Source organism: Peribacillus muralis, from assembly GCF_001439925.1.
Taxonomy (GTDB): domain Bacteria; phylum Bacillota; class Bacilli; order Bacillales; family DSM-1321; genus Peribacillus; species Peribacillus muralis.
On record NZ_LMBV01000020.1, the window covers coordinates 1,066 to 58,736 of the forward strand.

Below are 57,671 nucleotides of genomic sequence, written 5' to 3' on the forward strand. Positions count from 1 at the left end.
ACTTACATACACCAAAACTTTTGTCTTAAGCCACCAGGCTTAAGGCTTTTTTTATTTGAAGTATTAATTCACAGAATTCGATAGCAGGGAATCTACCGTGAAACATGCATGTTTATACATAGGGATGTCCAGTTGAACCACAAGGCATGAACGATATAAAATGATGGAAAGGGGGAGTTGTATGTCTATTCAGAAAATTTCCATCGTTGGATTGCCCATGGATTTGGGACAAGCTAGGCGAGGCGTGGATATGGGACCTAGTGCCATTCGCTGTGCAGGAATTATTGAGCGACTCGAACAATTACATATAGAAGTAGAGGATCTAGGAGATATATTGGTGGGACGCCCTGAAAGTGCCAATGAATCGGGAACGAATTTAAAAAACTTATCACTTGTTGCGAAGGGAAACACCGAGTTGGCTATTAGAGTGGATGAGATAATCGAAAGTGGCTCTTTTCCACTTGTATTGGGAGGAGATCATTCAATAGCCATTGGTACGCTTGCAGGAGTCGCTAAGCACCATGAAAATGTCGGTGTGATTTGGTATGATGCTCATGGAGATTTAAATACGGAGGAAACGTCGCCATCAGGGAATATCCATGGAATGCCGCTTGCTGTCAGCATCGGGCTCGGGCACCCGGACCTAATCAATATCCATGGATCCATTCCAAAGGTGAAACCGGATAACATCGTGATCATTGGGGCAAGGTCACTGGATGAAGGGGAAAAAGCGCTTATACGTGATAAAGGGATTAAAGTATACACGATGCATGAAATTGACCGGATGGGAATGACACGGGTCATGGAAGAATGTATTGAATATTTAAGGGAAAGAACCGACGGGGTCCACCTTTCACTGGATCTGGATGGGGTTGACCCAGCAGATGCTCCAGGTGTAGGGACCCCGGTAATTGGCGGCATTACATACCGGGAAAGTCATTTGGCGATGGAAATGCTCGCGGAATCTAAGTTGATTACTTCGGCGGAATTCGTTGAGGTAAATCCGATTTTGGATGAGAGAAATAAAACGGCCATCGTTGCCGTTGCACTCATGGGATCGCTATTTGGGGAAAAACTATTATAGATGAAGAAATATAAAAAACAGTAACCGGCTTGTAATGGGTTACTGTTTTTTATATGCTAGAAGTCGTAAGTTTATTTTCCTGGGTGTATGTAATTAGAACATGTCTAAATATAAATGGCAGCAAACACATTTCCACTCTCAAAGTGCACGACTGTCCTTAAGGCTTCTGCTCTTTGTTAATTGGAGGTACTGATTGATTAAAATATCCAGTTTGCTGCTTACTTCAACCACTTCATTATCAACCATCGAGGAATGGGAAGCCAATATCATCATTTTTTGTCTGTATTGTTCGATATGGTCCAAAATCTGTTCAGCAGTCATATTGAGATACACTCCCTTGGATTTTCAATTTCTTACTATATAGCCCTGTTTTTTTTTTCTTAAACATTAAATGTAAAACTTTGTTAAAATTAATGTATTATATTTTTGAAACCTTTTAGCTTACGATTCGTAATAATCGTATAGCCGCATGAGCGGGGGTAATACTGGAAAATGGATGCACTCATTAAAGAGAGAATTAATCAAGTAGTAAAGGGAGACCATAATGCATTTGGAGAAATTGTCGAAATTTATAAGGACAAAGTTTTCCAGATATGTTTCAGGATTCTTGGAAACAGGCAAGAAGCGGAGGATTTGGCACAAGAGGCCTTTGTTAGGGCCTTCGTGAATATTCGCAGCTTCAATATAGACATGAAATTTTCTACATGGTTATATCGCATAGCGACTAACCTATGTATTGATCGCCTTCGCAAGAAAAAACCGGATTACTATCTCGATGCAGAAGTCGCTGGAACAGATGGATTGAATATGTATTCCCAGCTTGCTTCTAATATGGCAAAGCCCGAGGTAGAAGCCGAATCTTTAGAACTGCAGGAGACCATTCAAGCGGAAATCATGAAATTGCCCGAGAAATACAGATCGGTAATCGTATTGAAGTACATTGAAGAATTATCTTTAAAGGAAATCAGTGAAATACTCGATTTGCCAGTCGGCACAGTTAAGACGAGAATACATCGTGGTCGGGAAGCCTTGCGTAAACAACTACGCCATTTATAATAAGAAGGTGAGAAAAAATGAACTGCCATGAGGAAATCATTGAATATATGCATGATTATTTAGATGAGGACATCGAACCGGAGCATAAAGAGCTTTTGCGAGAGCACCTGCATACGTGTGCTGAATGCCGGGCTTACTTTCATGAAATGAAAAAGGCGATAGCTCTTGTACAAAGCACCTCCCATATTAAGGCGCCGGATGACTTTACTGCAAAAGTCATGGCCCAATTGCCAAGGGAGACGAAAACAACTGGTGCCAAACGTTGGTTTAAAAGCCATCCCTTCATGACAGCGGCAGCTATGTTCATTATTTTGATGACAGGCTCCGTTTTTTCCACTTATAATCAGGATGAACATTTTTCGGTTTCAAAACAGCCCAATTTAGTGGTTGAAGGTGAAACGGTGATTGTGCCTGAGGGTGAGACAATCGAGGGAAATGTCGTAGTCCAAAATGGTAATATTCAAATAGATGGTGAAGTAGAGGGAGATGTCACAGTCATAAATGGACAGAAGTATATGTCCAAGGCAGGAAATGTGACAGGAAGCATCCATGTCATTGACCAAGCTTTCGAGTGGATGTGGTATAAGGTCAAGGATACTGCCACCTCATTGATTCCGTCGCATGAGGGGAAGAATCAATAGAGAATCAATAGAAGATATGGAGCTGAGTGGGGACATCGTGTTTCTTTTGCGATGACTTCGCTCAGCTTTCCTTTTTAAGGAGAAGATTAGCTTGATATATCACTGCCGAGTAAATTTCTCACACTAGTTTTAGAAGTCTCATTTAAAAAATGGTATACTATTAAGGTTATTGCATAACGATTGTAATTGTTATTTGGAGTAATACTGACTGGAGGAAACAACATGTCTTTATCCAATTTGAATGTTTGGGACTATGTAGTAAATTTCATTGATATTCTCCTTGTTTGGTTCGTGATATATAAATTGTTAACTATTATTCGTGGCACGAAGGCTATTCAGCTGCTAAAAGGAATTTTTGTAATTGTCATTGTAAAAAGCTTAAGCAACCTGTTTGGTTTCAATACACTTGGATGGTTAATGGCACAAGTCATGAATTGGGGAGTATTGGCAATTCTCGTCATTTTTCAACCGGAACTGAGAAGGGCACTTGAACAGTTGGGACGTGGGAAGCTCTTTGCACGGGGCACCGTTCCAGAAGAGAATCAGCAAGAACGCTTAGTTGAGGAAATCCTGAAGGCGTCCACTTATATGGCGAAGAGGCGGATAGGGGCCTTAATTACGATAGAAAAGGGAACGGAGCTCGGGGATTATGTTGAAACCGGGATTCCTCTAAAATCCTATATTTCTTCAGAGCTGCTCATTAATATCTTCATACCTAATACGCCGCTTCACGATGGCGCAGTCATTTTACAAAATAATCAGGTGGCTGCTGCAGCCTGCTATCTCCCTTTATCGGAAAGCCCGTTCATCTCAAAGGAACTCGGCACCCGGCATAGGGCAGCAATCGGCATGAGCGAAGTGACCGATAGTCTTACGATTGTCGTTTCTGAAGAGACGGGTGGGATATCGGTTACTAAAAATGGTGAGCTCTACCGGGATTTGAATCAAGAATCGTTCAGGGCCATGCTGACAAGCGAGCTCGTAGTGGAAAACAATAAAACAACTTCCTCAGGCATCTGGAATTGGAGGGGGAAAAAGAATGGATAAATTCACGAATAGTGCGTGGTTTATGAGAATCGTAGCGTTTGCTTTGGCAGCACTTCTGTTCATTTCCATTAACTTTGAAATGGAGTCGGATAAAAAATCGCTCGGTTTATCGACTGCCCCTGAAATAAGTACGGAGACCATTGAGAATGTACCGGTTGAAGTGTACTATGACCGTGAAAATCTAGTGGTAAGCGGAGTGCCGGAAACGGTGGATGTGACCTTAAAGGGAGCAAAGAGCCTATTGATCAATGCAAAAAACCAAAGGGGCTTTAAAGTTTATGTAGACCTGTCAGATCCAGAGATTTCGATGGGGAATAGGACGGTCACATTCAAAATAACCGATTTGAATGATAAGCTGGTGGCGACAATCGATCCGGAATATGCAGAGGTCAATGTTCAGGAACGAGTGACGAAGGAATTCTCGGTTGATGCCGAGTACAATACCTCTTTACTTGAAGATGGTTATACTGCCGGGCAGCCGACGGTAAACCCGAAAACGGTCAAAATAACGGGCGCTAAAGACGCAATCGAACAAATATCCTACGTAAAGGCAAACCTTGAAATAAGCAAGGGTCTTAACGAAACAGTGAATGGGAAAGCAACCGTCAAAGCACTTGACCGGGACTTGAACAAGTTGGATGTGACGATTGAGCCTGCATCAGTTGCAGTGTCCTTGGAAGTGAGCATTCCTTCCAAAACGGTATCCATCGTACCAAAACAAACCGGAAAAGCGAAGGATGGAGTCAGGATCAAGAGCATAAGCGTAGATCCTAAAGAGGTCACCTTATTCGGATCAGAAACGAGCCTGGAAAAAATAAGTGAATTGAAGCTTCCTGTAAATATCTCCAAAATTGACGGTGATACAGAATTGGAGCTCGATCTTACAAAACCAGGAAGTGTCCAAAAGTTGTCCTTAGGTAAGGCTAAGGTCACAATTCGCACGGAAAAAGTCGATGTGGATCAAAAGGATGCAGATCCCGTCGATGAAGAGGTAGTGCAGGAACCAGCACAAGATCAAGAAGAAGAAATAGAAGATAAACCAGTCGAAGAAGATGAACCGACTGCGATCGAGTCCAAGACATTCAACAATGTGAAAATTGAACCTGTAGGCCTACAGGATGGTTTGGATGCCGAATTGGAATCGGATGTAACCAGCATCACCCTGCGGGGCAAGGCCGATGACTTGAAGGATATCACGAAAGAAGACATTAATCTTACAGTCGATTTGAGTAATTTAGATGAAGGAACACATGATGTAGAACTGGCTGTAAATGCCCCTGCGGGAATGGATTGGGAACTGGGTACTAAAACGGTTACGGTTACCATTATAGCCAAAGGCGAGGAAACATGAACTCCCGTTTACATCATTTAATTCAGTAACGATTCGAAGAAGGAGCGATTAAGATGGGTAAATATTTTGGAACAGACGGAGTTAGAGGTATAGCGAATAGCGAATTAACACCGGAGTTGGCATTTAAACTAGGCCGTTTTGGTGGCTACGTCCTCACTAAAAATACAGAAAAACCCAAAGTGCTAATAGGGCGCGATACACGCATCTCAGGTGAAATGCTGGAAGGTGCACTTGTTGCTGGTCTCCTATCGATTGGGGCAGAGGTGATGCGCCTTGGTGTCATATCGACACCGGGAGTAGCTTATTTGACAAAGGCCTTAAGTGCTGAAGCGGGTGTCATGATTTCTGCTTCGCATAATCCAGTCGAGGATAATGGCATTAAATTCTTTGGACCTGATGGCTTCAAGCTATCCGATGATCAAGAAGCTGAAATTGAAGAACTGTTGGATATGGGTAAAGATGAACTTCCTCGTCCTGTTGGCGGTGACTTAGGCCATTTAAACGATTATTTCGAAGGTGGTCAAAAGTATTTGCAGTACTTGAAACAATCAGTGGACGAAGACTTTACAGGCATTCATGTTGCGCTTGATTGTTCACATGGAGCGACCTCATCCTTGGCTATGCATTTATTTGCCGACCTTGATGCGGACATCTCTACAATGGGAGCGTCGCCAAATGGTTTGAACATTAATGATAAGGTAGGCTCTACCCACCCTGAGGCACTTGCTGAATTCCTAAAAGAAAAAGGCGCCGATGTTGGCCTTGCTTTCGACGGGGACGGAGACCGCGTCATTGCCATTGATGAAAAAGGAAATATAGTGGACGGCGACCAAATCATGTATATCTGTGCAAGATACTTGAAAGAAAATAATCGCCTGAAACAAGGAACTGTAGTTTCCACAATCATGAGTAACCTTGGCTTTTATAAAGGTCTTGAAGAGCATGATATTCAAAGTGCCCAAACGGCAGTGGGAGACCGCTACGTGGTGGAGGAAATGAGGAAAGGCGGCTATAACCTTGGCGGTGAACAGTCCGGACATATCATATTCCTCGACTATAACACGACAGGTGATGGTTTATTAACGGGCTTACAGCTGGTTAACATCATGAGTGACACCAAAAAAAGCCTATCCGAGCTCGCCGGTGAGATGAAGAAGTATCCACAAACGCTTATCAATGTCAGAGTCACCGATAAACATGCTGTAACTGATAACGAGAAGGTACAGGCAGTCATCAAGGAAGTTGAATCGGAAATGAACGGGAATGGCCGCATTTTGGTTAGACCATCCGGTACCGAACCGCTTGTCCGTGTGATGGCCGAAGCACCTACTGAAGAAGAATGCACCAATTATGTCGATCGCATCGTCTCGGTCGTAAGAGCCGAAATGGGATTAAACGAATAAACAATCTTATGCATAAAAGGAACGAAAGATCCTTTTATGCATATTTTTATAAATAAGTGGTATTTTTTATAAGCCATGATAATAAAGAATTGACCTATGTCCCTTGTTTAAGGTATGATTATCCTGATTTACAACCGCTTGTCTATATAAGGGTTGTATCAAGAAGGAGGGTAGGCAAGGAAAGTATGATTGACAAAAGCGCCTGAACTAAGTCTGGTCGAGAAGGGCTTAGTTGACGAGGAGGAGGTTTATCGAATGTTCGGCGGATACCTCCCGGCTGAAGTGCACAGCCGCAGTAATTCCAATTTTAAAACAGTGGGGCAACTTACTGCACAAAGGATTGGAAATGCACAATGGGATAAATGCTTATAGGCATTTCCTTAATAAAAAATATACTTTAGAGATGAGGGGGCAGGGATGCCCCCGTGCATTCCTGTTCCCTTGGATCGGTTGGAGGAACAGAAATTATGTGTGGAATTGTTGGATATATTGGACTTAATGATGCGAAGGAAATCCTATTAAAAGGCCTTGAAAAACTTGAATACCGCGGGTACGACTCTTCAGGGATTGCCGTGAAGAATGCTGCGGGCGTAACGATTTTTAAGGAAAAGGGACGAATCGCTGACCTGCGTGGAGCCGTGGACGAAAATACGGCTGCACATACTGGAATTGGACATACGCGCTGGGCCACTCATGGTGTTCCAAGTCGTGAAAATGCTCATCCCCACCAAAGTAATTCAGGTCGCTTGACATTAGTCCATAATGGGGTCATTGAAAACTATGCGCTTCTAAAACGTGAATATTTGCAGGATGTTGCCTTTAAAAGTGAAACGGATACCGAGGTCATCGTTCAACTTATCGAGACATTCGTAAACGATGGCATGGATGTTGAAGAGGCGTTCCGTCAAACACTCACGCTATTGGAAGGATCATATGCGATTGCCCTTTTGGATACCCAAAATGATGAAACCATTTTTGTCGCGAAAAATAAAAGCCCGCTGCTGATTGGTGTCGGAAAAGACTTTAACGTTATCGCCTCAGATGCAATGGCCATGTTGCAAGTCACAGATCAATTCCTTGAACTGATGGATAAAGAAATGGTCATTGTGACGAAAGAAAAGGTAACGATCAAGAATCTTTCCAACGAAGAAGTTATGCGTGCTCCATATACTGCTGAACTGGATGCAAGTGATATTGAAAAAGGTACGTACCCTCACTATATGCTGAAAGAAGTCGACGAGCAGCCAGCTGTCATTCGTAAAATCATTCAAGCTTACCAAAATGAAGAAGGTAAACTTGCAATCGACTACAGCATTACTGAAGCTGTAAGTGAGGCTGACCGTATTTATATCATCGCTTGCGGAACTAGCTATCACGCCGGCCTGATCGGTAAGCAATTCATCGAAAAAATGGCTGGAATTCCGGTTGAAGTCCATGTGGCATCGGAATTCACTTATAATATGCCGTTATTATCGAAAAAACCGCTTTTCATCTTCATTTCGCAAAGCGGGGAAACGGCTGACAGCCGTGCCGTATTGGTGGCAATCAAAGCACTCGGCCATAAAGCCTTGACCATTACAAACGTACCTGGCTCCACATTGTCTCGTGAAGCGGACTATACGCTCTTGCTGCATGCCGGCCCTGAAATTGCCGTTGCCTCAACAAAAGCTTACACCGCCCAAGTGGCCGTGTTGTCGATTCTTGCAAATGTAACTGGCCAATTCCTTAACCTGGAATATGACTTCGACCTTGTAAAAGAGCTTGGAATCGTAGCGACAGCCATGGAGGCCCTATGTGACTCGAAAGAAGAGATGGAAGCCATTGCCCATGAATATCTGTCCGTTACAAGAAACTGCTTCTTCATCGGCCGCTCCCTTGACTACTATGTTGTCCTGGAAGGGGCGCTTAAGCTGAAGGAGATTTCCTACATCCAGGCGGAAGGCTTTGCTGGCGGAGAGCTTAAACACGGAACGATTGCCTTGATAGAAGAAGGTACACCTGTCATAGCCCTTGCGACACAAGCTGGCGTTAACTTAAGCATCCGTGGCAATGTCAAAGAAGTCGTTGCCCGCGGTGCCAACCCTTGCATCATATCGATGAAGGGGCTTGAAGAAGAGGATGATCGTTTCGTCATCCCGGAAGTGCACGACCTATTAACACCCCTTATCTCTGTTATCCCGACGCAGCTCATCGCCTACTACGCTGCCCTGCACCGCGAATGTGACGTTGATAAACCACGTAACCTTGCGAAAAGTGTAACGGTTGAGTAAGCTTGGAATGAGTGCTGTGTATGCTATAGATTTAAAATAAGTTTAACCCCTTTAGTTATGATTAGCTAAAGGGGTGTTTTTATGTCAAAAAGAAAAAGAACATCTAACATTAAAAAGTGGATTAAGGAAGGCCGAGGGACTCGAATCGGTGCAGATTATCAACAGTGGCTAAGATTCAAGACGTATCTTCATCAGGTTTGTGGAAATTGCGAAATATATTGCTCTTTAATAAAGAGATATGGAAGAGTCTTAACTAAAATGTGTCCATGACACTATATTAACTCCAATGCTTATTATTTCTTCATTACTTTAACAATCAGAACTATACCACTAATAAATAATGAAATAAATAGAACCAAAATAATTAGAGCTATTGTTAAATTTGTCATTGTGCTTTACTCCCAATTAGTTTGTCATTGTGCTTTACTCCAAGTTGGGGAAGTTACAGTATAAACATCTCCAGATTTAGTAGTAACTTTATTAATTAAAATATTAAAGTTTCACTTTCACACCTCCCTCTGTATAGTAATCAACATTATAATATCAGATATTTTAATGAATAAAATTCTAATTATGGAATAGAATTCAACAAATATGGGACTATAACTATATAATTTCTATGATAAATACAAATTAATGATATGAATTATCCGAAAAATAAAGATAGTCATGTATATTAATGTAAAAACAGGAGAGAGTTATCTTGAGGGAATCGATATAAGAATAAATATTAAGGCTTCGAAAATGAGACTAATAGAAACACTAGATATCCCTTACTTACCATCATAAGTGCAGTGAACAAATGGGTAGTTCTATAGATCACAGAACAAGGAGCGACTACTTTTGTAAGTAAATCTCAAAAATGAAACAAGGAGTTCCTAATTTGGAACTCCTTGTTTGTTTGGTTCTTGATAAAATGGAAATATAATTGTTTCTCATTTAGAACTCTCAGAGGGCGGTGATGCATATAGGTATAAATCGACTATAATAATCAGTTTTCTTTTAGTCTCTCTTGTAACTGTCATTTTTTACAATAAAGAAGTTAGATGTTTTGGTTTTCAGAAGATAATGAAACCCTAGTTCTAAAGGGGATTAGTCATTTTACAAAGGGGTAAAAATGAATACTGATATTAAGCAAATTCATCGCTTTATATTATATATAACGATACTAATTATGATTATTTTTCCTTTTTCACAACTTATATTACAAGAACTTTCTTTGCAAATAAGCAAACCATCATTTTTCTTTATAAGTAAACTGATTATTATCTATATGCTTTTTGTTTACTTAAAAAAGAAAAAAATAACTCTAACCAGCATTAGGCTAAAAAAGGTACATATAAAATATATTCTTCTTGGGATTTTAATGGGCATCATCGCTCACATGCTCACTATGTTTTTTGATAGGACCCAATATTATCTACTAACGGGCGAATGGCTTACTGCTGAAAAGATTGTTGGTACACTTATGGAGAGTAATCAAAACATAAGTTTTTACAGCATTATCATGATTGGCTTTTCAGTGGCGATTAGTGAAGAAATGCTTTTTAGGGGTATGTTATTAAAACAATATCAGAGTATGAACATAAAGCCGGCCATACTTTTAAGTGCTCTTATTTTTTGCCTATATCATATGACGGTGGGGAATTTGGTTTTCGCATTTGTCATGGGTATCTCTTTTGCAATCTTAACCATCTATACGGGAAGTATCGTTCCGGCTATCTTTTATCACTTTTTAGTGAATGAAATAATGAGGATCATCTTGCATTTCCCGGAAAAGGTTACCGAAACTTATTTTAAAGTAATGGTGTCTCCAATTACCACGATAACTGGTTTAATACTATTTCTATCTATATCAACTTACTTATTTGTAAAAATAAGAAAAAATATCCATTTTCAAAGTGAAAAAGTTAAATTCTTTGATAGATACATTATCTTGTTTATATTTATGTATGTTATTCTCCTAATACTTTATATTATAAAGGCATTAAAATGAATGGGCGGGAAGCGACTACTGTTAGCGCTCAAGAAAATGCGGTTCGGGCAGGGAGCAAAATGCAGTATTATATAATTTTTGGACTTGTCATATTTAATGTTTTAGTATGCACTTTTAAAATAGAGTCAATCATTCCATTCATAATGGTTGCTGGACTAGTAGGGCTTTATAAAGGTACTAAAACTGGTTCTGATTTTAAAAAGATATTTAATTTACATAAAGTAGATTTCTCTTTAAAAGAATCAAGAACTAGAACTGAATTATTAGGTGCCTTTATGCTCTCAGTCAGTACTGATATACTTTCAATTAAATACTACTTTCATGATGAAAATTTCATTTATGTAGCAATCCACGTTTTATGCTCATTATTATTCGGTTTACTTTTGTTTAGGCTTCTATTTCTAAATATGTTTAAAAAAGATGAATCTATGCTCAAGTGGAAAGGATAAAGCCCAAAACATAACGCTTTTGGGCTTTATCCATGGTGCATAAGTTTTTTGGTGAGCTTGGCTACATATAAATACCGCCCGCGGAGCTTATGAAGGATTTATTCTTGGATACTTTATACAATCTCCCTATCCGCCGTCTCATCTAGCTCCAAAGGTAAAAAGGCATATTCGCCGTCCCTGAGGATCTCACCTTTGCGAACAGCGATCGGTGTTTGGAAGAGCGGCCCATTGATAACTGTCGTATGGAATTCCCCGCCTTCTCCGCAAGGGTCGATATCCCGCGCTACAAGCTCCTGTACGTATTCATGGGTTAGCGTTCGTCCTAAATCGTCCTCACGCATTCCAAGTGAAAGATTAACCGTTACAATCATCGTCTCAAATCCGTGATTTATGAACTCTTCGACAGCTTCGCGGTGGTCCATTTCCCATAAAGGCATTCCAAGCTTCAATCCAGCATTTTTGGTAACCTTATCATTCCAACAGCCATGTTCAGGCATATCCAGGTCTCCAGTCACCAACACTTCTGCTCCTTGGCTCTTGGCATCCGCTAAAAGGCGCATAAATTCCTTTTCATAATCTGTCCAACTGGCAGCGGCCGTATATACCGGCAAGCCTATGGATTCAGCTTGGGCCTGTATGAGTTCCGGAGGCATTCCATGAGATCTGGACCGTTTCCCTTCTTCCTCAAGCATGACGATCAGTCCAACCGCTTCCCCAGCCTTCATGGCTTTATGAAGAGCTAGGACACTGTCCTTTCCTCCGCTAAAAGAAGCTATGAACTTATGCCCGTGGGCACCATTCTTCCAATTATTCAGTTCTGTCATATATCTTTCCCCCTAAATGTAATAGCTTCATTTGTTTGATTTTATCACGATTGTATTAAAAAAAAGATATTATTTAAGCTCAAGGTACACTAAAGGGAAGCTCTGTTGCGATTGTATTCTACTTCTGGTTGATGTTCAGTTATGGATCGTTCGTCCAGGATAGTATTTCTTTTGTTCATCCAGTCCATTTTCTTTTGCCGTCATCGTGATGGGGGTGATTTTGAATATAACGGTTTTGCTGCCTAGGGAGGAGCGGTATTTATCCACATGTGTTTTTGATAGAGGAGAATCATAGTAGTTCGGTACATATTTATCCAGTATTGCCTGCATGGCATTAGTAGCTTCATCCAAATCATTGATGATTTCGACGATTCCTGTCGCGATAACGCTCATATAAGCAGTATCAGTTTTTGCCGGGATAGGATCGACCATCGTTCCGTAATTCTCACTTACTGTAAAGCAAGCGTGGGGGTTCGTATTCATGATGTCTATTTTTCTTCCTGCTGCTGCACCATGAAAAAAGAAGCTTCCTTCATTCCAGACAAAGTTCAAAGGAATGACGTAAGGTTCTTCTCGATCAACCAATCCTAGAAAACCAGTCTGTGCTACTGATAAGAAATCGTTGATTTGTGCTTGATTCATACAGAATCTTTGCATGTATCTAGTGTTTTGTTTCATTGCCGACACTCCTTTATCACAAATAAGATATAATGAGTGTATTAAAATATTGTCCATCTAAAAAGTGACAGTTTCTTTAAAATGGATTGGGACAGATGGAGGTACTATGTTAGAGGTAAATCCTTTACTGAATAAGCAGAATGGCGTTTCCATTTATGTTCAGCTGTATCAATACATAAAAAAAGGGATAGAAGAGGGCGATATACCTGAGGGGTCTCGCTTGCCTTCGATCCGCTATTTATCAGCCCAATTAAAAATCAGTAAAAATACGGTGGATAATGCCTATCAGCAATTGATAGCAGAAGGATATATAGAAAGCAGGCCAAGAGTTGGGCTAACGGTTCTGCCTTTGGAGCAATCGTTTCTGTTACCCTTTTCCCGAGAGCTGCATATGAATCCCAAAGTATCGGTCGATCATGACACACCAGTTAAGTATGACTTCAAATATGGAGACATTGATATTGAAAATTTTCCGCTTCAGCTTTGGAAGCGGTGTTTGAATAAAGCATTACTTGGGGAACCTGAACAGTTATTGCAGTACGGGCCAAGACAAGGGGATGTTGGTCTTCGTACTGAATTGGTTAATTATCTTTTTCAGGCAAGAGGGGTTCGTTGTTCCATGGAGCAAATCGTGATTTGTTCAGGAACGCAGCATGCACTCAGCCTTATTCTTCAATTGCTCCATTCCCAAGGAGAAACTGTCGCCATGGAGAATCCAGGTTATGGCGGATCCCGAACGGTCTTCAGCAATCATGGGTGGTCAATTGAACCGATAAGTCTTGAACATGATGGAATGGATATCGAAAGGCTAAGGAAAAGTAAAGCCAAAGTCGCCTACATCACACCTTCCCACCAATTTCCATATGGGATGGTGCTTCCAATCCAGAAACGGTTATCATTATTGGAGTGGGCCAAGCATAATGACAGCTTTATCATAGAAGATGATTATGACAGTGAATTCCGATATCAAGGTCAACCAATCCCATCTTTAAAAGCTTTGGATACGAATGGGAGCGTCATCTATTTAGGTACATACTCCAAATCATTTTTACCTGCAGTACGAATGAGTTATATTGTTTTGCCCGAACGTTTATTGGGGGTATACCATCACAGATGCAGTCATTATAGCCAATCCGTTTCGCCGATCATCCAAAAAGCATTGTATGTATTTATGAACGAGGGACACTTTACAAGCCATATTCGGAAAATGAGAAAAGTGTACCAGATGAAGCATCAATCTCTTATACAGGCATTAAACAAGTATATGGGGAACCACGTGGAAATCATCGGCCAAAAGGCGGGAGTCCATCTATTGGTGAAGGTTAAAAATATTCCTACAGCAGAATTGGTGGACAAGGCAAAAGCAGCTGGAGTGAGGGTATATGAGACGTCTTCTTTTTGGGTGGATGGAAAGGAGACGGAGCCATCATTGGTGATGATCGGTTTTGGCGGACTTTCTGAAGAGGATATCGAAAAAGGAATTGCTGTCCTTCGAAATGCTTGGTTTCCTGAATTATAAAGCATTGAAATGATTTAAAATAATGTTCCTCAAAAAGCTATGGGCGGATATCATTCTAAAAGCAATGTTACAATTAGTTAAACCAGCTGACAGGTCAGCTGGTTTTGTTGTCCTTCATGAAATAGGAAGCAGGATCGTGAAGGTCGTCCCTTTTTCGAGTTCGCTTTTGACGGTTATTGACCCATCATGCATATCAATGATTCTTTTTACGATTGATAGTCCTAGGCCGCTGCCGCTTTTTGTGCGTTCCCTTGCCAGGTCGGCTTTGTAGAATCTCTCGAAAATGTGAAATTGATCTTGCTCTGAAATGCCGATGCCGGTATCGGATATTGTGATCTTTGCTTGATCATCGACCTGTTGGAGGCTGATCGTGATTGTGCCATGATGCTGGGTGAACTTGATGCTATTATGGATTAAGTTGGTCCATACTTGACTCATTAAATCTGCGTCTGCGAAAATCGAAACTTTTTCCAAGGATATATCCATTTCTAGTTCTTTTTCGAGCCAATTCGGTTCGCAGGCCAAGATGATCGAGCGGATTTGCTGGTCAAGCCGGCAGTTCGCCCTTTCAAAGGGGTGATGCTCGGATTCTAGGGAGGTAAGCTTCAGAAGATTATCACTCAATTTGGATAATCTCCTGCTCTCCGTCTCAATGATATGGAGGTAATGATTGCTTTCGTCTTTTGTCAGTTTATTCGATTGAAGCGCTAGTGCGAATCCTACGATGGAAGTGAGCGGCGATTGGATTTCATGTGAGACGTTGGAGATGAATTCCTGCCGCATTTCCTCCATTTGCTTCAGTTGCTTGGCCATATGGTTGAAATGGCTGATGATTTCCGTCATTTCGTTTTTCTTACCCGTGTTAAAGTCCAATTGGACATTATAATCGCCATTGGCAATCTTCCTTAATGCATCAATGATATCCAAGTAGATGTTGCTGCGTTTGTTGTGGTTGAAAGTATGGATCAGGTAGCCTGTGAGCATCATAATCGCGATGCTGGTCAAGATTGTCGCCAGATACTGGACATAACCGGATATCCTTACAGATAATAGCTGAATGATAAAATACCCAGCTGAAAAACAAACGGAAGTGTATGTCAAAAAGACAACAATGCGTTTAAAAAAGGAGACATTCATTTCGTTAGCTCCAAACGATAACCCAATCCCCAGATTGTCCGGATCCGAAAGGGGAATTCCAATTCGGGAAACCGTTCCCGCACTCTTTTTATATGAACATCGACGGTTCGCTCATCACCTTCATAGTCATAACCCCATATGTCTTCAATCAGTTCTTCCCTTGAAAAAGTTTTTCCAGGATAGCTTGCCAATTTAAACAGCACCTCGAATTCCTTTAGTGGAATCGTATATTCCTCTCCTTTGAATGACAGTTGATGTGTCTTGCGGTTCATCTGTAAATCGCCGATATTCAATGTTTGGGAGGTGGTGATTTTATAGCGTTTTAATAAGGCCTTTGTTCTTAGAACCAATTCGATTGGTTCAAATGGTTTTACAAGGTAGTCATCCGCCCCTAGTTCAAATCCCTTTACCTTCTGCGCCGTTTCACCCTTGGCCGTCAGCATTAATATCGGGATATCACTGAATTCCCGCAATTCCTTGCATAATTGCCATCCGTCCATATTAGGCATCATGATATCAATGATGGCTAAATTGATTTTTACCTTCTCCATTACACTCAAAGCTTCAAGTCCGTCCGGGGCGACATATAGATCAAATCCTTCTTTTCTTAATAAGAGCTGGATCAGTTCACGAATATGGGCATCATCATCGACGATCAATATCTTTGTCATCCTTCTTCTGTCCTTTCGGTGAATGAATTAAGCAAGCTCAAGCTTGTGCAACTGCTGCTGTGCAAATTCACGATATAATTCATGCGTTTCATATAGTTCTTTATGTGTCCCGCTGCCTGTAATTTTCCCCTTTTCGAGGAAGATGATTTGGTCGGAACCAACAACGGTCGATAAGCGGTGGGCAATGACAATCGTTGTCCGTCCTTTCATTAAATCATTCAATGCTTGCTGGACGACATGCTCCGATTTGCTGTCCAGGCTAGAGGTAGCTTCATCAAGCATTAAGATTTTAGGGTTTCTTAAAAAGGCACGCGCGATCGCAATTCGCTGTCTTTGGCCTCCGGATAGTTTCATCCCCCTTTCACCAACTTCCGTATCATAGCCGTTAGGAAGCTCGGAAATGAACTGATCAGCATACGCCATTTTGGCGACTTGATTTAACTCTTCATCTGTTATATCCCGATCGATTCCATAGCAGATATTATCTCGAACTGTACCGGATACAATCGGACTTTCCTGTGAAACATAGCCGATCTGGCTTCTCCATGAAAGGAGTGTGAAATCGTTTATCGATGTCCCGCCTAAGGATATGGAGCCCTGCTGTGGTTTATAGAACCGCTCAAATAATGAGAAAAGGGTCGTTTTCCCGCTGCCGCTCGGTCCGACAATCGCGGTAACCTTGCCTGCTTCAACCGTGAAATTGATATCTTTTAGCACTTGTTCACCATCTTTGTAACGATAATCCAGGTGATCCACTGTGATGGATTGACTGCCATTTGGAACTTCGAGCTTTGCATCTTCTTCCTTTTCAGAATCGAGAATGGAAATGATGCGTTCCGTTGCACCGGTGGCTTTTTGGAATTGTGTAAAGAAAGCTGCCAACTGCGCCATAGGCATGATGATTTGGAAAAGATACATGATGAATGCAACTAGTGCACCTGCTGACAATGCCCCGGAGGAAACACGCATCCCTCCATAACCTAAAATGAGTACGAGTAATGCCATCATGACGAGACTCATCAGCGGACCGATCAGCGCTTGGATTTTTGCTTCCTTTAAACCAAATTGAAATAATTGGGTAATTCCCTTTTTACCATTTTCATATTCGAATGTTTCTGCATTCGATGCTTTAACAAGCCGGATTTCCGTAAGAACCTGCTGGAGGACTGCAGTGAAGCTTGCTGTCTCATCCTGCATCCCTATCGATATGCGGTGCATTTTCTTCCCAAGTGGCAGTATTATTAAAACAGAGAGTGGGATGGCAATGAACATCAACAGTGACATTTTCCAATCAAGTACAAATAAGACGATCATGGCGCCTACGATGGATATGATTCCGGTAACGAAATTGGATAGATGCTCCGAAATCAAGCCTTTCACTACCGTTGTATCATTCGTCATCCGACTGACCGTTTCGCCCGATGGATGTTCATCGAAGTAATCAACGGGTAATACGAGCAATTTTTTCCAAAGCTGATCGCGGATGCCGGCTACTACAGATTGACCGATCTTATTCAATAAATAGATGGAAAACCCGCTGGCCAAGGCTTGAATGATGATGGCGAGAACGAGAAGTGTGATCCGTTCCGTACTTAGTGAACTTATTGAGAAATCATTAATCAGGTTTTTTGTGAATAGTGGGACTAATAAACCTACGCCTGTTGTACTTAAGCTTAATAGTAATGCAAGCCCGATCATTATCTTAGAAGGCTTCGTTTGTTGAACCAATCGGATGAACTGGCTCCAGCCTTGTTGCTTTTTTTCTTGTTTCATATTTATTTACATCCTTTCTTGATCTTCATTATAAAGGATAGTATACAAAGAAGTTATGAATTGAATATGAACTGATTTTAAGAACTTGCTTGTTATAGGCGCCTTGAAGGACATGCAAACACGAATGAATGATATAAAACGAAGGCGTGGATAATGAGATAGCAAAAACCGTATTAACCAAGGAACAATAATTTCGTGTTAAAATATAGAACTGGCGGCCCAGGGATAGAGCTCTGGGCTTTGCATTGTGCAAAAAAGAATCCAAGTCTAGTTCTTATTAACTGTTTTTAGTATAGCTGTTAATAGGCGGAAGAGGGTGTAATCATGTTTTTTTGAGGTGAAGTTACTATTTTAAAACAATAAATAGGAGTAAAAGGCTAAAACGGACTTCAAAAATGGTTCTTTTAGCCGATTAAATATGGGGATATAAAAAACAGTATAAGTTAGGTGGAAAACATGATTATTTTGAATGAATCCATTGTATCACCAATTCTTCTAAAGGTTCTGGTCGAAGAGCAAATTCCAGTTTTGGAACAGGGGCAATGGGGAGACGCGATAACAAACAAAAAGTTGAATATTAAAAACGATACAGAATTTTTTAAGTCCATGGGGATGGAACAAAGAATTCTGACAAACTCTGAAAATGGCATCACCTTATTAGGTCATTTTCAACCTGATAGCAATGAATACATATGGTCTAAGTTATTGAAGGATAAGGGGGAGGTCCGTAAGCTAACGAAATCTCTATATCCCGATTTCCATTTTCAAGATATCGATTTATCGATGATAGATGATATGGATAAAGACCGAATACCGTTTCCGGTCGTCATCAAGCCGAATATCGGCTATTCAAGTGTTGGCGTACATAAAGTCAAGAATGAGCAGGACTGGGATATAGCCGTGGCCCAGCTTAAAGAGGATTTGCTTCTTTCGGATGGGTTGTATGATTCCGATGTCGTCGGTTCCCAAACCATCTTGATAGAAGAGTGGATACAAGGGGAGGAGTATGCCATTGATGGTTATTACAATCAAGATGGTGAGCCGGTCATTTTGAATGTCTTCAAACGATTATTCAAGGATGATTATGATACCTCCGATCGAATTTATTACACTTCAAAGGTTGCCATTAACGAAATCTATGATGATGCACTAACCTTCATGAAAAATATTCAAACGGTCCTTCCGCTTAGCAACTACGCTGTGCACTTTGAAATTCGCAAAAAAGGGGATAGGGTGATACCGATCGAAATCAACCCCCTTCGTTTTGCTGGAGCGGGTACAACCGATTTAGGCTATCATGCATATGGGATGAACATGTATGAACACTATTTCGCAGGTACGAAACCAGATTGGAATTCGATATTGGCAGAGATGGATGATGCGACATATAGCTTTTTCTTTGCAGAGGTTCCGCTGGAAATAAATCTGGAGGAAGTTGCGCACATCGATCATGATGGACTGCAACATGAATTCGAACAGGTTTTGGAATATAGGCAGCTTCCTTTTCAAAATGACCGGAGCCTGGCGATCATATTTTATAGAAGCGAGAATTTGAACAACAACCGTCAGCTTCTTCACTTGGACTTACTTCCATACTTGACGATAAAACAATTGGCTTTAACTTAAGGGGGCAAGAGAATGAGATTTTCAAAGCTGAATCCAAAAAATTCACTAATGGCAAAGCTATTCTTATTTTATATCATTCCATTTGTCCTTTTTGCAGGTGCCATGGGTCTTTGCTTTTCCTACATAACGAATAAAATGATCAATGAGAATGTCCTTCCGCAATTCGATGAGCGACTTTCTGAAAATGCCCGTAGCTTGGCAGCAAGCCTCAATCCGACTTTGATCAACAAAGCTTCGGAACGGGGAGAAGATATCAGGCAGAAATTAGATGCCTTCGTTGAAGATAAAAAGGGCATTGAATATGTGTATGTGTTGAAGCGGGAGAACGATGCCGATACGATCGTAGCCTTGAATGGCAGCGATGATTATATGGTGCAATCGCCATTCACGCCGGAGCAGGCTAAATCGATAAATGGACAAGAAGATGTATTAAGTGAAATATATAAAGATAAATGGGGTACGCACAAATCATACTTTACGCCAATCAATGGAACGGACGCCATTATCGGAATTGATATGGATGCGAAGTTCATTGATGAATTGAAAAGCAGAATGATATTCTATAATATTTTATTTCTTGCAAGTGCTATTATATTGGGCGTGCTATGTGCCGTTGTCATCGGGAGAAAAATCTCGGGTCCCGTTAATGAACTCGTTGGCTACACGAGTGAAATGGCGGCAGGGGATTTAAGTAAATCGATTCCGGTTGGCAGACAAGATGAGATTGGAGATCTGTCCAATGGTTTTGAGGATATGAGATTAAGTTTGTCCCATATCATCGATAATGTACGTGAACACGCGCGAGCGATGAGTCAAACCACCGTTTCCATCCATCAATCCTTTGAGGAGATGGTGGAATCCTATAGCCAGATCGTAACGGGGACAACGGAGGAAGCGAAGGCTTCAGAAGAACGTGCCCATCATATTGATCGAATTTCCAATATGATCAGTGATTTGACGGATACAACCCGCTTAATGAATGAGCAAACGAACAAGATGAATGAATTTACGATGCATGCGAACACACTTGCCGAGCAAGGGAGTGAACAAGTGCAGGATGTAACGAGCCAGATGGGTAAAATCATGGAAAACGGCCAAGCGAATAAAGCTAATTTGGTGAGCCTTGAAGAGGATGTAGTGAAGATAAACGAAGTGATCGGTTTAATAAGGGTCATTGCTTCGCAAACGAACCTGCTATCCTTGAATGCTTCCATTGAAGCGGCACGGGCGGGGGATGCCGGCAGGGGCTTTGCGGTAGTTGCCCAGGAAGTGCAGAAATTGGCTGTACAAACCGATGAATCAATCGATGTCATTTCCGAATCGATCACGCGGATCAATGAGCAAACGGCGAAGGTCATCCAAAATAACGATGAAAGTTTTGAAGATATATTGAAGGGTGTTTCCTTAGTGGAAAACAACGGCGAGATTTTTAATAAGATTTTCGATTCCGTAGAGAAATTGCTGAAAGGCACGGAACACTTGGCCACCCACTCGAAAAAAATCAATGAGTCATCTGATGAAAGTTTAGCATCAATCCAGGAAATTGCAGCGATTTCGGAAGAGGGAGTCGCAACCACTGAGCAAATCTCAGCTGCAGCGATTCAACAAAGTATGATCATGAATGGATTGAAGGAACAAAATGAGGAGTTAGCAAACAAATCAGCGATATTGGAAGAAATGGTTGAAAAGTTCACTACTACCGATAAATAACGGAACTGAAGCAGGCTAGTTATGATGCCTGCTCAGCTGCAGACAAACCCGATAATACTGGAGTTTGCCTGCAGTTTTTTTGTGAGATTGTACTATAAACGTTTCATTGCACTGCAGGCGCTCGCTTTCCGCGGGCGGTCCTTGAGCCTCCTCGGCTTTTTGCCTGCGGGATCTCAAGTAGACACGCATTTCCCGCAGGAGTGTCGCGCCCTCCGTTCCATTCCACTCTGCATTATAACGAAGTAGCTTCTCAAAGTTTTTTGAGGATTTCTACCATGACCGTTCCAATCCAATGTGCATTAGAACAAAGATAGATTTCAAATTGCCTACCGATTTGATGGTTGTAGAGAACGTTCCATTGCACCGCAGGCGACGCTTTCCAAGATAAGGGTGTAATTTTACCAATGTTGGGAGAGTTTTTGGCGAAAACTACATGTGTTTACGCTGTTCTTTATTGGGTTGGGCTTTGAGGTGTATGGGTTATTTTGTAAGTCAATATAAAGAGTATTAAAAATTGCTTGAAAAAAAGTTTGGGCAAACCATTTGCAATCGCTACCATTTAATGTTATGCTTAGTCTTAATTATTTTTGTTCGGTACTAAGGATACTAAAAGTACTACTTTTCGTTTTCGATGATGACTTAGAGCAAGGATAGTAATACAATGTGCTAATGCACTAGGAGGCAACAACAATGGAACAAGGTAAAGTAAAATGGTTTAACGCAGAAAAAGGTTTTGGATTCATCGAACGCGAAAACGGAGACGACGTATTCGTACATTTCTCAGCTATCCAAAGCGAAGGATTCAAATCTTTAGACGAAGGCCAAGAAGTTACTTTTGAAGTAGAACAAGGTCAACGTGGACCTCAAGCTTCTAACGTTCAAAAAGCATAATTTCAAAACAAATAAAGGCAGATCCCGATTTTCGGGGTCTGCCTTTTTTGTTTTGTGAAAACGTGAAACAAAAAACCCTGCTCAGCATTGAGCAGGGAAAACGGTACAAGTAAAGTAAAGCGCTTAAAAAGGTTTGACTAAGTATATCATAGTTTCCAAGAAATTATTAAATTATATATAATATGCGTTTCAAGGGAGGTGTAGGTAAATCCAACAATCATTGGTGAAAATGATGTCGTGGAAATAGTAAGTTACTCTGACCCCTGTTTGAAGTATAATTCGCTTGAAGTGAAACAAAAACCCATAGGCTACATATAAAGACATATAGGCGGCTTTCCCGATGAGGGGGAAGTATTCATTCAAATACAGGTTTGAATATTCAATGAATTATGGTATGGTATAATCAAACGAAGATTTGAATGAAGGGTGTGGGAAGATGATGGAACAAAAAGATGTATGTGAAGTCCATCTGCATGATCAAGTAAAGGTCAATCGCATTCAGCAAGAAATGGGCCAGGTTGATATATCCAGCATATCGAAGCTGTTTAAGGTGATAGGTGATGAAAATAGGACGAAAATAGCCTATGCGCTTTGTGAGGACGAGGAATTATGTGTGTGCGATCTCGCCCATATCATCGGTGCTTCGATGGCGACAACGTCACATCATCTTCGCACTCTCTATAAGCATGCCATCGTCAAATATCGAAAAGAAGGCAAGCTGGCTTTTTATTCATTGGATGATCACCATATCAAGCAACTTATTCTTATAGCATTAGAACACAAGCAGGAGGTGAGGTCAGATGGCTGAATTGCCTTCAAAAACATATCGTATCCAAGGTCTATCCTGCACGAATTGCGCGGCTAAGTTTGAGAATAATGTCCGTAGCCTGGAAGGTGTGGAGGACGCTAAAATCAATTTTGGCGCTTCAAAGATTTCGGTACAGGGAAGTGCGACGATTGAAGAAATCGAAAGGGCAGGAGCCTTTGATAACCTGAGAATCCGGGGTGAACAGGAACAGGTGTCCCTTAAGGAGCCCTTTTGGAAACAAAAAGAAAATATTAAAGTGGTTTTCTCGGCCATCCTGTTGTTGATTAGCTGGGTATTGGATAACCGATATGGTGAAGGAAGCATGATGCCTGTAATCGGATATGCGGCAGCCATCATAATCGGAGGTTATTCATTATTTATCAATGGCTTGAAGAATCTCTTTGGCCTTCGCTTTGATATGCACACCTTGATGACGGTTGCCATCCTCGGAGCGGCTGTACTCGGTGAATGGGGCGAAGGGGCGACTGTCGTCATCTTATTTGCCATCAGTGAAGCGCTGGAGAAATATTCGATGGATAAAGCCCGGAATTCGATCGAATCATTGATGAATATTGCGCCTAAAGAAGCTCTGATCTTTAGAGGGCAACACGAAATGATGGTCGCTGTTGATGAAATAGAGGTCGGCGACACGATGATCGTTAAACCAGGTCAGAAGCTTGCTATGGACGGCAGGATCATGAAGGGGGCCTCGACGCTTAATCAAGCAGCCATTACAGGGGAAGCGGAGCCGGTTTATAAAACGGTTGATGGTGAGGTTTTTGCAGGAACCTTAAATGGTGAAGGGTTGCTGGAAGTGGAGGTCACGAAGCGGGTCGAGGATACGACGATTGCGAAAATCATACATCTAGTTGAAGAAGCACAGGCTGAAAAAGCGCCTTCCCAGGCCTTTGTGGATAAATTTGCTAAGATTTATACGCCGGCTATCATGCTCATTGCTCTGGGGCTTGCGGTCTTGCCACCGCTTGTGGTGAACGGGGATTGGGCCGAGTGGATTTATAGGGGATTGGCTGTACTCGTTGTCGGCTGCCCGTGTGCACTGGTCATTTCCACCCCGATTGCCATAGTTACAGCTATTGGAAATGCAGCGAAAAATGGAGTATTGATTAAGGGCGGAATCCATTTGGAGGAAGCGGGGGCAATAAATGCGGTTGCATTTGATAAGACAGGTACGTTAACGAAGGGTGTTCCTGTTGTAACTGATTTGAAATTGTTGGCTGAAGGTTTTACTCCACAGGATGTACTTGGCATTGCAGCTGCTTTGGAAAGCAGAACACAACATCCTCTTGCCACTGCCATTCTTCAAAAGGCGGAGGATCAAGGTGCGGGGTATCGGTCTTTAGTGGTAGAGGATTTCACGGCCATCACTGGCAAAGGGATAAAAGGGAACATCAATCAAGAGACCTATTACATTGGTAAACCGCATCTATTGGAAGAAGTGGCAGGGCTAGTTTATCCTGATGAGGTGCTTGAGCAAATCAGCAGCCTTCAACATGAAGGAAAAACGGTAATGGTGATCGGTGATCATATGAAGCTCCTGGCGCTTATTGCAGTCGCTGATGAAATTAGGGAAAGCAGCAAGGAAGCGATTCGCAAATTGCATGAACTCGGTATAGAAAAAACGATAATGCTGACGGGGGACAATAGCGGAACGGCAAAAGCGATCGGAGCAGCGGCAGGCGTTGATGAAATTGAAGCAGAGCTATTGCCTGAAGATAAATTGACGATCATCAAGCAATGGAAGCAAAAATATGGTCGAGTGGCGATGGTGGGTGATGGTGTCAATGATGCTCCGGCATTGGCAGCTTCCACGGTCGGGATTGCGATGGGTGGTGCGGGAACGGATACCGCACTTGAAACAGCCGATATCGCTTTAATGGGTGATGATTTATCGAGATTGCCTTATACGATTCGTTTAAGCCGCAAAACGTTGAAAATCATTAAGCAGAACATCACGTTTTCCTTAGTGATCAAAATCTTGGCGTTATTATTGATCGCCCCGGGCTGGTTAACCTTATGGATGGCGGTTTTTGCCGATATGGGTGCGACCTTATTAGTCACGTTGAACAGTCTTAGGTTATTGAGAATAAAAGAATAGAAGTTTCATATATGTTCCCCGTTGCTTATTTTAGGTGCGGGGAGTTTTTTATTCGATCTTTCCAATTGTTTCATGTGAAACTTAAAAAAGGATGCATCCATTTTCTTTTTCAAAACGTACATAGATTAGAACATAGAAATTGTTATGGATGATCCAAATATTGCTATAATAAGTAATTATGGTAGGAAGGGGACTTCAATGAACGATATAGATGTAGAGCTATACGAGAAAGTTCATTTGGGGGATAAGCAGGCCCTCGAAAAAATATATGATCGCTACGAAAAGCTCTTATTTTCCCTGGCTTATAAAGTTACGGGACAGAAGGAATTGGCTGAGGAAGCGGTTCAGGAAGTGTTCATAAAAATTTGGACGAAAAAGGGGACGTATCATGCATCCAAAGGGAAGTTCTCCAGCTGGATCATGACGATGACCCGAAATGCAAGTATCGATCTGTTAAGAAAAAGAAGGGATATACCCTCCGATTTTGAATATGAACAGATTCCGAGTGAGACTCCCAGCGTCGAAAATCTCGTCGAGTGGAAGGAAGAAGGGGCCATGCTGAGGCAGGCCGTTTCGGAATTAAGCGAGGAGCAACAAAAAATGATTCACCTGTTTTATTATAAAGGCCTGTCACAACAGAGCATCGCCTCGGAGTTTGAAATCCCGCTCGGAACCGTTAAAGGGAGAGTCCGATTGGCGCTTAAACATTTACGAAAGATTATCCCGCAAAAGTTAAGTAAAGGGGGAGAGCTTGATGAATAATAATCCATGTGAATGGCTGTTAGATTACTTCAACGGACAATTGGATGAAGTCCCTCGGAGGAAGTTTGAAAAGCATCTCGCGGAATGCCGAAATTGCCGTGAGGAATTAGATGAACTAGCGATGCTAACGAAAGACTTGACATTTACAGCTGAACCGGTTGATCCGCCAAGTGATATGAAACAGCGGATCTTGGGAAATGTGTTTGAAACGGATAAAGAAGAGCAACAGCCTGTATTACAGCAAACTGCTGAAAAAAGAAAAAGAAATCGGTGGGTAAAGCCATTAGTGGCAGCCGTCTTATTCGCCTCATTGCTTGGCAATGCCTATGCGCTGCTATCCGAAGATGAAACGGATAATAACGCAGGGGAAAAACGGGAAACCATCGATAGGCTTCAGACGAGTGTAGCCTTGAAACCAGGTGAAGGCGTTCCTTTCAACGGCAGGGCGACGATGGTTGAGAAAAACGATAAAACGGAAATGATCATTCAAGCTGAAAATCTTGAACCGCCAGAGGGATCACAGGTGTATCAGGTTTGGCTTCTGGAGAAGGGTAAGCCATATAGAGCCGGGACATTCGTGCCGAATGACGATGGCTTGGGAGCAGTGACGTATCGCCTGGATGAAGCTGGTGAGCATAAGTGGGATACCGTCGCAATCACGCTAGAGCCCTCGGATGATAGCAAAATTCCTAAAGGGGATATTATCTTGAGCAGTGAATTATAGCGAATGGGCAGGGACGAAAGCTCCCGTCCTCAGATTATAGCCAAAAACGTTTCGGAATGGTCTCCCTTCCGAAACGTTTTTGCTTTGTTATGATAGCAACCTCCGTGAAAGCGTGAAACACGAGTAAAGCACTACATTTGAGAACCAATGAAGAAAATGGTAGGGGGACGTTCCTGTTTTTTTGCTGAATTGACTATCAAGCATGAGAGATTCTAATGAGGATGGGCAGGCAAAGTTTATGCATGGAGTGGTTAATGTGCTACAATGTGGCTGACTTTTAGTGCAGCATGCGCTTGTGGAGTAGGCATGTAAAGAAGGGATTTGAAAGGATGGAATTACAACAAAGGGCAATCCTTGTTGGCGTCAATCTTAATGGACAGAAGGATTTTGAGTATTCAATGGAGGAGCTGGCCAACCTCACGGAAGCTTGTGAGGTGGACGTTGTCGGGACCATTACTCAAAATTTGCATCGGGTGAACTCTTCTCATTTTATCGGTACCGGTAAGATTGAGGAAGTGAAAAAACTTGTTGAATATAAAGATGCAAACGTTGTGATCTTCAATGATCAGCTGTCTCCTTCGCAACTGCGAAATTTGGAAAGAGATATGGATTGCAAGGTGATTGATCGAACGATCTTGATTTTGGACATATTTGCGCACCGGGCGAAGACGAAGGAAGCACAGCTTCAGGTAGAGGTGGCGAAGCTTCAGTATATGCTCCCGCGTCTCGTTGGCTTAAGGGAGTCATTAGGCCGTCAGAGTGGTGGGGTGGGAACGAACAAAGGAGCTGGTGAAAAGCAATTAGAGCTTGATCGCAGGAGAATCGAGGAAAATATAAGTGTTTTGAATAAAGAACTTGAAGACCTTGTGGCACACCGGAAAACGCAGAGGAAACAGCGGAAAAAGAATGCCATCCCTGTTGTTTCATTAGTCGGTTATACGAATGCAGGAAAATCTTCAATCATGAATGCTTTAATCGAGAAGTTCCATCCGACTAACGAGAAGCAGGTTTTGGAAAAGGATATGCTGTTCGCTACACTTGAGACAGCGGTGCGAAACATTCCGTTACCCGATAAGAAGGAATTCCTCTTGACCGATACAGTAGGCTTTGTTTCAAAATTGCCCCACCATCTTGTTAAGGCGTTTCGATCGACATTGGAAGAGGTGGTGGAGGCAGACCTATTGATTCATGTTGTCGATTTTTCCAATCCTGATCATGAACAGCAAATGGAGATAACGGAGCAGACGTTAAATGACATCGGCATTAAAGGAATTCCAACGATTTTCGCCTTTAATAAAGCGGATCTTACCGTATTGGAGATTCCCCAAGTGAATCGCGACGCCATATATATGTCAGCAAAAACAAAAGTAGGTCTCGAGGAATTGGTCGCGAAAATTCGGGAACATATTTTTACGGACTATATTCGCTGTGAAATGCTGATTCCGTTTGATCAAGGCCAGCTCGTATCTTTCTTTAATGATAATGGTCATATAACGGAAACTGATTATGAAGAAAGTGGATACCGTATCAAGCTTGAATGTAAGAAAGAGGATTATGAGAGATATAATCGGTACGTCATTCAGCCGGATTAAAAGAGTGTGGATAACTACCTTGATTTTTGTTGATAAGTGGAAAATGAAGATCAGTTTTGTGGATAACTTTTGTTTGGATGCTTTTGTCCCGCAAAAAAAATCAAGTTAAAATGAAATGCTTTGTGTATAAGTTGTGGATAAGGTAAGAAAGCCCGAAAAAACTTTGAATAAAGTTTGGGGCTTTTTTTTTATGTGGACAAAGTGTTGATAAGTTTGTTGCATGAATATGCATCCATTCAAGTGATGAAATGTGAGGTTGATTGTAGAAAAATGACAATGATTATCGTTTGTTGTTAGGAAATGTAACATGAGTATTACATTGTGAACAGTTTTAATCTGGTAATACTTTACACTTTGTATAATGTATCTTATTTTTTATCGTTATAAAATAAAGAATACTCAATTATCAGGTTCATGATCTGTGTATGAGTTTTTTTAGATATGAGGGGGCTAATTAATGGCCGGAGGTATCAGGGACCACGGCTTGGCTAATTTAAAGAATAATAGAAAAAAACGGCATAAATGACTATGGATACAACCTTGGTGCTGCTTGAAATCCACACATGTAAACAAAGAAAATTTGGAAGGGGAATTGTGGATGGAAATGACAAGTCCGTTAAAAGATGATCTTGAGATGAACTTTCAGGAAGCGGAGAGGGGGTTGTCCCACAGGGAAGCTTTGGAAGAAGCGAACCGATGTTTATACTGCTACGATGCTCCATGCATTCAGGCCTGTCCGACAGGGATAGATATTCCAAGCTTCATTAAGAAAATCGCATCAGGTAATTATAAAGGATCGGCAAAGACAATCATGACAGCCAATCCCGTCGGTGCCAGCTGCGCCAGGGTATGTCCGACCGAAGAGTTATGTGAGGGAGCGTGTGTCCTCAACCATTCTACCAAGCCAATCTTGATTGGCAATCTCCAGCGTTATTCCACAGATTGGGCCATCCGAAATAAGCAAGCTCTGTTCAAGGCCGGAAAAAAGAATGGCAAAAAGGTGGCCATTGTAGGAAGCGGTCCAGCGGGCTTATCTGCAGCAAGGGAATTAGCCTTGCTTGGCTACAGTGTAACCATTTTCGAAGCTGAAAAAAATCCAGGAGGGTTGAATACGTACGGAATCGTATCCTTTCGATTGCCACAGAGCATTTCATATTGGGAAGTCGAACAGGTGAAAAGTCTGGATGTTGAAATTAAAACGAATACACGTGTCGGGTTGGATGTTTCTGCGGACCAGCTGATTGCCGACTTCGATGCGGTCATACTAGCGGTAGGCATGTCCAGTGTTCCGAAGCTCGGAATCGAAGGAGAGGATTTGGCTGAGGTTTATGATGCAATCGATTTCGTCAAGGCAACGAAAACGGGAGTCATCAGCGATACATTCATCGGGAAGAAAATGGCGGTGATCGGGGCCGGAAATACAGCGATTGATGCCGCGACCTGTTCGGTACGCCTCGGTGCCGAACAGGTGGCGATAATTTATCGTCGAACCGAAAAGGAAATGACAGCCTATGATTTTGAATTCGAGTTTGCCAAACAAGAGGGTGTCGGATTTCACTGGCTGACCACTCCCTCGAGGATCTTATCGGATGAAAGCGGTCATGTAACGGGAATCGAATGTGTGAAGATGGTACTTAGTGAGGCAGGGGAAGATGGACGGAGCCGACCGGTCCCGGTATCCGGATCGGAGTTTGTGATACCTGTCGATGGGGTCATCCGGGCCATAGGCCAATCCAGGTATATTGGGTTGATTGAACAATTCGGGATTCAACATGATGATGGCGTCGTTATAATGGAAGCGGACTCCTATAAAACGTCGAATGAAAAAGTATTCGCCTGCGGAGATGTGATTTTCGGAAAAGGCCAAGGTGAGGCAATGGTTGTGTCGGCTGCCCAGCAAGGAAAGGATACAGCCTATGAAATTGCCCGGATTTTAATGGGCGGAGCAGAGGATATCGCTTAATAATTAATGAGAATTAGGAGGCTTATCATGGCTGATTTATCAATAAATCTTGCAGGTATTAAATCACCCAATCCTTTTTGGCTTGCTTCAGCACCGCCCACCAATTCAGGGTATCAAGTCCAGCGGGCATTCGAGGCTGGCTGGGGAGGCGCCGTTTGGAAAACGTTGGGCGATCCTATCCTGAATGTCTCATCACGCTTCGCCGCGGTTAGTTTTAATGGACAAAGAGTTGCCGGTTTCAACAATATCGAATTAATTACCGATCGGCCTCTTGAAGTGAATTTGAAAGAAATATATGAAACGAAAAAGAGGTTCCCCGATCATGCGATCATTGCCTCGGTTATGGTGGAGCCACAACAGGAAAAGTGGCATGAAATCATCAAGCGCATAGAAGATGTTGGGGTCGATGGGTACGAGTTGAATTTTGGCTGCCCGCACGGTATGGCGGAGCGGGGCATGGGAGCTGCTTCGGGACAGGTTCCTGAACTTGTGGAAAAGCAAACCTATTGGGCAAAGGAGGCTGCATCGAAACCTGTCATTGTCAAGCTTACCCCGAATATAACCGACATTACGGTCACGGCAGAGGCGGCAGTTCGCGGGGGGGCGGATGCAATCAGTATGATCAATACGATTAACTCTTTAGCGGGTGTGGACATCCATTCATGGAATACGATTCCCCATGTTGGCGGCAAGGGGGCCCATGGAGGGTATTGTGGACCGGCGGTGAAACCGATCGCTTTAAACATGGTGGCAGAGTGTGCAAGGAATCCAAGGATCGATCTTCCCATTTCCGGAATCGGGGGGATATCCAATTGGCAGGATGCCGTGGAATTCTTATTGATGGGATCAACGGGCGTGCAAATATGTACGGCTGCCATGCATCACGGGTTTAGGATAGTCGAGGACATGATTGAAGGCTTGTCCAATTACCTCGATGAAAAAGGGATAGTCTCAGTAATGGATATTGTCGGTAAATCGGTTGCGCGATATTCCGATTGGGGGAACTTGGACCTTAATTATAAGGTAGTGGCACGCATCAATAATGATGTTTGCATTAACTGCAATAAATGTCATATTGCATGTGAGGATACTTCGCATCAATGCATAGATATGTTAAAGGACACGTCAGGCATCTCCTTCCTGAGGGTACGTGAAGAAGATTGCGTAGGCTGTAATCTTTGCTCGATCGTATGCCCGGCAGACGGGGCGATCGATATGATTGAATTGACCAATGAATTGCCACCCATGACGTGGAATGAACGCCAGGAATTCCTTGGGAACATAGGTAATGAACGTGTTGATTTCGTAAAATGATGGAGGGGTTTACTATGAAGAAGATCATTAAAAACGGAACGATCGCAACCGCTGCAGATACGTATCAAGCCGATATATTAATTGAAAATGAGAAGATAGCCATGATTGGCAAGGATCTGGCAGCAGAGGGTGCCGAAATCATCGATGCAAAGGGCGCTTATGTTTTTCCCGGAGGAATTGACCCGCATACCCATCTCGATATGCCGTTTGGCGGGACGACGACAAAAGATGATTATGAAACGGGTACGATTGCTGCAGCCTATGGAGGCACGACAACAATCATCGACTTTTGCTTGACCGAAAAAGGGGTGCCGTTAAAGGAAGCGATAGAAACTTGGCACAAAAAGGCTAATGGAAAGGCCGCAATAGATTATGGTTTCCATTTAATGATCAGCGAGATCAATGACGAGGTACTTGCTGAATTGCCGAGGATCATCGGTGATGAAGGGATTTCTTCATTTAAGGTGTTCATGGCTTACAAGAATGTTTTTCAAGCCGATGATGCCACACTATACCGCACTTTGTTGCAGGCGAAGGAACTTGGTGCACTTGTCATGGTTCATGCTGAAAATGGTGATGTCATCGATTATCTTACGAAGCAGGCACTTGAAAAAGGAAACACGGAACCTATATATCATGCTCTAACAAGACCGCCGGAGCTTGAGGGAGAAGCAACCGGACGGGCCGCAAAACTGACGGAAATGGCAAACGGACAGCTCTATGTCGTTCATGTCACCTGTGAAGAGGCGGTTGAAAAGATCACCGAGGCAAGAAATAAAGGCGTTGATATCTGGGGGGAGACTTGCCCGCAATATTTGGTCTTGGATCAGACCTATCTTGAAAAGCCGCATTTCGAAGGAGCAAAATATGTGTGGTCCCCGCCATTAAGGGCTAAGAAGAATCAGGAAGTTCTATGGAATGCCTTGAAAATGGGCCAGTTGCAAACGATAGGCTCCGATCAATGTTCCTTCGATTTCAAAGGTCAAAAGGATCTAGGAAGCAAGGATTTCACGAAAATACCGAATGGCGGTCCGACGATTGAAGACCGCATGAGTATCCTTTTTTCCGAAGGTGTCATGAAAGGGCGCATCACCTTGAATCAGTTCGTCGACGTGACTTCTACACGTGCCGCCAAACTTTTTGGATTATTCCCGAAAAAAGGGACGATCGCGGTAGGCTCCGATGCCGATATTGTCATTTTTGATCCGGAGGTGGAAAGGACCCTATCCGTCGATACACATCATATGGCTGTGGATTATAATGCGTTTGAAGGCATGTCGGTTACAGGAGAACCGGTATCGGTCCTATCGAGAGGGGAATTTGTCATTAAGGATAAGCAGTTTGTGGGTGAGGCAGGAAATGGACAATTCCTGAAAAGGGCAAAATACAATGCGGAGATGAAGGCGGCTCCAGGAAATAAGCTGCCGGTTTGAGGCTTCGGTAACGCTAAAGGCAAGGCAAATTAGTAGAGGGGGATTTTTTATGAGTGAGAAGAAGGATTATTTAAAGTCTCCCGATTTGCTGCCCATCCCTCATAATGAGAAAAACATAAGTGCAGCTGGATTTGGGTTCATTTGGGTGGGGATGGCCGTGGTATTGGCTGCCTTCGCGATTGGTGGGAACGGTGTCCAAAGTTTATCCTTAGGCTGGGTCGTGCTTGCAACGGTCATCGCCTGTGTCGTTCTAGGCTTTTTGATGACAATGACAGGAGATATCGGAGTGGAGCATGGCATATCCTTCCCTGTCTATATGAGGGCGCCTTTCGGTACGATTGGCACCCATATCCCCTCGGTTGTGCGCGGGTTTGTCGCTTCATGCTGGTTTGGCCTTAACACCTACTTTGGGGCTACTGCGATGAATGCGATATTTGCAACATTATTTGATTTTGATAATTGGTTCATCTGCTTCCTCATTTTTGCCGTTTTACAATTGGTGAACACGGCAATGGGAATCAAGTCGATAGAACGGTTTGCCGACTTGGCAGCGCCCGTTATCATTTTGATTTCCGGCTGGATGTATTTTACTCTTTCCGATCAAGCTGTGGCCCAAGGCAGAGAAGTATGGACCTGGATTGAAAGTCCGGCTACTGGCAGCGCGGCGGCCACGGCTTTCATGGTCGTCATCATGGCAAATATGGGATTTTGGGGGACGCTGGCGGCTGATATGCCGACACTCTCCCGCTTTATAAAGGCGCCGAAAAATGAAAAAAATTGGTTCAAGCGCAATAAGGGGCAAATCATAGGGAATATTATCACCTATCCCATCACTCAAACGTTCATGGTCATTATCGGAGCGGTTTCTTATATGGCTGTTTCCAATTATGACCCTGTCGCAGCCATACAGGGATCGGCAAACGGAATAGCACTTGGGGTTCTGTTGATCATGATCGTTTTTGCTCAATGGTCGACGAATACGTCAGCCAATGTCATTCCCGCCGCCACCATTTTTTCCAATGTCATGGGTCCGAGGGTGCCATTTTGGGCAGGGGTCGTTGTAGCGGGGGTTATCGGGATCGTCGTTCAGCCTTGGAGCCTGTTCGGCATTATAATAGAGGTTTTATTGATAATTGGTGGAATTCTCGCATCCATTGTCGGTATCCTTGTGGCTGATTATTATTTCCTCCGGAAACGGAGGGTTCATGTAGAAGATCTTTATGAGGCAGATGGTCAATATAAATACTTAAATGGCGTGAATTGGGCTGGCATCATTTCTTGGGCGATTGGCGGAATCGGCGCCACGATTTATTCGAATTATTCATTTATCATTGGGTTTGTCCTTGGCTGTGCAAGCTATTATATATTGGCAAAGTTTTGGTGGTTCAAGAAATATGAACAAGCTGAGATCATTGATCCCAGTGATGAGTTATATTTGGGTATATCGGTCGGAAGGGATTGGAAAATTAAAAACGATGTAGAGCCTGAAGAACAAATCGTCATTACTGCTGCAACTGGCGGGGAGAATGTATAAAAAAAGGGGGAATGCAAATGTCCGAATATCAGGAATATCGCTTGGAAAGGGAGCAAATCGATTTCTTACTTGAAAGAGGATATCGAATCACCCGGGTTTCAGAAAATTTAAGTGGAGCATTTCTCGATTTTGAACTGATCGAGGGCACGAAGCAGGAATGGAAGCAGCTGAACATCAAAACTCCTGAAGGAAGAAAATATTTCTCTACACTGCTTTTCAGGAAGTTGAATTGAAAGTGTAATATTTAAGGGGCCTATTCCTTAAAGAATGGGCTTTTTTTAGTACGATCGTTTTTATAAAGAGTCATAGTAAAATAAATTGGAAATTTATGTAGAATTTTGACGTTAGATTATCTGACAAGTATCTGGAGATTTGAAGATTATCCGTATATAATAGGTGTTAAAGCAGGTTTATAAAAGGATGTGAATGGATGAATACGTCGATTACAATTGAGGAAATTCTATTGCGCAAGTATTTCAACCTGACGGATATAATCGCAGGCAGCAGTGGAATAAAGCGTCATGTGAAGTGGGTCCACTGTATGGAAGTCACCCAAATCAGCCATTTATTAAATGGAAATGAATTGATTTTGACCACCGGCTTAGGTTGGAAAAATTGCGAGGATACATTTCTTTCCTATTTAAATCAACTGATTGATTGCAACGCTGCTGGACTTTGTATAGAAATCGGCTCCAACATGATGACAGTGCCGCAATGTGCCATTGATCTTGCAAATGAACAGCAATTCCCTATCATCCTATTTCACGAAGAAGTGCCTTTTGTTGAAATCACGCAGGATATCCACTCCTTAATCATCAATCAACAATATCAGATGATCTCCAACTTAGAAAACTACTCCCAGCAGTTGAATAAAAATCTCCTCGAAATTGACCATTATGAACCAATTCTAAAATTTCTCCATAGTTATTTACATGTACAGGTTACACTGATTTTTAATGAAAGTGACATGGCCATCATTCCACGAACCAAGAAAAAAGAAGCTTATCAAATGGTAGCGGACTATTACGAAGAAAAAACGAATCATGACAAAAGAATTCTTAGACAAGCGATTCAAGTGCTCGGCGAGGAATATGCGGAACTGTTCATATACAGTGATGAAAGAGAGCTGACGGACTTTGATTCGCTCATTTTGGATAGGACGGCTACAGCGCTGGCCCAGCATCTATTAAGGGAATTATACATAGAAGATAAAAAAATGTCGGAAGAAAGTAAATGGCTGACCAACTGGATCGAGGGTGAGTTTAGCGATGAAGCGATTCGGGAGAGGCTTTTTTATATCGACTCGAAGATGCAGCTAGATGGCGGAATTGTGTGCATTTGCAAACAGCATGCAAGGAATAATAAAAGTGCGGCAAAATTAGATAAAACCTATTTTAAGATAATGTTCAGGACGGTTTTTGAACAGTATGGATTTCAGGTTTTCCCTGTGGAAATTGACCATCAGCTAGCGTTCATATTAGGCGATAATCGCTCATCTGAAGATTGGAAATCAAGGGTGACAAGTGCAGTTGATCGCATGATGAAAATGGATCTGGGCAGCCGAAATCGGATGGGGCAGCTTTCGATTGGCTTTGGAAAACATGTTCAATGCTTAAGTGAGATTTATAAAAGTTATGAAACGGCAGGCGAGACCCTGTTGCTTCAGGATCGTGTACCAGAGGAGAGCAGGAGCATCTTTTATCAGGATTTACATATGCATCGGATGATTTCGCTCTTGAATAAACATGGAAACCTGGAGGAAACGGTGCACGAATATTTAGGTCCTGTCATTGAGTATGATAGGCAGCACAACGGAGAGTTAATGCCTACCCTGAAGACCTATCTTGCATGTAACGGATCTAAACAGGAAACATCAAAACTGCTATTCATCGTCAGGCAAACCTTATATCATAGGCTTGAAAAGCTAGAGAAGCTGTTAGGATCCGATTTCATGCGTTCAGATAAGCGGCTCGGCCTGGAATTCATGATACTTGCACTGGACTTCCTTCAGTACAGCAGCAGGAACGTCAGCGGGAATAAAGTGAATAAATATATGGGTAAGTAAAAAAAAAGAACGAGGGTGTCCAACGGGCATCCTTTTTGCATGTGTGAGAAAAGATAAATGAAAGGGGAAGTTCATATACTGATACAGGGGAAATGCTGACATCGTAATGGTTTGTATGCAGTGTGATGTCAGCATCCTTTTTCAATACTCATCTTTTTTTGAGAGGCAATGATCACATTCCAAGAGGTACGATTCAGCTTGCTCGGTGATAGGGGTGCCGCACTCCGTACATTGTTTAGGTGGCANGGTTCCTGAAGAATTCCAATGGGTTTTTAGTTTGCATAACGATTCCTCCTCTTGTATTTGAATGAATTAGACTTCGCGCTTGGAAAGACAGTGATCACATTCCAGAAGGTACGACTCAGCTTGCTCGGTGATAGGGGTGCCGCACTCCGTACATTGTTTAGGTGGCAAGTTCCTGAAGAATTCCNAACGGATTTTTAGTTTGCATAACGATTCCTCCTCTTGTATTGATTGAATTAGTCTTCGCGCTTGGAAAGGCAACGGTCGCATTCCATTAAGTAGGATTCAGCGTGTTCGATGATGTGGTCACCGCACTCGGGACAATGCTTTACTGGAATACTGTTGAAAAATTCAATTGATTTTTTCAATTGCATGTTGATCTCCTCCTTAACAAGTAAAGTTTTATTCTTCGCGTCTGGAAAGGCAGCGATCACATTCCCATAAATGGAGATCTGTGTGATCGACATGTGTTTCACCACATTCGGGGCAACGTGTGATGGTATCGTTTATGACTAAATTTGCTTGCATGTTTTAATCCTCCCTATAGTACAGTTTGGGTTGTTTGCCTGTTGTTATAATACAGTATATACCCGAATTTGGAAATTGTATAGGTATTTTACAGAAAATTTAAAATTTATTTTGTCCTAACGTAAACAGCCGTGGATATGAAGAATCTCGATAAAGCAAAAAATCGCAACCAAAATAAATAACATGTTGGTTTTAGGAACTCAGTAAAGAGGTATCTTGCAAGTAGAAGTATCTAAATGGGAGGTAGCTTATGTCGATAGTGATGATTATCATAAATCCATCTTCGGGTAAGGAAAAGGCAGGTAAGATTTTGCCGATTGCAGAAAAGGTATTGGGGGAGATGTATGATCAGGTGACGGTTCGTGAAACTAAGGGCGAGGGAGATGCTACAAATTTTGCCAAGGAGGCCTGTATCAACAGGTTCGATGCTGTCATTTCCATGGGCGGCGACGGAACGGTGAATGAGATCGTGAATGGGCTGGCGGAACAGGAACATCGTCCGGTTTTTGGAATCATCCCGCTAGGTACAGTAAATGATTTCGCTAGGTCTTTAGGTATCCCCTTGAACCCCGAAGCAGCTATAGACATCATAAAAGATATGGAAATAAAAGAATCGGACATCGGAAAAATCAATGATCGGTACTTCATGAATGTCTTGGCGGTCGGCCCAATTGCCGAGGCAACCTATAATGTGTCCGTTGAACAAAAAACCCGCCTCGGCTCCTTTGCCTATTTCCTTGAAGGAGCAAAAGCTGTAATTAAGAGGAATCCATTTTCGTTAACGGTTGAACATGATCAAGGAAGATGGCTCGGTGAGGCCCATTTACTGATTAGCACAATGACTAATTCTGTCGGTGGTTTCGAGCAACTTGCACCAGAGGCGGAAGTGAATGATGGAAAGCTGCACACCTTCATCATTAAAGACTTGTCCCTTCCCCTTCTCCTTAAGATCATCCCTAGTTTAATGAAAGGGGAGATCCAGGGGCATGATGAGGTTGAATATATTCAAACATCAAAACTTCATTTATCCACTCCCACGGACATTAAAGTCAACATTGATGGCGATGAAGGCTTCCTCCTTCCTTTTCAGGCCACAGTATTGCAAAAACATCTTCGTCTTTTTGTCCCAGGAACAGCATGAAAATTGAGCCTGTCTGCCATATTGGGTATTGAACACATCAAATCATGAATGTTAAAAAGCTGATTAGGCCAACGTTAATGCTGCCTGATCAGCTTTTTCGGTCGATAGCCATAATAATACGTCCTACTGAGTATAGCTACTATAAAAATGTCCAGTATCGTAATAATTCGACCTGAACACCCTATAATTCAACCTAAAACCGAATAATTCGGCCTGAACGCTCCGTAATTCGACCTGACCAGCATCCACTTTAATTCAGCTCGAACACTGTATGAGTGAACTCCGTCAGGATAAATACCGAGATTTAGGTGGTGTGAATGTCGCCATTTCCCTGATTTTGCTGAGGAAGGATCAAGCAGCTAAAAGGCATCTTTATTCAGGGGGCTTCTAGGCAAGAATAGTAAATGCATGATTGAATGGCTTTAAATATGTTACGCTTATAGGTATGAAATAAGATGTGAGAGGATGTTAGATGTTTGTATGGAGTTTTTTCTTATTATATTGGCCCTTCTAATATTGATTGGAATGTCTAATGTAATTAACCATTTTATCCCCTTTATACCTGTACCATTAATTCAAATTGGACTGGGGGTTTTACTTGAGGTTTTACCCTTTGGTATCCATGTCGAGTTGGAGACAGAGCTGTTTTTACTGTTGTTCATCGCACCCCTGTTATTCAATGATGGGAAGAACGTGCCTCGTACAGCGCTTTGGAAGCTGAGGGCGCCTATTCTCATGCTTGCATTAGGCCTCGTATTCATAACGGTTTGGTCAGGCGGTTATTTAATTAACTGGTTGATCCCTTCGATTCCTTTGCCAGCTGCCTTTGCTTTAGCTGCGATTTTGTCACCTACGGATGTAGTGGCGGTAAGCGCGATGGCAAGCCGTGTTAAGCTGCCGAAGAGCATCCTGCATCTTCTTGAAGGGGAAGGGCTAATGAATGATGCATCGGGCCTTGTCGCATTTAAATTCGCTGTTGCAGCTACAGTCACGGGTGTTTTCTCCTTGGTCGATGCAACGTTTAGCTTCATATGGATTGCGATCGGCGGTTTTGTAGGTGGCGCACTTATTGCCTTCATCATTATTAGACTGCGTGTGTTTCTTCGCCGCTTAGGTATGGAAGATGTAACGATGCACATGCTGATCCAAATCCTGACTCCTTTTATTATTTTCCTCGCTGTGGAGCATTTTCACCTTTCTGGTATTTTAGCGGTTGTCGCCGGGGGGATTGTCCATGCCATTGAACGTGATCGGGAAATATCACCGACGGTGGAGCTGCAGGTTGTTTCCAAAAGCACTTGGTCTGTCATCCTTTATGTACTGAATGGACTTGTTTTCGTATTATTGGGCTTGCAAATCCCAAGCGTGGCGCAAACCATATTCGAAGATCCAGCTTTCAATAATGGACAGGTGATTATTTATATCGTGGTCATCACGCTTTTCCTCTTCGTTTTACGATTCATTTGGCTCATGGCTGCCTGGTCGATCGGTTGGATCACGAAAAAGGCAGGTGCCCAAAAACCAGATATGAAGGCGGCCGGAATCATTACCATTTCCGGAGTTCGGGGAGCGGTAACGTTAGCGGGTTCATTCTCGATTCCTTATGTATTGGCAGATGGAACTCCTTTCCCGGAGCGTTCGTTGATCATCTTCATTGCAGCAGGGGTCATATTGCTGACATTGGTTGTCGCAAGTGTGTTTCTGCCGATTGTAGCACGGACAGACGAAGAGGATGTCGTGGATAAGCAGGCCGACAAAACGAAAGCGGCTGCGATTCATACACATCAAGCGGCGATCAAGGTTTTAGAATCGCATATGACGGATGAAAACCGAGAAGCGGCGTTATCGATCATTTCGAAATATCATACGAAAATCAATACACTTTCTTATGTAGAACAAGAGAAAGAGCCGGCTGCATTAAGAGAAGAGGAAAAGGTTCTTCGTTTCAAGGCCCTTGAGGCAGAGCAAAGATTCCTGGATAAGCTTATCAAGGATGAGAAAGTGGATAAAGAAACGGCATTTATATGCATGGAATATATCCAACGGATGGAGGGCGCGGTCACTAACCTGATGAAATTCCGCCTTTTAAGATCAGTAACACTTTTCAAGAGAAGCATGTTGAGGATCTTCAAATTATTCTTCCCAAATAAAAATGAAATAAAAAGATTCAATATCGAACGGCTGGAAAAGGTGAGGGACCTTAAAATCAGGATGTATAAAGCTGCCATTCAAGAGATTCAAGCTGGACTTAACGCCGAAAACCATGAGACGTCCTCGATGATCATTGAAGAATATAAAGTGCTGATTCTGAAATGCAAGCGGGATAATAGAAATAGGGTTCCTAGTAAAATGGTTGAGTATGAAAGAGAGCTATTTTATAAAGCGATTCAGGCAGAACGGGATGAAGTGCAGGATATGTTTGAAAAACGACAAATTTCCCGGGAAATTGCCAACATACTTCGCAGGCAAATCAATTTGCGTGAAGCACTGACGATCAATGAAAACACATATTGAATAAGATGTAAGAAGCGCTGCCGAGGAAATCGGCGGCGCTTCTTTGGTTGGTTTATGGAGGAATTGCTTCCGTATGCATCGAATGAATAAAGTAACCAAAAATGGAGGAGTGGGCTTTCAGTGAAACAGGATGATCAGATAATCGACATCACATTAACCCCTTATGTACAAGAACATCAACACTTTTTGTCACAGTTTTTCTTGCCTGATACACAAACCCTTTTTTCTGCGCTGCCAGAAGAATCATTGAAATACTGCCAAGAAGATAGAGATAGGCATCCCTTCGTTATCGTGGCAGGTGGAATACCTGTAGGCTTTTTCGTTTTACATGTCGGCGATAACATTAGCCCCTACACCACTGATAAGAAAGCGATATTGCTGCGTGGATTATTGATTGATCGAAGATACCAAGGAAGAGGAATTGCGAAGAAAGCTTTGCAAATCCTTCCGCAATTCGCAAACAGGATTTTTCCGGACAAGGAATCGCTTATTTTGGCAGTGGATGAAAAGAATGATATTGCGAAAACCCTTTATCTGAAATCGGGATATTGGGATACAGGGGTCCAAAAGGAGGGCAGAAGCGGCTGGATGCAAATCATGGAGTATCGATTGAGTGGGTTGGATACGGATTTGGAATAAGGAATGAACTTGACTTTACCGAAAACGGGGAAAGTCATTTTCTTTGTCCAAATTGTTACATGCCTTCTTAGGAAAATGGCCGATTGGAGTGGCCATTTTTAATTATTCGGCTCCATTATGGTACACTTTACTTAGTGCAAAATTCGTTTAATCGAGGTGTAGTCCTAAATGAAAACAGTCGTAGTCGTAGGTGGGGGCGTTACCGGTTTATCAACGATGTATCACTTACAACAAGCAGTTAAATCGAACAATCAGTCCGTACGATTAATTTTAATAGAAGGCAATGAAAAATTGGGCGGTAAAATCAGGACAGTCCATGACGGTCCATTTAAAATAGAGGCCGGGGCCGATTCCATCGTAGCGAGGAAGCAGAATATAAAGCCATTTCTCAAGGAGTTGGGCCTAGAGGATCAAGTAGTTTATAATGCGACGGGGAAATCATTTATCCATACGGATGGCGTATTAAAGAAAATTCCTGAAGATGCATTATTCGGAATCCCAATGAGCCTGGAGTCATTGGCGAAAAGTGAACTGGTCTCTGCACAAGGCAAGGTCGATGCCCTGAAGGATTTTTATACAAAAAATGAGACGTTTACGAAAAATGACTCAATCGGGTTATTTCTTGAAACCTTCTTAGGCAAGGAATTGGTGCAAAAACAGATATCCCCTGTCCTATCGGGTGTTTATTCAGGGAAACTCAATGAATTGACCATCGCAAAAACGCTTCCAGAGATGCTTGATTATAAAAATGATTATGGCAGCATCATCCGTGGTCTTTCGGAAAATAAGCAAAAATACGAAAGCAAAGGAAATAAGAAGTTCCTTTCATTCAAAGACGGCTTGTCGGTCCTGATTGATCGTATGGAGGAAAGCCTTGAGATGGTGGAAATCATAAAAGGGGTCAAAGCGACAAAAATAAACAAGGAAGGTACAGGGTATATCATCTCCTTGGAAAATGGGGAAAAGCTTGAGACGGATTTCATCGTATTGAGTGCGCCGCATACGGTTGCCCGGAAACTATTGGGCGATCAGGAACTCGATCAAGACTTTGCTGGCTTGATTGATAGCTCGATGATCAGCATTTATCTAGGCTTCGATATACCGGACAGCATGCTTCCTAAGGATGGGACTGGCTTCATCGCTGGTGATAACAGCGATTTGATATGTAATGCCTGTACCTGGACGAGCCGGAAATGGGAACATACGTCAGAAAACAGTCAACTCTTAATAAGACTCTTCTATAAAAGCTCAAGCCCTGACTATGAACGATTACGGTCCCTTACAAAACATGAGTTAATTGAAGTGGCCTTACAGGACATTAAAAATAGTTTGGCTATTTCCGGGACGCCAATAACGAGTGAAGTGACTAAATGGCATGAAAATATGCCGAACTACCATATGAAGCATCCTCAGATCGTTCAATCCTTGGAGACGAAAATGGCCAAGGATTATCCGAATGTTTTGCTTGCGGGCTGTTCATACAATGGTGTCGGTATACCAGACTGTATAGCGGATGGGGAAAAGAAAGCACAAGCGATATTTGAGAAGTTGTAAATGAAGGGCTGCCAGGAATGAATGGCAGTCCCTTTTTTTTTTGCACTGAATTTCCGATTGAAGTTTCTTATATTTCCTGTATAATAAAGTTCGTTAAATTAAACTGGAAGTTTACTTATACAAAACTTTAATGACTGTAGGTTTACTATAAGTAAACCGATTGAGGGTATTATGATGCAAATTGGAAAGAAAATTAAGAACCTTCGCTTGAAAAAGGGGTTGACCCAAGAGGAATTGGGGGAAAGAACGGACTTAAGCAAAGGATATATTTCGCAATTGGAAAGAGATTTAAGTTCCCCTTCAATTGAAACGCTTTTCCATATTTTAGAAGTGCTTGGCTGCAAGCCGACCCAGTTCTTCGATGAAGAGGAGCAAGTCCCAAAAGTGGTGTATGAAGAAGAAGCCCATACTTTTTTTATCGACGAGGAACGAGGCTATCAAATCCAGTGGCTAGTGCCCGAATCGAATGAAAAGGAAATGGAGCCAATTCGACTGACTCTTCAGGAGAAAAGTGAATTTAAACAATTTGAGCCATCTCTATCGGAAACATTCGGTTATGTATTAAGTGGAAGAGTCGTTGTAAAGCTTGGCACGAATACTTATGTCGCCGATTCGGGACAATCGATTTATTTCCATGCTTCTGAAGAACATCAAATCATCAACGATTTTGAAGGTCCTTCCGAGTTATTACTCGTCGTGACGAAATCATATTTATAGACTTTTTAACAAATGCAACCGTTCGTTTAGGGTAAAGATAGATAAGTAAGGTAATGGAAAGAGGGGAGCAGTTATGGCAAACGAGAATATAATCCGCTTCGAGCAGGTAACGAAGCAATTTGATGATGATACGGTAGTTCTCGATAATGTGAGTTTTGAAATCGAGAGAGGAAAGTTCTATACGCTCCTCGGTCCTTCAGGCTGTGGGAAGACAACGATCCTCCGCTTGATTGCCGGTTTTACGGAAGCTTCCAAAGGCGATATTTACTTTGAAGGAAAAAAGATCAATAATGTACCAGCCAATAAAAGACAGGTGAATACGGTTTTTCAAGATTATGCCCTTTTTCCCCATCTGAATGTGTTTGAAAATGTGGCCTTCGGTTTGAGGATCAAAAAAATGAAAAACTCGGAAGTGGAAACAAAGGTGAAGGAAGCTCTCAGTTTTGTCAATTTGGATGGCTATGAGAAACGGGAGATCAGGGAAATGTCCGGCGGTCAAAGGCAGCGGGTTGCAATTGCCAGGGCGATTGTAAATGAACCGGAGGTCATCCTTCTGGATGAGCCGCTATCTGCCCTTGATTTGAAGCTGCGTACTGAAATGCAATATGAATTGCGCGAGCTGCAACAGAGACTGGGAATTACGTTTATCTTCGTTACACATGACCAAGAAGAGGCGTTGGCGATGTCCGACGAGATCTTTGTCCTTAACAAAGGGAAAATCCAGCAAAGCGGGACTCCTACGGATATTTATGATGAACCGCTGAATCGATTCGTGGCCGATTTCATTGGTGAGTCCAATATTGTAAAAGGTAAAATGGTCGAAGATTATCTAGTCGAATTCGTAGGTAAGCAGTTCGAATGTGTAGACCAGGGATTGAACAGGAATGAAGCTGTCGATATAGTCATTCGTCCGGAGGATTTAGAAATCACTTCCACAAATCGCGGGAAGCTTCAAGTTCGGGTCGATTCCCAGCTATTCCGTGGTGTTCATTATGAAATCAGCTGCTATGACCATGATGGAAATGAATGGCTCGTCCAATCGACCAAAAAGGCGACAGTTGGCGATGAAATAGGTCTATACTTCGACCCGGAAGCTATCCATGTCATGCGCTTGGGCGAGACTGAAGAAGAATTCGATAAGCGTCTGGAAGCGTATCATGATGGAGAAAGCCATGCGGAATAACCTATCGAAAAATATATTCTTCATACCTTATGTGTTATGGATCGCACTATTCGTGATCGCACCCATTTTGTTGATCCTTTACTATTCCTTCTTTGACATTGAAGGAAATTTGTCCTTAGTGAATTATCAGAAGTTCTTTACACCCGTTTATTTGAAAATGACACTAAGCTCATTTTGGTATGCATTCCTGATTACGGGAATATCACTTTTGGTGGCGTACCCGACCGCTTTTTTGTTAACGAAAACCAAGCATAAGCAGCTGTGGCTTTTGCTGATCATCGTCCCTTCCTGGATCAATTTACTTTTGAAAGCTTATGCATTCATTGGGATTTTTGGCACATATGGTGTGGCGAATGGTTTTCTAGAGGTAATTGGCATCGGCAGTCAGCAAATTCTTTTTACGGATTTTAGCTTCATATTCGTGTCGGTTTATATCTTTATCCCCTTCATGATCCTGCCGATCTTCAATGCGCTGGATAAACTGAATCCAACCCTAATGGATGCGGCCAATGACCTTGGTGCATCCCGGTGGATGACATTTCGCCGCGTCATATTTCCATTGACGATAGATGGTGTAAAGACCGGATGCCAGGTTGTCTTCATCCCGGCACTATCATTGTTCATGCTTACAAGGTTGATTGCCGGTAACCGTGTCATTACGCTTGGTACGGCGATTGAACAGCATTTTCTCGTGACTCAGGATTGGGGAATGGGCTCGACGATTGCTGTGTTTTTGATTATTATCATGTTCCTGATTATGTTTGTAACGGGTAACCGAAAGCAGGGTGTGTAAATTGGGCAATAAATTATCGCCATTATCTAAGGCGTTTCTCGTTTTGATTTTTCTCATACTCTATGCACCGATATTCTTTTTAGTGTTCTATTCGTTTAACAGCGGTGGAACGATGTATGACTTTAAAGGATTCACCATGGATTGGTACAAGGAGCTGTTCAAAGATACAAGGTTGCTGATCATCGTATTGAATACACTTGTGATTGCGTTATTATCTGCATTGATCGCTACGGTCATCGGGGTGATTGGAGCGATTGGAATTCGGTCCTTTACGAGCAGTAAGGCAAAGAATACGGTACTGTCACTGAATAACGTATTGATAGTCAGTCCTGATGTTATCATCGGTGCTTCCTTCCTGATTCTATTCACGATGGCAGGAATCAAACTTGGATTCTACTCGGTTCTTCTGTCGCATATCGCCTTCAGCATTCCAATCGTTGTTCTGCTGGTCCTGCCAAAGCTTCAGGAGATGAGCCCAACCCTGATCGATGCGGCCCGCGATTTAGGGGCAAGCCGGTGGGATGTATTGACGAAGGTCGTCCTACCGTATATTTTGCCAGGTATTTTTGCCGGGTTTTTTATGGCATTGACGTATTCACTTGATGATTTTGCGGTGACGTTCTTTGTGACCGGTAATGGGTTTTCGACTCTTTCCGTTGAAATCTATTCTTTGGCCCGCCGCGGGATTTCTTTGAATATCAATGCGTTATCGACTCTGCTGTTTGTCGTGACATTGCTGTTGGTTATCGTTTACTACTTCATCACCCAGCGTGTTAGGCAGACGGGAATGGGGGGGAAACGATGAAAAAGCTTGTCCAATTGCTTTTAGTCATTACCATTGTATCCGCTTTGCTATTATATGCGATATCCAGATTGAATTCTTCGCAAGGTTTTACGAGCAGCAATACGCTGACCATCTATAATTGGGGCGATTATATCGATACGGATTTAATCGACCGTTTTGAAGAAGAAACGGGCATAAAGGTCATTTATGAGACGTTCGATTCCAATGAGGCGATGATGACCAAAATCGAACAGGGCGGTACAACTTATGATATAGCCATTCCGTCTGAGTACATGATTGATAAGATGCGCCAAGAGGACTTATTGGTCCCCTTGGATCATTCCAAGCTTCCAAACTTGAAACATATTGACGGACGATTCATCGATTTGCCATTCGATCCAGGGAATAAATATTCGGTTCCTTATTTCTGGGGGACCGTTGGCATTGTTTACAATTCCAAGATGCTCGGCGGCAAAAAGATAACGTCCTGGGCAGATCTTTGGGATAAGGATCTGAGAAATGAAATCCTCTTGACGGATGGAGCCAGGGAAGTCATGGGTATGGGGCTGAACTCCTTGAACTACTCATTGAATGATACCGACGAGGCTCACCTTCAAGAGGCGAAGTCCAAGCTCGATGCGCTTACTCCTAACATTAAAGCGATTGTTGGGGATGAAAGCCGTATGCTATTGGAATCCCAGGAAGCGTCAATTGGCCTTGTCTGGTCTGGAGTGGCTTCCGAAATCATGGCTGAAAATGAAGATCTCGAATATGTGGTTCCAAAAGAGGGGTCGAATCTTTGGTTTGATAATATGGTCATCCCGAGAACGACCAAAAATGTCGATGCGGCCCACCAGTTCATCAACTTCATGCTTGACCCGGAAGTGGCGGCACAGAATGCTGAATATGTAAGCTACTCGACACCTAATAAAACAGCGCTGAAATATATGCCAAAAGAAGTGGTGAGGGATGAACGTTTCTATCCATCACCAGAACTGACAGAGAAGCTTGAAGTGTATGAAAACCTCGGGAAGAAAAACTTGGCACGCTACAATGAGCTTTTCCTCGAATTTAAGATGCATCGTAAATAACAAATGAAAAAGCATGGTGTAAAGGAGATTTCCCATTACACCATGCTTTTTTCGTATGCTAACGTGGGAAATCCGAAAGGTACAAGACTCCCGTTTAGGAATGCGAATCCAAGGGACATCCCGAAGGCGCTATTGAACCCGAGGAGGGCCACCGATTTCGCGCGCGGATGAAGTTGAAAGGAAAGTCAAAGTCCTAACAAAATAATGTGGGCAGTGGAGATTCCATCTTCAATAATGTAGAGCGTATTGAAACATGACCTAAAAAACTATAGACAAACTCCCTTATAGGCGAGTTTGTCTATAGTTTGAAAGCTGATGTGTTTTTACAGTTTGTTTGTTATTAGAAGTTTGATGAAATTGATTTTTGATTGGATAGTTCTGATTTTGTTACAATTTCATCACTATCTTTTTCACCTTTTTTATTGGGCTTCAATGATTGTGATGGTGTTTCTTTCAGCTGTTTACCAGCAACGACCACTTTTGAACTGATGTCTTTTAATTCGCTTGTTGCTTCCTTTGCTGTCCCAAGGGCGTTAGTGGAGATATCCTTTACCTCGGATACTTTGCCTATCACATCTTCATTGACGTTCTCATATAAGTTTTCAACGTCATTGATTGCCTCTTTAATCGTCTCTGTTGCCCCTTTGACTCCAGACACCATCTGTTCCTTCATTTCGCCGGGATTTTCCTTTACCTGTTCAATCATATTCATGGAGTTATCTTTTAAAAGGATGGCAGAACGCTTTACTTTATTTCTTGTAGTGGAGTCAAGCAAAGTCAAAGCGCCGCCAACAAGTCCTCCAATAAGAATGCCTTTTAATAGTTTGCTATTCGGTTGAGTTTCGATCGTCGATTGAGTCATTAGTATTTCCTCCTTAAGAATAGTAGATTGTTTGCTTACCATTTCATTTCCCTTATTTACCATAAGTTAAACTGGAAAAAATAAACTGTCATACGATTGACATAATAAATAAAATGGTAGTAAGCTACATATAGTTAAGTGATTGAACTAATTTTTGAGAGGTGTAAAGATGAATAATGAAAAAATTTCCCTTTTGATTGACCGGTATATGAAAGTTTCCTTTTACGTGAATAAAATGGGGGAGCTTTTAATAAAAGATCAGATTTGTGATGTGCTGACGAACGAACAATACTATACTTTACGGTTTATTGCGCAACAGGGATTATGCACCTCGACGGAAATCAGCGAGGCCTTTTATATAAATAAAAGTGCCGTCACCTCCAACATCAACAGGCTTGAAGGCAAAGGGTTGATTGAACGGCAACAGGACCGGAGCGACCGGAGGGTCTTTCACCTGAAGCTTTCCAAAGAGGGAGCGGAATTGTTGCGGGAAACGGAACATAAGATTCATAAATTGGTGGAGAGTATCATGACGAATTTCGAATATGAAGAGATTGTTAGGTTCCTCGATACATATGAGAAGCTGTCACAAATATTCATTCAAATGAAAAATGGGAAACAGGAGGAAATGTAAATGAGAGGGATAATAAAGGGAAGGTGGTTAGTCCTAATCATCTGGGTGGCCATTACAGCTGGTTTACTGTTTTCGGCTCCGAATATCGCAAACCTTGTCCGGGATAAAGGCCAGCTTGATGTTCCGGCAGAGTATTCCTCTGGAAAAGCCAATGAACTCATGAAAGAGATACAAGATGAAGATGAGTCCCAGGTAGCTCTCGTATTTCATGGTGATAAAAAGCTGTCAACTACGGAAATGAAGGAAATCCAGCTTGCCGTCGAAAAGCTGGAAAAGGATAAATCCGAGCTTGGCATCACTGAAATCATGACTCATTTTAAGGAGAACTCGCTAAGAGACCAGTTGGTTTCGGAGGATGGTTCGACGATTTTGATATCCATCACGATGGCCTTGGGGGACAGGGAAGCCAAGGAAGTGATCGATGCCCTTTATAAGGAACTGGAACAGGTGGATATCGAGCATTATTACACAAGCAGCTGGATGATTGATGAAGATCTTAATGTCAATTCCCAAGAAGGGCTGAAAAAAACCGAAGGCATTACGGTTGTCTTCATTTTGGCCGTGTTGCTGATCGTCTTCCGGTCGGTGGTGACTCCGATCATTCCATTAATCACCGTAGGTTTTACGTATTTATGTTCACAATCCATCGTTTCATTTCTCGTCGATCGATGGGATTTTCCGATTTCATCGTATACGCAAATATTCCTTGTCGGCATTTTATTTGGAATCGGCACCGATTATTGCATTTTGCTGCTTAGTCGGTTCAAGGAGGAGTTGTCTGCACAGGAGTCATTGGTCGAAGCGATCGTGGAGACATACCGAACTGCTGGCAAGACGGTTTTCTTCAGCGGACTGACCGTAATGATTGGCTTTGCGGCAATTGGTTTCTCCACTTTTAAGCTGTATCAATCTGCTGCTGCCGTTGCTATCGGGGTTTTCATATTAATGCTTGCCCTTTATACGATCGTGCCATTTTTCATGGCGGTTCTAGGAAAAAGGCTGTTTTGGCCTGCAAAAGGTAAGCTTGAGCATAGTGAAAGTAAATTATGGGGGGGGCTTGGTACCTTCTCCATGAAACGTCCATTTTTGGCGCTAATGATTGTTGCAATCATCTGCGTGCCTTTTTTGGTCATGTATGATGGAGACATTTCCTATAACTCCCTGGAGGAAGCGGGCGATGATGTTCCTTCAATCATGGCATTTAATATCATTTCCGATGAATTCGGACCGGGACAGTCGATGCCAACACAGATCGTCATAAAAAATGACGAAAGGATGGACTCGGAGGAATACGTCGCTCTCGCAGAAAAAATCGGTCAGGAAGTGGCCAAGGTCGATGAAGTCGATTTAGTCCGATCCATGACCCGCCCGGCAGGTGAGCCCATTAAGGACCTATTTGTCTCCAATCAGGCAGAAACTTTGGAAAAAGGAATTGGGGAAGGAAATGAAGGCATTAAACAAATCAGTGACGGGTTGAAAACGGCGGGCAGCGAACTCTCCGATTCCGGACCGCGCTTGAAGCAAGCGACGGACGGAATAGGGGGGCTCATTTCCGGCACCGATGAGTTAAAGAGCGGCGTAGGTCAGGTAGAGAAAGCGTTAACGAGCATTGAAACAGGAATTCGTGACGGTTCTTCAGGCACAGGTGATATTAAAGCCGGTCTGAATGGAGTGAAGGCCAATTTGGAGAAACTGGCTGCCGGCAGTGAAAAGCTCCTGGGAGGCTATCGGCAATCAGCTAATGGTCTAACTGAGCTGACAAGTGGTTACAAACAGATTCAAACGAATCTGACGGCTGTGTCACAAAGTCTGGCTGGTTTGAATCCTTCCTTTGAGCAAGTGGAAGGTGCACATCCGGAATTACAGGCAGATGCATCCTTTCAAAAAATCAAACAAACCGTACAAGGGGCACAGAGTGGCTTGGAGCCGATGTCAGCAGGACTTTCCGAGCTTAATAGAAATCTTGGAATAGTATCAGGCGGACTGAATACTGCAAACGAAAATATGGCAGGAATCGTAAACGGACAGAAAGCTCTAGGGAGCGGGCTGACCCAATTGATTTCAGGCGTGGATGACTTACAAAAAGGTCTAAGCACGATGGCCAATGGTCAGGGTGAAGTTATTAATAATCTGTCACAATTCAAGGGTGGTCTTACTAGCCTGAACAATGGGCAGCAAGAACTCCTCAATGGTTTTTCAAGCTTAGGAGGGCAGCTTACCGATCTAGAAGATGGTTTGAATCAAAGTGCAGATGGCCTGAATGAAGTCCATGATGGATTATCGTCTGCACAGGGTTATTTATCAGGATTAGCAAAAACGGATAAGACGGTAACGGGCATGTACATTCCTAAAGAAGTGGTTGAAAGCGAAGAATTTGGGGAAGCGTTGAATGCGTATTTATCTGAAGACGGTAAAGTCATGACAATGGATGTGGTCTTCAAGGAGAATCCATATTCCAATGAAGCGATTGAACAAATCGACTCAATCGATTCTACCATTAAAAGAGTAACGAAAGATACAAAGCTTGAAAATGCACAAGTGGCAATAGGGGGAATCACAAGTACGCATAACGATTTGAGCATGATGTCTGAGGAGGATTTCTCACGTACCGTCGTTTTGATGTTGTCGGGCATCGCAATCATCCTATTTTTCATGCTGCGATCGCTCGTCATGCCGATTTACCTGATTGTGTCGCTCGTCTTGACTTACTACACAGCGGCAGCCATAACAGAGTTGATTTTCGTTAATATTCTTGGTTATGCAGGCATCGGCTGGGCCGTTCCTTTCTTTGCCTTCGTCATCCTGATTGCTCTGGGCATTGACTATAGCATTTTCCTGATGGATCGCTTTAACGAAATGAAAGATAAACCGGTGAAGGAAGCGATGCTGCTGTCGATGAGAAAAATGGGAACCGTAATCATCTCTGCGGCTGTCATTCTAGGCGGGACATTTGCTGCGATGATGCCGGCTGGTGTTTTATCACTCTTGGAGATTGCCACGTTAATATTGGTCGGTCTCGGTTTATATGCATTTGTCATCTTGCCGTTGTTCATTCCAGTAATGGTTTCAACGTTTGGAAAGGCGAATTGGTGGCCATTTTTGAAAAACAAGGAATAAAATAAAGGAAAGCATCCTAATGGATGCCTTCAGTTTGTAGACAAACTTGAACTGCGCCTTCAATTGTTAGACACCATCTAACAATTGGAGGTGCTATTTTTCATGCCCGAAAAAGTCCTTGCCACTTATAAGGGCTTGCAGCCATTATTCACTCTAGAGGGAGTAGTTCCATTCAATTCGACGTTCTTAAAGGATACCCTATTTATAAACAGACTTCGGAATTTCAATAAAAGGATTGCCATCATCATAGGATGATGGTTCATATTTTTCATAGTCTGTGAAAAACAGATAAATTCCGTCGTTAGAAAACGAGAATGGAGTGTTTTGGTTAACTGTAACGTCGCTTGATTCAACTACAGAATCGGAATACGGTTCATGTGTACTGAGATAGTTAAATGCATACTTTTGTACTTTTTTATAAGTACAAGATGGTATTTCCATCTAAAATCCTCCTGGTCCCACGCTTCCTTTACTTGCAATTGAAATAATCCTCAAGGGGGGGGGAGGTTATTGTTTTCGTTTATGCTTTTCATTGATTACTTCTTTATTAAGTATCCTAACTTCACCAACCATTAGCAACCTCATATCCTCTACGATATACTTGGCTAACGCTTCGTCAGAAATGTAATCTCCATCAATATCAAGGCGAAAATCCTGCCCTTGAATTCCACCGCCATTAGTAAACTCGATTTCAAAGTCGAATCGAACTCTTTTTTCCATTTTTTAAATCCACCTTATGTTAGTTTTAATTGATTTTATATACATATTCTAGTTGAATGAGATAATTACCTACCTGAGCTAACCTGCCTAGTAAAACTTGAGTAGGTAAGAGTGGTTTCCACGAATGATTCCATTCAACGAGAATCTGCCGACTTGGTGTAATTGTATGTAAAAAGGGTTTCGGAATGAGACCACTCCGAAACCCTTTTGTCCATAAATATAGCTATCTATTCTTTACTGGCACAAGCGAAACAAAAACTATGCATTCCCTTTTCGCAGTCACAGTTGGGGAATTCTTGTTTTATATTTCGCAATGAGCTGCTGGTTGTGTTCATCGGCCCCTTCGATATTGCCGCTTAGGAATACAGGTGGTGTCACTCCTGAATCAATGATCGCTTGAATGACTTTTGTGAAGATGATGTTTAGGATCACGGCGCCTGTTACGGTCGATCCAGACCCGAAGGTAATATTGTTTGATTTCAGCAATGTATCGCCTTTGGAAACATGATTATCTATGACCAAATCCACAACATCATGGAGATATAGCTTCTGTTTATGTCGTGAAGGACAACTGTTTGCATACTCGGGCGATGCTAGTCCAATGACAAAGGCGCCTTTTTCCTTTGCAATAAGAGCGACATCAATCGGAACGGGATTGATACCAGATGATGAAATGACGATGCAGACGTCACCAGGACGGATATCTTCATCCTGCATGAATTTGGCTGATAGGTCATTTTGCCGTTCAAGTTGCGATGATCTTGATGCCCCCTTATACAGCATTAGATCTTCGACGAAAATCGGATGGATGGCCGCTAATCCACCCGATCTGTAGAATACCTCTTCCGTCAAAATGTGGGAATGGCCACTTCCGAATAAATGGATGATTCCGTCCGACATAATCGATTCTGCGATTCTTTCCACAGCTTCATCGATTGATTGCTTTTCCTTTTCTACAACAGTGGAAAGTAAAGCCTGCACTTCTTCGAAATATGAGTTCATAGATGACACCCTCCAATTACCTTTAGCAAAGATTATAGTGATAAAATCGGTCCGCTTTGTATTCACTGGAAAAACCCAGGTTATCTGGTGATGGTGATGGTGAACTTATACCTGTCTGCACGATATGCTGATTTAACGAATTCAAGTGGAGTTCCATCTTTAAGGAACGTGTTCCTTTGAATGAATAATATGGGCGAATGCTTAGGAATCGCCAAATGGGCGATTTCCAAATCGGAAGCAATCGATGATTCCAACGTTTGTGTCGCATAGTCTATTTTAAGTTTAACGTAATTCTCGATATATTGGTAAAGCGAAAGGTTAATGATTTCTTCCGTCAATCCTTTAATTAAATTCGCGGACATGTACACCGTCTCTAGTGCCATGGGAACATCATCGGCCAACCTGATCCGTTTTATTTCATAAACGGGGGCATACACGGAAATATGCAATTCATTGGCGATTTTCTTATTAGCCGGAATGATTTCGAAGCTAAGTAGCCTGCTGCTAGGATTCAGGCCCCTTGCCCTCATATCTTCAGTAAAGCTGGTCAGCCCATTGAGCTGCTGTTCCAATTTTTTATCGGCGACGAAAGTTCCACGGCCTTTTTGTCGATATAGATATCCGTCATTAACCAAATTATTTATCGCTTGGCGCACGGTCATCCGGCTAATTGCGAATTGCTCGGCATATTCACGCTCAGATGGCAGGGCATTATGCGCTTGGAACTCACCGTTTTCTATTTGCCTTTTTATTTGTTCTTCAATTTGAAAATAAATCGGAAGAGGTGAGTTTTTATCAATCATCGATGTTCGCTCCTTTTAGGGCATTTCCACTCGGGATAACGCTTTTTGGTCTGCGATAATTGTAACATTATTATGTTTTTTTAGGATAGAGGCAGGGAATTCCTCAGTAATTTCACCATCGATCAGCCTCTTCAAGGTTTCGGCTTTTTCTTCTCCTGATATCAGCAGGAGGATTTCCTTGCTTTTCATGATTGTGGAGATACCCATCGTCATTGCATGTGTGGGAACTTCATCAATGGAGTCGAAATAACGGGCATTCGCTTGGCGTGTTGAGTCCTCAAGCGTCACTACATGCGTACCGGACGTGAAAGAAGTTCCAGGCTCATTGAAACCGATGTGTCCATTTTGTCCGATGCCAAGTATTTGGAGGTCAATCCCGCCCAAGGAATCGATTCTTTTGTCATATCGTTTGCATTCTTCATCGGTGTTCTCCGGTGTGCCATTTGGAACGAAGGTTTGTCCTTTATTGATATCGATATGATTGAACAAGGAATCATTCATATAAAAATGATAACTGTTCGGATCGTTTGTCTTTAAACCGATATATTCGTCAAGGTTGAAAGATGTTGCTTGCTCATAAGATGTATGATTACGGACATGGTCTTCGATCATGCTATCGTACATTCCTTTCGGCGTACCGCCCGTTGCCAAGCCAAGAATGATTTGTGGATTTTGTTTAACCTTTCCAATAACTATTTCTCCTGCCGTCCGACTCATTTCTGCGTAGTCCTGCACTTTAATGATATTCATTATACATTCTCCTTTTTATAAGCTAATTTCCCTCTGCAGAACGTCATTTCAACGTCCAAATCTTCATTTAAGATGACAAGGTCCGCGTCTTTTCCAACTCGGATGCTGCCTTTCTTATCAAATATCCGAAGCTGCTTGGCGGGATTTTCTGCCGTCATTTTTATAATGTCAGTCATGGAGCAACCGGTGTATTGCATTGTATTCTTAATGGCATCGTTCATTTTCAATATACTACCGGCAAGTGTCCCATCTGGAAGCGTTGCTTTCGTTTCATCAACATACACATCTTGGCCGCCCAAGTCGTAAGTGCCCTTTTCAAGCCATTTGGCACGAAGCGAGTCGGTTATCAGGATCATGCGATCGCTCGTAATTTGATCAAATGCCAACTTCACCATTTCCGGTCGGCAGTGAATGCCGTCAGCGATAAGTTCCACGAATAACTCGTCACGAAGATAAGCCGCGCCCAATACGCCAGGTTCACGGTGATGGAGCCCCCGCATCCCGTTATAAAGGTGTGTCACATGTGTAGTTCCTGCTTCAATTGCTTCACTTATTTGGTCATATGTCGCATCGGAATGTCCAATGGAGGCAACGACGCCTGTTTCCTTTAAGTGTCGCGCAAGCTCTAATCCGTTTGGTTGTTCAGGTGCAAGCGTTACAAGCTTGATATGGTTCTGGGCAAGCAACTGCCAACGCTTGAAAAGCGATACATTAGGATCGATGATGAAATCAACAGGCTGTGCCCCTTTCCGGGCTGGTGAAATGAATGGGCCTTCCAAGTGAATTCCGACTATTTCAGCATGATCGTCGTTTTGATCTTTAATATAGGTACCCGCGTTAAGCAGTGCGGTTTCGATGGCGTCCTCCGATTGGGTCATCGTGGTTGCCAGAAAGCTGGTGGTCCCTTCTTTGGGAAGGGTCTTCGCCATCGTTGTCAATGCTTCGCTAGTGGCGTCCATGGCATCGGCTTTGGCCGCGCCGTGGATATGAACATCGATGGCACCGGGAATTACCTGATATTCCGATGAAAGGTTAATTACCTCGGCATCCTCATCATGTTTACATTGGCTGGCTGGACCGACTTCGGCAATTTGCCCGCCCTCGATTTTAATGTACCCATTTTTGTATGTTTCCTTTTCGCTATGAACCACTAGATTATTAATAATGAATGTTTTCATACATAATCTCCTTTATGAAAGTGAAACGTAAGGATAGAGTCACGAATTGGTCTCACATATTTTGCACTAATTTTATCGCTTTTATTAAAAGTTGTCTAGACCAGTTGCTTTGTATAAGAGGTTAAAAAGATAGTTAACTCTATAATTAACGGAAATGTTAAATTTTATAAGTGATATTGGTATAGACATCTATATATTTTCTGTGCTAGTATAAGCCAATAAAAATATATTCTATTAACAAAATGAAAACGCTTAATACATCAAGTTAGGTACAAGGGAGATGAGTTCAATGTTGAATTATTTACAAAAAATTGGGAAAGCTTTAATGCTACCTATTGCTGTCTTGCCAGCAGCGGCTATATTGCTCCGCTTAGGCCAGCCCGATTTACTGGATATTGCATTTATGGCAGCCGCGGGAAAAGCGATTTTTGATAATCTGGCTTTACTATTCGCATTGGGAATAGCAATCGGTTTATCTAAAGACGGTAGCGGTGCCGCGGCATTAGCTGGTCTTGTTGGTTACTTCGTTTTAACGAATGGTACACAGGCCATTAATAAAGAAATCGACATGGCTGTTTTAGGCGGTATTATATCAGGTATCGTTGCAGCTTTTCTGTACAATAGATACTCCGATATAAAGCTTCCTGAATGGCTTGGATTCTTTTCAGGAAAACGGTTTGTCCCGATAATCACCTCGCTTGCGATGATTGTTCTCGCGGGAATATTCGGGATTGTATGGCCACCAATTCAAGATGTTATCAATAACATTGGAGAATGGATCACAGGAGCAGGTGCTTTAGGCGCTGGTGTATTTGGGGTTTTAAATCGCTTATTGCTTCCTGTAGGATTGCATCACGTTTTGAACAGCTTAGTATGGTTCGTATTTGGTGAATATAATGGAGCAACTGGTGATATTAATCGTTTCTTCGCAGGCGATCCAAATGCTGGACCTTTCATGACCGGCTTTTTCCCGATCATGAT

52 protein-coding genes and 1 pseudogene (1 of these 53 running past the window's edge) are annotated in these 57,671 nt (G+C 42.4%); 37 read left to right on the forward strand and 16 right to left on the reverse strand.

Going from position 1 to position 57,671, the window contains the following annotated elements; all coding sequences use genetic code 11:
- The first annotated feature begins 187 nt into the window (after positions 1-187).
- Entirely contained in the window at positions 188-1,084 is an 897-nt protein-coding gene (rocF, locus tag ASU00_RS18715) for an arginase (RefSeq protein WP_057915049.1), read from the forward strand.
- 138 nt (positions 1,085-1,222) lie between these two features.
- Here the strand turns inward: rocF and ASU00_RS18720 are convergent, their stop codons facing one another.
- Entirely contained in the window at positions 1,223-1,405 is a 183-nt protein-coding gene (locus tag ASU00_RS18720; protein WP_057914991.1) for an aspartyl-phosphate phosphatase Spo0E family protein, read from the reverse strand.
- A 171-nt stretch (positions 1,406-1,576) separates the two neighbouring features.
- On the opposite strand from ASU00_RS18720, the gene sigW reads away from it, so the two are divergent.
- The 9 genes and pseudogenes from sigW (at position 1,577) to ASU00_RS18760 (ending at position 11,297) form a co-directional block, all read left to right on the forward strand.
- The gene (gene sigW, locus ASU00_RS18725; RefSeq protein WP_057914992.1) at positions 1,577-2,140 is read left to right on the forward strand and encodes an RNA polymerase sigma factor SigW; all 564 of its coding nucleotides are present in this window, start codon (positions 1,577-1,579) and stop codon (positions 2,138-2,140) included.
- A 17-nt stretch (positions 2,141-2,157) separates the two neighbouring features.
- Positions 2,158-2,781 (forward strand): anti-sigma factor family protein, encoded by a 624-nt coding sequence (locus ASU00_RS18730; protein WP_057914993.1) that lies wholly within the window; start codon positions 2,158-2,160, stop codon positions 2,779-2,781.
- A 222-nt stretch (positions 2,782-3,003) separates the two neighbouring features.
- Positions 3,004-3,828: a diadenylate cyclase CdaA gene (gene cdaA / locus ASU00_RS18735; RefSeq protein ID WP_057914994.1), complete on the forward strand. Its 825-nt coding sequence runs from the start codon at positions 3,004-3,006 to the stop codon at positions 3,826-3,828.
- The gene (locus tag ASU00_RS18740) at positions 3,821-5,179 is read left to right on the forward strand and encodes a CdaR family protein (RefSeq protein WP_057914995.1); all 1,359 of its coding nucleotides are present in this window, start codon (positions 3,821-3,823) and stop codon (positions 5,177-5,179) included. Before cdaA ends, ASU00_RS18740 begins: the two co-directional genes overlap by 8 nt.
- A 53-nt stretch (positions 5,180-5,232) precedes the next feature.
- Positions 5,233-6,582, forward strand: a complete 1,350-nt coding sequence (glmM, locus tag ASU00_RS18745) for a phosphoglucosamine mutase (RefSeq protein WP_057914996.1) — start codon at positions 5,233-5,235, stop codon at positions 6,580-6,582.
- Positions 6,583-7,049: 467 nt separating this feature from the next.
- Positions 7,050-8,852, forward strand: coding sequence for a glutamine--fructose-6-phosphate transaminase (isomerizing) (gene glmS / locus ASU00_RS18750; protein WP_057914997.1), 1,803 nt, complete (start codon positions 7,050-7,052; stop codon positions 8,850-8,852).
- A gap of 81 nt (positions 8,853-8,933) precedes the next feature.
- A pseudogene (locus tag ASU00_RS26980) lies at positions 8,934-9,049 on the forward strand (heteromeric transposase endonuclease subunit TnsA); the annotation flags it as partial.
- A gap of 920 nt (positions 9,050-9,969) precedes the next feature.
- The gene (locus ASU00_RS18755) at positions 9,970-10,848 is read left to right on the forward strand and encodes a CPBP family intramembrane glutamic endopeptidase (RefSeq protein ID WP_057914998.1); all 879 of its coding nucleotides are present in this window, start codon (positions 9,970-9,972) and stop codon (positions 10,846-10,848) included.
- A complete protein-coding gene (locus ASU00_RS18760) occupies positions 10,845-11,297 on the forward strand; it encodes a hypothetical protein (RefSeq protein ID WP_057914999.1) in 453 nt (150 codons plus the stop codon). The genes ASU00_RS18755 and ASU00_RS18760 overlap by 4 nt, the downstream gene beginning before the upstream one ends.
- Before the next feature lie 113 nt (positions 11,298-11,410).
- On the opposite strand, the gene ASU00_RS18765 is transcribed toward ASU00_RS18760, so the two are convergent.
- Positions 11,411-12,121, reverse strand: coding sequence for a Dph6-related ATP pyrophosphatase (locus ASU00_RS18765; RefSeq protein ID WP_057915000.1), 711 nt, complete (start codon positions 12,119-12,121; stop codon positions 11,411-11,413).
- A 135-nt stretch (positions 12,122-12,256) separates the two neighbouring features.
- The gene (locus tag ASU00_RS18770; protein ID WP_057915001.1) at positions 12,257-12,799 is read right to left on the reverse strand and encodes a pyridoxamine 5'-phosphate oxidase family protein; all 543 of its coding nucleotides are present in this window, start codon (positions 12,797-12,799) and stop codon (positions 12,257-12,259) included.
- 106 nt (positions 12,800-12,905) lie between these two features.
- Here ASU00_RS18770 and pdxR point away from each other — a divergent pair, with 106 nt between their 5' ends.
- Positions 12,906-14,318, forward strand: a complete 1,413-nt coding sequence (pdxR, locus tag ASU00_RS18775) for a MocR-like pyridoxine biosynthesis transcription factor PdxR (RefSeq protein ID WP_057915002.1) — start codon at positions 12,906-12,908, stop codon at positions 14,316-14,318.
- 114 nt (positions 14,319-14,432) lie between these two features.
- On the opposite strand, the gene ASU00_RS18780 is transcribed toward pdxR, so the two are convergent.
- From ASU00_RS18780 to ASU00_RS18790, 3 genes are read right to left on the reverse strand one after another with little or no spacing between them, the layout of a single operon-like run.
- Positions 14,433-15,455 carry a sensor histidine kinase gene (locus ASU00_RS18780; RefSeq protein WP_057915003.1) on the reverse strand — a complete coding sequence of 341 codons (1,023 nt, stop codon included), beginning with the start codon at positions 15,453-15,455 and terminating at the stop codon, positions 14,433-14,435.
- Positions 15,452-16,126, reverse strand: a complete 675-nt coding sequence (locus tag ASU00_RS18785) for a response regulator transcription factor (RefSeq protein WP_057915004.1) — start codon at positions 16,124-16,126, stop codon at positions 15,452-15,454. The genes ASU00_RS18780 and ASU00_RS18785 overlap by 4 nt, the downstream gene beginning before the upstream one ends.
- Positions 16,127-16,153: 27 nt before the next feature.
- On the reverse strand, positions 16,154-17,899 hold the full coding sequence (locus ASU00_RS18790) for an ABC transporter ATP-binding protein (RefSeq protein WP_057915005.1): 1,746 nt from the start codon (positions 17,897-17,899) through the stop codon (positions 16,154-16,156).
- A gap of 456 nt (positions 17,900-18,355) precedes the next feature.
- Here ASU00_RS18790 and ASU00_RS18795 point away from each other — a divergent pair, with 456 nt between their 5' ends.
- The 14 genes from ASU00_RS18795 to ASU00_RS18860 all read left to right on the forward strand — a co-directional run bounded on the left by ASU00_RS18795 (position 18,356) and on the right by ASU00_RS18860 (position 36,437).
- Positions 18,356-19,525 (forward strand): ATP-grasp domain-containing protein, encoded by a 1,170-nt coding sequence (locus tag ASU00_RS18795; protein WP_057915006.1) that lies wholly within the window; start codon positions 18,356-18,358, stop codon positions 19,523-19,525.
- Positions 19,526-19,537: 12 nt separating this feature from the next.
- A complete protein-coding gene (locus ASU00_RS18800) occupies positions 19,538-21,235 on the forward strand; it encodes a methyl-accepting chemotaxis protein (protein WP_057915007.1) in 1,698 nt (565 codons plus the stop codon).
- A 690-nt stretch (positions 21,236-21,925) separates the two neighbouring features.
- Positions 21,926-22,126: a cold-shock protein gene (locus ASU00_RS18805; protein WP_034304915.1), complete on the forward strand. Its 201-nt coding sequence runs from the start codon at positions 21,926-21,928 to the stop codon at positions 22,124-22,126.
- Positions 22,127-22,565: 439 nt separating this feature from the next.
- Positions 22,566-22,934 (forward strand): ArsR/SmtB family transcription factor, encoded by a 369-nt coding sequence (locus ASU00_RS18810; RefSeq protein WP_057915050.1) that lies wholly within the window; start codon positions 22,566-22,568, stop codon positions 22,932-22,934.
- Entirely contained in the window at positions 22,927-25,050 is a 2,124-nt protein-coding gene (locus tag ASU00_RS18815; protein WP_057915008.1) for a heavy metal translocating P-type ATPase, read from the forward strand. The genes ASU00_RS18810 and ASU00_RS18815 overlap by 8 nt, the downstream gene beginning before the upstream one ends.
- 198 nt (positions 25,051-25,248) lie before the next feature.
- Entirely contained in the window at positions 25,249-25,812 is a 564-nt protein-coding gene (locus ASU00_RS18820; protein WP_057915009.1) for an RNA polymerase sigma factor, read from the forward strand.
- Positions 25,805-26,536, forward strand: coding sequence for an anti-sigma factor (locus tag ASU00_RS18825; protein ID WP_057915010.1), 732 nt, complete (start codon positions 25,805-25,807; stop codon positions 26,534-26,536). The genes ASU00_RS18820 and ASU00_RS18825 overlap by 8 nt, the downstream gene beginning before the upstream one ends.
- Positions 26,537-26,865: 329 nt before the next feature.
- Complete coding sequence (gene hflX, locus ASU00_RS18830) at positions 26,866-28,128, forward strand: GTPase HflX (RefSeq protein WP_057915011.1); 1,263 nt, start codon at positions 26,866-26,868, stop codon at positions 28,126-28,128.
- A 604-nt stretch (positions 28,129-28,732) separates the two neighbouring features.
- Positions 28,733-30,091, forward strand: coding sequence for an NAD(P)-dependent oxidoreductase (locus tag ASU00_RS18835; RefSeq protein ID WP_152983798.1), 1,359 nt, complete (start codon positions 28,733-28,735; stop codon positions 30,089-30,091).
- Between the two features lie 27 nt (positions 30,092-30,118).
- The gene (preA, locus tag ASU00_RS18840; RefSeq protein ID WP_057915013.1) at positions 30,119-31,405 is read left to right on the forward strand and encodes an NAD-dependent dihydropyrimidine dehydrogenase subunit PreA; all 1,287 of its coding nucleotides are present in this window, start codon (positions 30,119-30,121) and stop codon (positions 31,403-31,405) included.
- A 14-nt stretch (positions 31,406-31,419) separates the two neighbouring features.
- Positions 31,420-32,838, forward strand: coding sequence for a dihydropyrimidinase (hydA, locus tag ASU00_RS18845; RefSeq protein ID WP_057915014.1), 1,419 nt, complete (start codon positions 31,420-31,422; stop codon positions 32,836-32,838).
- A 49-nt stretch (positions 32,839-32,887) separates the two neighbouring features.
- Positions 32,888-34,372 carry an NCS1 family transporter gene (locus ASU00_RS18850; RefSeq protein WP_057915015.1) on the forward strand — a complete coding sequence of 495 codons (1,485 nt, stop codon included), beginning with the start codon at positions 32,888-32,890 and terminating at the stop codon, positions 34,370-34,372.
- 17 nt (positions 34,373-34,389) lie between these two features.
- Positions 34,390-34,605: a hypothetical protein gene (locus tag ASU00_RS18855; protein WP_057915016.1), complete on the forward strand. Its 216-nt coding sequence runs from the start codon at positions 34,390-34,392 to the stop codon at positions 34,603-34,605.
- 197 nt (positions 34,606-34,802) lie between these two features.
- A complete protein-coding gene (locus ASU00_RS18860) occupies positions 34,803-36,437 on the forward strand; it encodes a PucR family transcriptional regulator (protein WP_057915017.1) in 1,635 nt (544 codons plus the stop codon).
- 141 nt (positions 36,438-36,578) lie between these two features.
- On the opposite strand, the gene ASU00_RS24695 is transcribed toward ASU00_RS18860, so the two are convergent.
- The 3 genes from ASU00_RS24695 to yhfH (ASU00_RS24705) all read right to left on the reverse strand — a co-directional run bounded on the left by ASU00_RS24695 (position 36,579) and on the right by yhfH (ASU00_RS24705) (position 37,054).
- Positions 36,579-36,647: a hypothetical protein gene (locus ASU00_RS24695; protein WP_413783534.1), complete on the reverse strand. Its 69-nt coding sequence runs from the start codon at positions 36,645-36,647 to the stop codon at positions 36,579-36,581.
- Between the two features lie 102 nt (positions 36,648-36,749).
- A partial coding sequence (gene yhfH, locus ASU00_RS26395; protein WP_152983799.1) for a protein YhfH occupies positions 36,750-36,867 on the reverse strand: 118 nt, incomplete at its 5' end.
- 49 nt (positions 36,868-36,916) lie between these two features.
- Complete coding sequence (gene yhfH, locus ASU00_RS24705) at positions 36,917-37,054, reverse strand: protein YhfH (RefSeq protein ID WP_082630474.1); 138 nt, start codon at positions 37,052-37,054, stop codon at positions 36,917-36,919.
- 404 nt (positions 37,055-37,458) lie between these two features.
- On the opposite strand from yhfH (ASU00_RS24705), the gene ASU00_RS18870 reads away from it, so the two are divergent.
- The 9 genes from ASU00_RS18870 (at position 37,459) to ASU00_RS18910 (ending at position 47,624) form a co-directional block, all read left to right on the forward strand.
- Complete coding sequence (locus tag ASU00_RS18870) at positions 37,459-38,349, forward strand: diacylglycerol/lipid kinase family protein (RefSeq protein WP_057915019.1); 891 nt, start codon at positions 37,459-37,461, stop codon at positions 38,347-38,349.
- Positions 38,350-38,829: 480 nt separating this feature from the next.
- Entirely contained in the window at positions 38,830-40,863 is a 2,034-nt protein-coding gene (locus ASU00_RS18875; protein ID WP_057915020.1) for a Na+/H+ antiporter, read from the forward strand.
- Between the two features lie 120 nt (positions 40,864-40,983).
- Positions 40,984-41,502, forward strand: coding sequence for a GNAT family N-acetyltransferase (locus tag ASU00_RS18880; protein ID WP_057915021.1), 519 nt, complete (start codon positions 40,984-40,986; stop codon positions 41,500-41,502).
- Between the two features lie 168 nt (positions 41,503-41,670).
- Positions 41,671-43,056 (forward strand): protoporphyrinogen oxidase, encoded by a 1,386-nt coding sequence (locus tag ASU00_RS18885; RefSeq protein ID WP_057915022.1) that lies wholly within the window; start codon positions 41,671-41,673, stop codon positions 43,054-43,056.
- A gap of 174 nt (positions 43,057-43,230) precedes the next feature.
- A complete protein-coding gene (locus tag ASU00_RS18890) occupies positions 43,231-43,773 on the forward strand; it encodes a helix-turn-helix domain-containing protein (protein ID WP_057915023.1) in 543 nt (180 codons plus the stop codon).
- Positions 43,774-43,846: 73 nt separating this feature from the next.
- Complete coding sequence (locus tag ASU00_RS18895; RefSeq protein ID WP_057915024.1) at positions 43,847-44,956, forward strand: ABC transporter ATP-binding protein; 1,110 nt, start codon at positions 43,847-43,849, stop codon at positions 44,954-44,956.
- Positions 44,946-45,749, forward strand: a complete 804-nt coding sequence (locus tag ASU00_RS18900; protein WP_057915051.1) for an ABC transporter permease — start codon at positions 44,946-44,948, stop codon at positions 45,747-45,749. The genes ASU00_RS18895 and ASU00_RS18900 overlap by 11 nt, the downstream gene beginning before the upstream one ends.
- Before the next feature lies 1 nt (position 45,750).
- Positions 45,751-46,554, forward strand: a complete 804-nt coding sequence (locus ASU00_RS18905) for an ABC transporter permease (protein WP_057915025.1) — start codon at positions 45,751-45,753, stop codon at positions 46,552-46,554.
- Entirely contained in the window at positions 46,551-47,624 is a 1,074-nt protein-coding gene (locus tag ASU00_RS18910) for an ABC transporter substrate-binding protein (RefSeq protein WP_057915026.1), read from the forward strand. The genes ASU00_RS18905 and ASU00_RS18910 overlap by 4 nt, the downstream gene beginning before the upstream one ends.
- 340 nt (positions 47,625-47,964) lie before the next feature.
- Here the strand turns inward: ASU00_RS18910 and ASU00_RS18915 are convergent, their stop codons facing one another.
- Positions 47,965-48,486, reverse strand: a complete 522-nt coding sequence (locus tag ASU00_RS18915) for a hypothetical protein (RefSeq protein WP_057915027.1) — start codon at positions 48,484-48,486, stop codon at positions 47,965-47,967.
- 169 nt (positions 48,487-48,655) lie between these two features.
- Between ASU00_RS18915 and ASU00_RS18920 the strand changes: the two genes are divergently transcribed.
- Positions 48,656-49,120, forward strand: coding sequence for a MarR family winged helix-turn-helix transcriptional regulator (locus tag ASU00_RS18920; protein WP_057915028.1), 465 nt, complete (start codon positions 48,656-48,658; stop codon positions 49,118-49,120).
- Positions 49,121-52,237, forward strand: coding sequence for an MMPL family transporter (locus ASU00_RS18925; RefSeq protein WP_057915029.1), 3,117 nt, complete (start codon positions 49,121-49,123; stop codon positions 52,235-52,237).
- Positions 52,238-52,435: 198 nt separating this feature from the next.
- Here ASU00_RS18925 and ASU00_RS18930 read toward each other — a convergent pair whose 3' ends face one another.
- The 6 genes from ASU00_RS18930 to nagA form a co-directional block, all read right to left on the reverse strand.
- Positions 52,436-52,678, reverse strand: a complete 243-nt coding sequence (locus ASU00_RS18930; RefSeq protein WP_057915030.1) for a hypothetical protein — start codon at positions 52,676-52,678, stop codon at positions 52,436-52,438.
- A gap of 66 nt (positions 52,679-52,744) precedes the next feature.
- Positions 52,745-52,957 carry a hypothetical protein gene (locus ASU00_RS18935; protein WP_057915031.1) on the reverse strand — a complete coding sequence of 71 codons (213 nt, stop codon included), beginning with the start codon at positions 52,955-52,957 and terminating at the stop codon, positions 52,745-52,747.
- Between the two features lie 279 nt (positions 52,958-53,236).
- Positions 53,237-53,959: an SIS domain-containing protein gene (locus ASU00_RS18940; protein WP_057915032.1), complete on the reverse strand. Its 723-nt coding sequence runs from the start codon at positions 53,957-53,959 to the stop codon at positions 53,237-53,239.
- Positions 53,960-54,039: 80 nt separating this feature from the next.
- The gene (locus tag ASU00_RS18945) at positions 54,040-54,762 is read right to left on the reverse strand and encodes a GntR family transcriptional regulator (protein WP_057915033.1); all 723 of its coding nucleotides are present in this window, start codon (positions 54,760-54,762) and stop codon (positions 54,040-54,042) included.
- 15 nt (positions 54,763-54,777) lie between these two features.
- On the reverse strand, positions 54,778-55,512 hold the full coding sequence (gene nagB / locus ASU00_RS18950; RefSeq protein WP_057915034.1) for a glucosamine-6-phosphate deaminase: 735 nt from the start codon (positions 55,510-55,512) through the stop codon (positions 54,778-54,780).
- A complete protein-coding gene (gene nagA / locus ASU00_RS18955) occupies positions 55,512-56,690 on the reverse strand; it encodes an N-acetylglucosamine-6-phosphate deacetylase (RefSeq protein ID WP_057915035.1) in 1,179 nt (392 codons plus the stop codon). The genes nagB and nagA overlap by 1 nt, the downstream gene beginning before the upstream one ends.
- A gap of 289 nt (positions 56,691-56,979) precedes the next feature.
- On the opposite strand from nagA, the gene nagE reads away from it, so the two are divergent.
- A protein-coding gene (nagE, locus tag ASU00_RS18960; protein ID WP_057915036.1) for an N-acetylglucosamine-specific PTS transporter subunit IIBC crosses the window boundary here: on the forward strand, positions 56,980-57,671 show its beginning. The gene runs 1,225 nt beyond the window's last position; the window shows 692 of its 1,917 coding nt (coding positions 1-692); the start codon lies at positions 56,980-56,982; its stop codon lies off the right edge, out of view.

Excerpts from the sequence above, each read along its gene's own strand:
- ASU00_RS18720 (WP_057914991.1), bottom strand. The coding sequence starts at position 1,405 with ATGACTGCTGAACAGATTTTGGACCATATCGAACAATACAGACAAAAA.
- sigW (WP_057914992.1), top strand. The coding sequence starts at position 1,577 with ATGGATGCACTCATTAAAGAGAGAATTAATCAAGTAGTAAAGGGAGAC.
- ASU00_RS18730 (WP_057914993.1), top strand. The coding sequence starts at position 2,158 with ATGAACTGCCATGAGGAAATCATTGAATATATGCATGATTATTTAGAT.
- cdaA (WP_057914994.1), top strand. The coding sequence starts at position 3,004 with ATGTCTTTATCCAATTTGAATGTTTGGGACTATGTAGTAAATTTCATT.
- ASU00_RS18740 (WP_057914995.1), top strand. The coding sequence starts at position 3,821 with ATGGATAAATTCACGAATAGTGCGTGGTTTATGAGAATCGTAGCGTTT.
- glmM (WP_057914996.1), top strand. The coding sequence starts at position 5,233 with ATGGGTAAATATTTTGGAACAGACGGAGTTAGAGGTATAGCGAATAGC.
- glmS (WP_057914997.1), top strand. The coding sequence starts at position 7,050 with ATGTGTGGAATTGTTGGATATATTGGACTTAATGATGCGAAGGAAATC.
- ASU00_RS18755 (WP_057914998.1), top strand. The coding sequence starts at position 9,970 with ATGAATACTGATATTAAGCAAATTCATCGCTTTATATTATATATAACG.
- ASU00_RS18760 (WP_057914999.1), top strand. The coding sequence starts at position 10,845 with ATGAATGGGCGGGAAGCGACTACTGTTAGCGCTCAAGAAAATGCGGTT.
- ASU00_RS18765 (WP_057915000.1), bottom strand. The coding sequence starts at position 12,121 with ATGACAGAACTGAATAATTGGAAGAATGGTGCCCACGGGCATAAGTTC.
- ASU00_RS18770 (WP_057915001.1), bottom strand. The coding sequence starts at position 12,799 with ATGAAACAAAACACTAGATACATGCAAAGATTCTGTATGAATCAAGCA.
- pdxR (WP_057915002.1), top strand. The coding sequence starts at position 12,906 with ATGTTAGAGGTAAATCCTTTACTGAATAAGCAGAATGGCGTTTCCATT.
- ASU00_RS18780 (WP_057915003.1), bottom strand. The coding sequence starts at position 15,455 with ATGAATGTCTCCTTTTTTAAACGCATTGTTGTCTTTTTGACATACACT.
- ASU00_RS18785 (WP_057915004.1), bottom strand. The coding sequence starts at position 16,126 with ATGACAAAGATATTGATCGTCGATGATGATGCCCATATTCGTGAACTG.
- ASU00_RS18790 (WP_057915005.1), bottom strand. The coding sequence starts at position 17,899 with ATGAAACAAGAAAAAAAGCAACAAGGCTGGAGCCAGTTCATCCGATTG.
- ASU00_RS18795 (WP_057915006.1), top strand. The coding sequence starts at position 18,356 with ATGATTATTTTGAATGAATCCATTGTATCACCAATTCTTCTAAAGGTT.
- ASU00_RS18800 (WP_057915007.1), top strand. The coding sequence starts at position 19,538 with ATGAGATTTTCAAAGCTGAATCCAAAAAATTCACTAATGGCAAAGCTA.
- ASU00_RS18805 (WP_034304915.1), top strand. The coding sequence starts at position 21,926 with ATGGAACAAGGTAAAGTAAAATGGTTTAACGCAGAAAAAGGTTTTGGA.
- ASU00_RS18810 (WP_057915050.1), top strand. The coding sequence starts at position 22,566 with ATGGAACAAAAAGATGTATGTGAAGTCCATCTGCATGATCAAGTAAAG.
- ASU00_RS18815 (WP_057915008.1), top strand. The coding sequence starts at position 22,927 with ATGGCTGAATTGCCTTCAAAAACATATCGTATCCAAGGTCTATCCTGC.
- ASU00_RS18820 (WP_057915009.1), top strand. The coding sequence starts at position 25,249 with ATGAACGATATAGATGTAGAGCTATACGAGAAAGTTCATTTGGGGGAT.
- ASU00_RS18825 (WP_057915010.1), top strand. The coding sequence starts at position 25,805 with ATGAATAATAATCCATGTGAATGGCTGTTAGATTACTTCAACGGACAA.
- hflX (WP_057915011.1), top strand. The coding sequence starts at position 26,866 with ATGGAATTACAACAAAGGGCAATCCTTGTTGGCGTCAATCTTAATGGA.
- ASU00_RS18835 (WP_152983798.1), top strand. The coding sequence starts at position 28,733 with ATGACAAGTCCGTTAAAAGATGATCTTGAGATGAACTTTCAGGAAGCG.
- preA (WP_057915013.1), top strand. The coding sequence starts at position 30,119 with ATGGCTGATTTATCAATAAATCTTGCAGGTATTAAATCACCCAATCCT.
- hydA (WP_057915014.1), top strand. The coding sequence starts at position 31,420 with ATGAAGAAGATCATTAAAAACGGAACGATCGCAACCGCTGCAGATACG.
- ASU00_RS18850 (WP_057915015.1), top strand. The coding sequence starts at position 32,888 with ATGAGTGAGAAGAAGGATTATTTAAAGTCTCCCGATTTGCTGCCCATC.
- ASU00_RS18855 (WP_057915016.1), top strand. The coding sequence starts at position 34,390 with ATGTCCGAATATCAGGAATATCGCTTGGAAAGGGAGCAAATCGATTTC.
- ASU00_RS18860 (WP_057915017.1), top strand. The coding sequence starts at position 34,803 with ATGAATACGTCGATTACAATTGAGGAAATTCTATTGCGCAAGTATTTC.
- yhfH (WP_082630474.1), bottom strand. The coding sequence starts at position 37,054 with ATGCAATTGAAAAAATCAATTGAATTTTTCAACAGTATTCCAGTAAAG.
- ASU00_RS18870 (WP_057915019.1), top strand. The coding sequence starts at position 37,459 with ATGTCGATAGTGATGATTATCATAAATCCATCTTCGGGTAAGGAAAAG.
- ASU00_RS18875 (WP_057915020.1), top strand. The coding sequence starts at position 38,830 with ATGGAGTTTTTTCTTATTATATTGGCCCTTCTAATATTGATTGGAATG.
- ASU00_RS18885 (WP_057915022.1), top strand. The coding sequence starts at position 41,671 with ATGAAAACAGTCGTAGTCGTAGGTGGGGGCGTTACCGGTTTATCAACG.
- ASU00_RS18890 (WP_057915023.1), top strand. The coding sequence starts at position 43,231 with ATGCAAATTGGAAAGAAAATTAAGAACCTTCGCTTGAAAAAGGGGTTG.
- ASU00_RS18895 (WP_057915024.1), top strand. The coding sequence starts at position 43,847 with ATGGCAAACGAGAATATAATCCGCTTCGAGCAGGTAACGAAGCAATTT.
- ASU00_RS18900 (WP_057915051.1), top strand. The coding sequence starts at position 44,946 with ATGCGGAATAACCTATCGAAAAATATATTCTTCATACCTTATGTGTTA.
- ASU00_RS18910 (WP_057915026.1), top strand. The coding sequence starts at position 46,551 with ATGAAAAAGCTTGTCCAATTGCTTTTAGTCATTACCATTGTATCCGCT.
- ASU00_RS18915 (WP_057915027.1), bottom strand. The coding sequence starts at position 48,486 with ATGACTCAATCGACGATCGAAACTCAACCGAATAGCAAACTATTAAAA.
- ASU00_RS18920 (WP_057915028.1), top strand. The coding sequence starts at position 48,656 with ATGAATAATGAAAAAATTTCCCTTTTGATTGACCGGTATATGAAAGTT.
- ASU00_RS18925 (WP_057915029.1), top strand. The coding sequence starts at position 49,121 with ATGAGAGGGATAATAAAGGGAAGGTGGTTAGTCCTAATCATCTGGGTG.
- ASU00_RS18930 (WP_057915030.1), bottom strand. The coding sequence starts at position 52,678 with ATGGAAATACCATCTTGTACTTATAAAAAAGTACAAAAGTATGCATTT.
- ASU00_RS18935 (WP_057915031.1), bottom strand. The coding sequence starts at position 52,957 with ATGGAAAAAAGAGTTCGATTCGACTTTGAAATCGAGTTTACTAATGGC.
- ASU00_RS18940 (WP_057915032.1), bottom strand. The coding sequence starts at position 53,959 with ATGAACTCATATTTCGAAGAAGTGCAGGCTTTACTTTCCACTGTTGTA.
- ASU00_RS18945 (WP_057915033.1), bottom strand. The coding sequence starts at position 54,762 with ATGATTGATAAAAACTCACCTCTTCCGATTTATTTTCAAATTGAAGAA.
- nagB (WP_057915034.1), bottom strand. The coding sequence starts at position 55,512 with ATGAATATCATTAAAGTGCAGGACTACGCAGAAATGAGTCGGACGGCA.
- nagA (WP_057915035.1), bottom strand. The coding sequence starts at position 56,690 with ATGAAAACATTCATTATTAATAATCTAGTGGTTCATAGCGAAAAGGAA.